Here is a 57671-nt window from a genome sequence, read left to right on the forward strand (position 1 = left end):
AATATCGTTCTTATCAAGAGAAGCCGAGGGACTGGCCCGATGACGCTTCAGCAACCGGTCATGCAAGATTGCGTGCCAAGGTGCTAAATCCAGCTGAGCTGCCTGCTTGGAAGATAAGAAGAAGTCCGAATGTCAAAGCCTTCTTCTGCAGAAGGCTTTTTATTTTTCATTCTGCTGGATTCAAATGACTATTTCCGCTAAAGACAGCTAACGAAACTTATTTTTCAAGAGGAGGGGGATTCCCGCATGGGATTTCTAGATGATTTGCAAAATCAGATTTTAGTAGCAGATGGTGCGATGGGAACCCTTTTGTACTCCCATGGGATTGACCGGTGCTTTGAAGAACTGAATAGATCAAGTCCCGATCAGATCCGGGGAATCCATGAAGCCTATATAAAAGCCGGGGCACGCGTCATCCAGACGAACACATACGGAGGAAATCATATCAAGCTATCCCGATATGGTCTGGAGGATGATATCCGGACAATCAATTCACAGGCGGTCAAACTTGCGAGACAGGCTGCCGGCAGTCAGGCCTATGTGCTCGCAACGATGGGCGGGGTCCGCGCCTTCAAGAAAAGCTCACACACTCTGGAGGAGCTGAAGCGCAGCTTCCGTGAGCAGCTTTACGTTCTCCTGAATGAAGACATAGACGGGCTTTTGCTTGAGACGTTTTATGATTTGGAGGAGCTGAAGGCGGTTCTTGAGATTGCAAGAAAAGAAACCAATAAACCGGTTACCGCGAATGTTTCACTTCATGAAACGGGAGTTCTGCAGGATGGAACTTCGCTTGCAGACGGCTTAAAACAGCTTGAAGAGCTTGGTGCGGATGTGGTCGGACTTAATTGCCGGCTCGGTCCTTACCATATGCTTGAATCTCTTGAGGAGGTTCCCCTTCCAAAGCATGCGTTTCTTTCGGTATACCCGAACGGCAGTCTTCCTTCTGTAGAGGAAGGACGCCTTATTTATGAATCGGACGAAAACTATTTTGGTGACAGTGCCCTTGCGTTCCGAAGCCAGGGTGCCCGCCTGATCGGCGGCTGCTGCGGGACAACGCCCAAGCATGTGAAAGCCATGGCGGATGCCTTGAGAGGTCTCGATCCGATCAGCGAAAAATCAGTGAAGGCCCGGAAAACAATCATCGTGCAGGAGAGTCCAGAGCCGGAATACCCTCCGCTCCACAAAATCGTGCAGGAGCGCCGGTCCATCATTGTTGAGCTCGACCCTCCGAAAACACTTGGACTTGAGAAATTTTTTACCGGGGCTGAACAACTGAAGAAATCTGGAATAGACAGCATCACCCTGGCGGACAATTCCCTTGCTTCTCCGAGAATAAGTAACACAGCTGTCGGCACCCAGCTGAAGGAAAAGCACCATATGCGCCCTCTTATTCACATAACCTGCCGGGACCGGAATTTAATCGGACTGCAATCCCATTTGATGGGCCTGCACACTCTCGGACTTACAGATGTTCTTGCGATTACCGGAGACCCATCTAAGATCGGAGATTTTCCCGGAGCAACCTCCGTTTACGATCTGTCATCCTTTGACTTGATTTCACTGATTAAACAATTTAATGAAGGATTATCTTACTCCGGAAAGCCTTTAGGAGGAAAAACGAATTTTACTGTGGCTGGCGCGTTTAATCCCAATGTCCGCCATTTGAACAAGGCAGCTGAACGGCTTGAGAAAAAAATAGCGTGCGGGGCCGACTATTTCATATCCCAGCCAATCTATTCGGTCAAACAGATGGAGGAAGTTCATGACGCCGTAAGGCATCTTTCCGCACCGCTGTATATCGGCATAATGCCGCTGACGAGCAGCAGAAATGCGGAATTTATTCATCATGAAATACCCGGCATCAAGCTTTCAGACTCCATCCGTGAAAAAATGGCCGCTGCTGGAAACGATGCGGTCCAGGCTAAAAAGGAAGGCATTGCGATTGCAAAGGAATTGATCGACGCCGCCTTTGATCTTTTTAACGGCATCTACTTGATTACACCGTTTTTAAAGTTTGAATATTCGGCAGAGCTCGCCCAATACATTCATGAAAAAGAGAATCTGCGTTCAGAAAGGGAGTTTTCAAATGTCCAGCATACGTGAACAAATCACTAAAAGAATCCTTGTATTAGACGGAGCCATGGGGACGATGATTCAGAACGCAAACCTGACAGCCGATGATTTCGGAGGCGAGGCCCTTGAAGGCTGCAATGAATATTTGTCCCTTACAAAACCTGACCTTATCTCCCACATCCACGAAGCCTATCTAGAGGCCGGAGCCGATATCATTGAAACGAATACATTCGGCGCCACCAGTCTCGTGCTTGATGAGTATGAGCTCGGCCACCTTGCTTATGAAATCAATTTCAAAGGAGCTTTGCTTGCCAAAAAAGCCGCCGATAAATTTACTGCTGAAGACCACCCGCGTTATGTTGCCGGTTCAATGGGGCCGACGACAAAAACGCTATCCGTTACAGGCGGAACGACCTTTCAGCACTTGGTTTCCACCTATGAAGAACAGGCCCGTGGATTGATTGAAGGCGGATCCGATCTTCTTTTACTGGAGACGAGCCAGGATATGCTGAATGTCAAAGCAGGCTTTCTAGGCATAAAAGAGGCCTTCGCAAAAACCGGAAAGGAACTTCCATTAATGGTCTCCGGGACGATTGAGCCGATGGGTACGACTCTTGCAGGGCAGACCATTGATTCGTTTTATATATCACTGGAGCATATGAACCCCCTTTCAGTCGGATTGAATTGTGCTACAGGCCCTGAATTTATGACCGACCATATCCGGACGCTTTCAGAAATGGCGGGAACGGCCGTGAGCTGCTATCCGAATGCAGGACTGCCGGATGAAGAAGGAAATTACCATGAATCTCCGTCCACACTGGCAGCAAAAATCAGAGGGTTTGCAGAAAAAGGCTGGCTCAACATTGTCGGGGGCTGCTGCGGCACGACCCCGGCTCACATCAAAGCCCTTGCTGAAGCTATGCAGGATTTGTCTCCAAGAAAAATCAGCACCCCTCTTAGCCAGCATGCCGTTTCCGGAATTGAGCCACTCGTATACGATGATTCCATGCGGCCCCTTTTTGTCGGAGAGAGAACAAATGTAATTGGCTCACGAAAATTCAAACGGCTTATTGCTGAACAAAAATTTGAAGAAGCCGCCGAAATCGCCAGACTTCAAGTGAAAAACGGAGCCCACGTTATTGACATTTGCCTCGCTGATCCTGACCGGGAAGAAAACGAAGACATGGAGCAGTTTATTCAGGAAGTGTCCAAGAAGATCAAGGTTCCGCTCGTCATTGACTCGACGGACCATCTCGTGATTGAAACAGCATTGAAATATTCACAGGGAAAAGCCATTATTAATTCCATCAACTTAGAGGATGGCGAAGAGCGCTTTGAAGCGGTCCTGCCGCTCGTCAAAAAATACGGAGCCGCCCTGGTTGTCGGGACGATAGACGAAACAGGAATGGCTGTAACCGCGGAGTGTAAACTTGAAATCGCCAAGCGCTCCTGCGATCTTCTTGTAAACAAGCATGGACTGAAACCCTCTGATATTATTTTCGATCCGCTTGTCTTTCCTGTCGGCACGGGAGATGAGCAATATATAGGATCTGCAGCGGAAACCGTTAAAGGATTGGAGCTTATCAAAAAAGAATTGCCGGAATGCCTGACCATTCTTGGAGTCAGCAATGTATCTTTCGGGCTGCCGCCGGTCGGAAGAGAAATATTAAACGCTGTCTATTTATACCACTGTACAAAGGCAGGTTTGGATTACGCGATCGTCAATACAGAAAAACTTGAACGATTTGCGAGCATCCCGGCAGAAGAGGTCAAAATGGCGGAAGAACTGCTCTTCCACACGACCGATCAAAACCTTGCCGCATTCACCAATTTTTACAGAGAGAAGAAAAAAACCGTTAAAAAACCTGCTGAAACGCTGTCACTTGAAGAGCGTCTTGCCTCATACGTGGTGGAAGGGACAAAGGAAGGCCTCCTTCCTGATCTGGAAAAGGCTCTCGCCCAATACCCGGACCCCCTTGAAATTATTAACGGACCGCTTATGGAAGGGATGGCAGAGGTAGGCGTTCTGTTCAATGCCAATCAGCTGATTGTTGCGGAGGTTCTGCAAAGCGCAGAGGTCATGAAAACGGCCGTTTCGTTTCTCGAACCGCACATGGAAATAAAGGATGACAGCGGAAAAGGCAAAATCCTGCTGGCAACTGTAAAAGGGGATGTCCATGATATCGGAAAAAACCTCGTAGAAATCATTCTAAGCAACAATGGTTTCCGAGTCGTGGATCTCGGCATTAAAGTCACTCCCCAGGAAATTATCGAAGCAGTCCGTAAAGAAAAACCCGATGTCATCGGACTTTCCGGGCTCCTTGTTAAATCCGCCCAGCAAATGGTGCTTACCGCACAGGATTTGAAGCAGGCTGAAATCGAAACCCCAATCATGGTTGGAGGGGCTGCCCTGTCCCGTAAATTTACAGATTACAAAATCTCACCGGAATATATGGGAACCGTCCTTTACGCAAAGGATGCCATGGACGGACTGTCACTTGCCAACAGGCTTAGACAGGACCCAAGTCAGTTTGTCAAAAAAGCGATTCCGGAAGTCGTTCCAGCTGTAAAAGAGCCCTCCTCTGCAGTCATAACGCTTCTTGAAAAACGCAAGACGATCCGTGCTGCACCTCTGTTTAAACCGGCAGACTGTGACCGCCATGTCGTAAAGTCCATCAGCCTTGAGCACATCCTTCCTTACATCAATATGCAAATGCTTCTCGGGCACCATCTGGGAGTAAAGGGAAAGATCAAGGAACTGTATGCGAAGAAAGATGAAAAAACGCTCGCTTTAAAACAGCTGATTGAAGAGCTTTTAGTGCAGGGCAAGGAAGAGAACTGGTTTGAGCCGGCCTTTGTTTATCAATTTTTCCGGGCGCAAAGCGAAGGCAATAAGCTGCATATTTTCGATCAGGATCAGAACAACCCGATTGAAACGTTTGATTTCCCCCGGCAGGTGAAGCTTCCGAACCGATGCATTTCGGATTATGTACGGGAAGAAAGCGAAGGCGAAGATTATGTCTCTTTCTTCGCCGTTACGGCGGGACGGAATGTAAGGGAAGCAGCGAAGCAGTTTAAGGAACAGGGAGACTATTTAAAAAGTCATGCTGTGCAAGCATTGGCTCTGGAAATGGCGGAAGGGCTCGCAGAACGGACCCACCAGCTGATCCGCGACCGCTGGGGATTTCCTGATTCGCCTGATTTCACGATGGATCAGCGTTTTTCGGCCAAATATCAGGGTCAGCGATTCTCCTTTGGCTATCCAGCCTGCCCCGACCTCGATGATCAGGCGAAGCTGTTCAGACTAATCCGTCCTGAAACGATTGGAATCGAGCTAACAGACGGGTTCATGATGGAGCCTGAAGCATCTGTCTCAGCCATCGTCGTCTCCCACCCTGAAGCAAGATATTTTAATGTCATGTAAGAGGAACCGGCTCTATGCCGGTTCTTTCTTATGTTTTATTTTCCAATCTTGGGGAATCATCAAGTATGAGTAAATACTGAAATAGGTCAGGAGTGGAAAAAATGAGCGGACAAAACGAACAAAAACAAACGATGCCGGCTCAGGAACAACATGTACAGCCGGGACAGGAAACCCAAATGCATCCACAGCCAAAATTTGCGGGAGATTTTTATAAAGGGAGCGGCAAGCTGGATGGCAAAACCGCTATCATCACAGGCGGGGACAGCGGGATTGGACGTGCAGTAGCTGTATTCTTTGCCAGGGAAGGCGCTGACGTTACCGTTGCCTATCTGAACGAGCACAATGATGCACAGGAGACAAAGAGGCTGGTAGAGCACGAAGGCCGCAGCTGTCTTCTAATCGATGGAGACATTGGGGATGAAGGATTCTGCAAACAAGTCATCCGTGAAACCATCGTTAAATTCGGAAAACTGGACATCCTTGTCAACAATGCTGCCGAACAGCATCCGCAGGAAAATTTCGAAGATATCACAGCGGAGCAGCTTGAAAAGACCTTCAGAACCAATATCTTTTCAATGTTTCACCTGACAAAAGCCGCCCTTCCTCATCTAAAAGAAGGCAGCTCCATCATTAATACGACATCCATCACTGCTTATGCAGGAAGCCCGGGTCTGATCGATTATTCGGCTACAAAAGGAGCCATCACCTCCTTCACCCGTTCTCTTTCAGGATCCCTTGTCAAAAAAGGAATCCGCGTGAATGGAGTAGCACCCGGACCAATCTGGACCCCGCTGATCCCATCTACCTTCCCGGAAGAGAAAGTAGCTGAATTCGGAGCCGATACTCCAATGGGCCGGCCGGGGCAGCCGGAAGAACTTGCTGCAAGCTATGTCTATCTTGCAAGCCAGGATTCCAGCTATGTAACCGGACAGGTTCTGCATGTAAATGGCGGACGCGTAGTTAACGGATAAATAGAATGAATTGGAGCCTTCTGCTTTTACCAGCAGAAGGCTTTTTTTATGTAATGTTGACCAGGCACCGCAGAGTGCCTGACCCTCACTCTGATAAAGCACTAAAGCTCCGGCACCCTTTCTCCTAATCCTTGTGCCGCAACGGTTTGAGAGAGCATGCCTCTGACCCGCTCTGCGTTAAAGCAGCACGGGACTGGCACCGTGCCTGTCCCCACTTTCGCTAACAGGCTAAAGCTCTGGCACCTTCTCACCCAAGCCTTGGTGTACAAGGCTTGAAGATGTCAAGTCTCTGTCCCCCGTTCCTTTACAGCAGAAAAGCTCCGGCACCGGCGCCATATACCGGCTTGACCTGGCTGACACGTAAGTTTTACCGGGCAACTGCTATTTGGAAGCAGTGCCTCCGACCTTCACTCTGCTAAAGCGCTAAACCTCTGTCCCCATTTCATTGGAGCCTTGCCGCAAGAGGGAAAATACGGTCTCTGCTCCGTCCCCCATTTTGCAGAAAAAAGGGGACGGAGGCAGCCTCCGTCCCCCATTATGTCTACTGATTTTGCTCCGTCCCCCACCCTTCCAACCCATTGGGGGAGTAAGGAGCACAGCAATCTGCCTCCTCCCCCTGTCGCTTTACCGTGACGGGGGCCGGAGGAACTGGCGATGCACCGTTTCAAAAATAGGCATACACCTCTGGTGGACCGGAGGAACTGCTTCGAAAACCGGTTCAAATGAAGTTCCTATTTTACTGATAACCCTGTTTATTTCCACATAATAAGTTTCCGATCATATGGGATCTCATTTAGACTTTTGCATTGGTTTCAGCTCTATCGCTTAAGTTTCCATCCAAGATTTTTCCTTTTTCTAGTTGACCTCAGTGTGCATAGTGTATATATTATATATATACACTTGTGAAGGAGTTTTCCATGAAAGTACTGATCTCAAACAATTCCAAAACTCCAATTTACCAGCAGGTAATCGACCAGATGAAGCAGCTCATTTTGAGAGGCGAAATGAAGGAAGGAACCGCACTTCCTTCCATCAGACTGCTCGCGAAGGATCTGCAAATCAGCGTGATTACTTCAAAGCGTGCCTACGAGGAACTCGAGAAAGAAGGATTGATTTATTCCGTCGTTGGAAAGGGGTCTTTTGTGGCGGCTCAGACGGACACTTCTTTAAGGGAAAAAAGAATTAAAGCGATTGAAGAAAAGATGCGTGAAGTTGTGAAGGACGGGATGAACGAAAATTTGTCGGCAGACGACATGCAAGAGATGCTGCTGACTGTATACAGGGGGATGAAATAATGGAAAATGCAGTAGAATTCAGCCATGTATCAAAAGCATTTAAAGGATTTGCATTGAAGGATTTAAACTTCACAATTAAAAAAGGATATGTGACCGGCTTTATCGGGGCTAACGGTGCTGGAAAAAGCTCAACCATTAAGCTGATGATGAACCTCCTGCAAAAAGATTCCGGAGAAATTACTATGTTCGGGATGGAGCATGAAAAGAATGAGACGGCTATCAAAGAACGAATTGGCTTCGTTTATGATGACAATGTGTTTCATGAAGAATTGACGATTCAAGAGCTGAAAAAATTTATTGCACCCGCATATGGAAAGTGGGATGAAGAATCTTTTGTTAAATACGCAGATTTGTTTGAGCTACCCCAGAGAAAGAGGATTGGAAGGATGTCCAAGGGGATGAAGATGAAAACGTCTCTTATGTTTGCGTTATCCCATCATGCGGAGCTGATCATCATGGATGAACCGACATCGGGATTAGATCCTGTATTCCGAAGAGAGCTGCTTGATATTTTGTATGACATTATGGTGGATCAGGAGAGGACTATATTCTTCTCTACTCATATTACGACGGATCTTGACCGGATTGCAGATTTCCTCACCTTCATTCATAACGGCGAGATTGTTTTTAATGAAGAAATTCATTCCATTCTCTCAACCTATGGGGTTGTGAAAGGAGACCCGGATTCTCTCACTGAGGAAGTGAAAAGGGAACTTACCGGGTTAAAACGGACTAACTTTGGGTTTGAAGCATTGACGAAAAGCTCAGCGAAGGTGGCGGATCTGCTTGGCAAAGACGTCTTGATTGAAAAGCCAAGTCTTGAGGATATTATGTATTATACGAAAAGAGGCGAAGCACATGTATAACCTGATTTTAAAGGATGTCAAACTGCAAAAATGGCTGCATTTGTTTTACATAGCGATTGCCGTTTTCTATCTTTTAATGGAGAGCAGTCTTGCCGTTGTGATTGGAATAATTGGGATAAACTATGCGATCAACTGTCATTGGGGCGATCATAAAAAGAATGGGAACATGTTCTTGTTGAGCCTTCCTTATTCCAGAACCCAAATTATTCTATCTAAGTTTACAGGGACATTTTTGTTTACACTGATTACAGCTTTCGCCGCTGCAGGATTTCAAAGCATCTATTCATGGATAATGTCAGGAAATTTATATTTTGCTTCACCGGCAGAGATTCTAACAGGGATTCTGCTGGTCATGATCGGGGCTTCCTTTTATTTTCCGTTTTTTTATAAATTCGATAATAAATATTTGCTAGCAGCCTTCAGTTTTATTCTGGTTTTACTGATTTTCACAGGCTATAAGCTTATGGATTATGCAGGTGAGCAGGTGAGGGAGTTCTTTCAAACCATTGTAAAACTCTCTCAAACAGAGCAATTGCTGTATCTAGGGATCGCTGCAATTGGAATAACGGTACTTTCGTTTTTGCTCACTGTGCAAATTTATAAAAAGAGAGATTTTTAACAAAAAAATCCCGCTTTCTGCAGCGGGATTTTGTCTATTACGCTTCTTTGTATGTTATTTCTTCCTTAGCTCTGCAGGACTGGCGTTTGATAACTTTATGGGGAATGATGACTCGTTTTGCCGGTTCCATTGGGTATTCAATCATCTGAATAATGCTTCTTGCGGATTCGCATCCGAGCTGGAAGATATTAATGTCCACGGTCGTTAGAGGCGGCTGAGCAAGCTCCGCCATCATGATGTTGTTAAATGATACGACGGAAACATCCTCTGGTACCCGAATTCCCATTTTGAACAGCATTTTCAGAACACCGACCGCCATCAGATCATCCGCAACGACTAAAGCAGTTGGCGGTTCCTTTAAACCGAACAATTCGATTACCGCCTCTTGCCCGCCTTCTTTAAGGAATTCTTCATGGACAATGTATTCGTCTTGGTACGGCAACCCTGCATTTCGAACTGCTTTTTCGTATCCCAGCAGACGGTCGATGGTGACAACTAAATTCAAATCGCCGCCGACAAAAGCAATTTGCTTATGGCCAAGTTCAATTAAATGCTCGGTTACTTCTTTTGAAGCCCGGTAATTATCGTTATCTACATGAGTAATTTCATTGATGTTTTTGAATGGTTTCCCTACAATTACGAATGGAAACTGTTTTTTGCGAAGGAAGTGTGTCAATTTGTCATCAACACTTGAATAGAGCAGGACGACTCCATCTACCCGCTTGCCTTCCACCATGTGAACAACACCTTCATAAATTTCTTCATCGGTTTCCCCTGTAGACATATACAGTGCGTATTGTTTTTGATGGGCCGCTTTACTGATCCCCCGGATAACTTCCGGAAAAAAAGGGTTCTGAAACGCTTTATCCGCTGAGCTCGGCAGCACAATTCCAATAGCTTCTGTCGATTGATTTGCCAGACTTCTCGCAATGAAATTCGGATGATACCCTAAATTCTTCATGGCCTCCCGAACCCGTTCCTTCGTACGGTCACTAATGCGGGGGTTATTTGCGATGACCCTCGACACCGTAGAAGGTGCCACATTAGCCAATTTAGCCACGTCTTTAATTGTCGTCATACTCCCACTTCCTCTCCCACCACAATCCAATGTCTGTTAAAGTAACTGCTTACATTTTTCTGTTCCGGTCTATTGTTTATTTCCTTTTATATCATATTCGATCGTTATTAACAAAATCGTTATCAAATCCGCTTCCTTCTTTTTCCTGCAGAAAACAAAAAGCCTAAAAACAGGGCCGGTACGGATACGGTGGCTCCTATCAGCCCCCAATGAGGACCTGAAACCTCTTCCAGCTTATAGATTTCTGCCGTCTCACGATCCAGAACCAGCTCATATGAGTTGTTTTCTTCTTTTACCAGTCCGCCATTCAAGTACCCCCGTAATTCTCTTCCCGTTTGAAGATCGCCCGATGGAATCGTAGCCCCTGCCGTTTGATCCGTATTGTTAATGGCAACGACTACGGTTTCATCCTTATAGGTTCTTTTAAAAACCGTCATCCCGTTTTGATCGTACAGCTTCTCCATCTTTCCTTTTACCAGTGCTGTCTCATGGTCTCTTATGCGATTCAGCTTTGTTACGTAAGTGATTAGTTCTTTATCCGCCCGAAACTCCATCATTCTCCTGTTATCTGGATCTTCTGCTCCGTCAAGGGCAATTTCACTGCCATAATAAACAATAGGGATGCCCGGTGCAGTGAGCAGATAGGTGAGGCCGAGCTTCCACCTGATCCCAGGCGCCTCCTGATTCAGAAGGGCTTTTCTTGTAAACCGGATATTGTCATGATTATCTAAAAACGTCCCGAGCAAATAGGGCGACTCATAATAATGCTCGTTGCGATTCCAAACATCCATAAGCGGTCCGGCTGATTTCCCTGACTTGGAAAAGATTTCGGAGGCTTCTTCATAAAAAGGATAATCGACAAATGAGTCAATTCCCGTACTCTCATATTCTGCCAGGTATGCCGGGTCTTCTGACCAGACTTCCCCAATCAGGAAAAAATCCTTTTTCACTGATTTTACTTCTTTAGCGAACTCAGACCAGAAATCCTTTGGGACGTGCCGGACCGTATCCAGACGGTACCCGTCGATATCGGTCTCATTAATCCACCACTTTGCCGTATCGAGAAGGTATTCCCTCGCTTCGGGATGGTCTTGTTTTAGATCAGGCAGACCATAAAGCCAATTGTTTTCTAATTCATCCTGGTTCTCCCAATTGGTGATGTCTTTCTTTTCATGAAACCAGTCTTTTTTTTCAGGATCATTCAGCCACTCGTGCTGATATCCTGTATGATTGACAACAAAATCAAGGAGTACCTTCATATCCCGTTTGTGTGCTTCTTTAACGAGGTTTTTGAATTCCTCCAGCGTTCCGAAATGCTCTTCTGTTTTCCGGAAGTCAGAAATCCAATAGCCGTGGTAGCCCTGTCCCTCGTTTGCAAAGACAGGTGTCAGCCAAATAGCTGTGAACCCCATGTCCTTGATGTAATCGAGCTTTTTCGTTATTCCCTTGAAATCTCCTCCGTGATAAGCAGAGGGATTTGCCCGGTCTGCATCCAGATCATTTTTCGGATCTCCATTTGCAAACCGGTCCACCATCAAAAAATAAATCCGCTCATCCTGCCAGCCCGAACTTTCCTCTTCTGCTGCAGCTGCAGGAATGTACGGAACGAACAGAAACAGCAGGATGCATAATAGTAAACCGTGATTTTTCATACGATCTGCTTTCCCCTTTGTTTTTTCTCAACGTCTTTCAGCAGGAGCCCGGCCATTTGCCTCCTCTTCCTCAAAAAAAGGCCCGGGAAAACAATGGGCAATGTGCACCCTTTTCTCCGGACCCTTTCTCGGTGTTTATCCTTTTGTTCCTCCAGCTGTCAGTCCGGATACGAAATATTTTTGCAGCGACAGGAAGAGAATGGCGATAGGGACTGCGATTAGCACTGATCCTGCAGCAAATTTTGTGAACTCCGCTCCAAACTGCTTCGCAACCATATCATAAAGTCCAACAGCAAGTGTGAAGTTTTTTTCGGAACGTAGAAGGACACTTGCGATAATAAAGTCTGTCAGCGGTGCAATGAAGGAGAATAGTCCGACAACCGCAATAATCGGCTTTGCAAGCGGCATAACAATTTGGAAGAAAATTCTCAGATGCCCTGCCCCGTCCATTCTGGCTGATTCGTCGAGTTCTTTCGGTATGGTGTCCAGATACCCTTTCATCAAGTACGTATTCATCGGGATCTGCCCTCCTACGTAAACAAGAATCAAGCCTAGGTGCGAATCAAGAAGTCCTGTTACAAGAGCCAGGACATAAATCGCGCTTAATGCTGCAAAGTTTGGAATCATTTGAAGCACAAGGAACGTCATTAGTCCGTTTTTCCGGCCGATAAACCTGTAGCGGGAAAACGAATAGGCTGTCAGGGAAACCATAATCAAAGTTAAAAGCATGGTAAGAACACTAATTTTCAAAGAATTCCAATACCAGTATAAGTATGTGCTCTGTGTCATATCAAACAAAAACTGATAATGCTTCAATGAAGGCTCCTTCGGAATAATGGTCGATCCGGATAAACTGTTTCCAGGGTTGAAGGATGAACCGACTACCCACGCAACAGGATACAGGATAACTGCGAACATAAACAAGATCACGAGGTAGGATAGCGTTAGTCTCACTATTTTCTGTTTTTTTGTGCTCATTACATCATATCCTCCTCTTGGAATGATTTTGTTCTTCTAAATTGCCAGATCGCCACGATAATAACGATTGTGGACAGCATCAGCGTGATGGCTGCCGCTTTCGAATACTGTGCAGAGGTCATCGTAAGCCTGTAAATCCAGGAAATCAAGATATCTGTGGACCCTGCATTCTGATCCGCTACTGCAGGACCTCCGCCGTTGAACAGGTAAATGACGTTAAAATTATTAAAGTTAAACGTGTATTGTGTAATGATAATTGGCGCTGTTGAGAACAGAACAAGCGGAAGCGTAATGCCTTTGAACTTCTGCCACGTGTTTGCCCCGTCTACAGTAGCCGCTTCATAAAGCTCTTCAGGAATAGACTGCAGAACACCTGTCGTCATTGCGAAAATGAACGGGAATCCCAGCCAGCATTGAATAAAAATCAGGGCGAGCCGCGCGTACATCGGCTCTGTCATCCAAGGAATGGGATCGATTCCAAACAATGCTAGGATGTCAATGTTGATTGCACCAAAGGACTCGTTGAACAGTCCGGCAAAAATCAGAATGGAGACAAAAGATGGAACCGCCCAAGGCAGAATTAAGACTGTCCGGATGATGGCTTTTCCTTTCAGATCCTTCTGGTTAACTAGAATGGCCAGGAAAATTCCGAGCGCTACCTGCAAGGTCGTAGCACCAAATGTCCAGACAATGGTCCAGGCAAATACTGAAAAGAATGTCTGGCGCCAAATATCAATCTTAAATATGTCGACAAAGTTCTGGAACCCTACCCAATCTACTAATTTAGCAGGAGGAGAGTGATACAGATCATAATTTGTAAAGGAAAGAAGGACGATAAAGATAATCGGCAAAATAACGACGAATGCAAGCAGCATGAATCCGGGAGTCATAATCAGGTATGGGAAACCGTTATCTACAAGATTTCTGTATTGTTCTTTTAAACTGCTGAGAGGGATATTAAGATCTCTTTTTTCCCCATTTTTGTATGCATCGCGGATATTGATAATATAAAACCCTATTAAAAAGATTAAGATAAACAAAGAAATAATTCCGTAAACCATTAAGAAGAGAGAATGATCCCGGGGAGTTTCCGTTCCGAGTGTCATTAGTCCCCATAACCCTATATCAAGCATATCCCAAGTTACAAACAGGAAGGAGGCTGCAATGATAAAGAATACAGCGGCTTTCAAATATTGTTTGTTGTAAGCTTGACCTAATCCTGGAATGATGGAAAGGGCTGCGGCCTTTTTCCTGTGGCTGGACTGATGAACGAGCTCAGGCTGTTCTTTGTTTGGTTTGTAAGCTAAATCTGCCATGTCGGTATTCCCCTTTCTTTCTAAGCAGAACACAGATGTCTGCATATGGAGGTCATTGAGCATTATGTGGAAGAGCCAGGCTCTTAGGAAACAGTAAGCACTAACCTGATTACTGCTTCTTAAAAGCCTGTTCCTCGGTTTTTTAGAAGGGAAGCAGTACCCCTGTTCAAGAGGTACTACTCCCTAATTTCTGTTTATTTAGAGTGGTTCGCTTCAATATTTTGCTGAATTGCTTTTGTTGCTGCATCAAGGGAAGCTTTTGGTTCAGTTTTGCCGGTTACGAGTGTTTGAAGATTGTCGGCCATTGGCTTCCAAACTTCAGCCATTTCCGGGATGTTCGGCATTGGAATACCAACTGCAGATTGGTCTGCTACTGCTTTTGCTTCCGGATTGTCTGCAATGATTGGATCTTCAGCAAGAGCTTTTACTGGAGGAATTTCAAACGTTTGCTCATAGCGCGCTTTTGCCACTTCTTCACTTGTTACATACTCAACAAATTTCGCAGCCCACTCCTGGTTTTTAGAGTAAGCACTTACATGCCATCCTTTTACTCCTACAAATGTCTTCATCGGCTCGCCGTTTGCGAACTTAGGAAGCGGAGCTACACCGATGTCAATACCTGCATCTTTGTAGGATTGGAATGCCCAAGGTCCGTTCATAACGTATGCTGCTTTGCCTTCATTGAATAGTCCGTCAAGAGCTGATCCGCCGTTCTCACCGATGATTCCTTTAGGGAATAAACCGTCTTTGTAGAACGTTTGAATGAATTCAGCACCTTTTACAGCGCCTTCTGTGTTTAAACCGATATCCTGAGGGTTTGGCTTGCCGCCTTCATCTCCGAATACATATCCGCCCATACCGCCGATAACAGCGTTTGCAAAATAGTAGTTATCGAATAGAGCAAGGAACCCATACTTTCCGTCAGCAGTCAATTCTTTTGCTTTTGCCTGAAGGTCTTCCATTGTTGCAGGAACTTCAGTTGCAAGCGCTTTATTATAAATAAGAACCGGCGTTTCAGTAGACTTTGGAAGTCCATAAAGCTTGCCGTCATATGTTTGCGATTCAATAGAAGATTCAGTGAATGTGTCTGTTACTGCACTGTCAACCTTAAGCTCAGCAATCAAGCCTTCAATTGCTACCTGGCCGATTTGATCATGAGGAAGTGTTACGACGTCAGGACCTGTGCCTGCTGGTCCGTCAAGACGAAGCTGATCACGCATTTTTGTTGCCATTTCAACTTCTTTAAATTCGATTTTGATACCGTTTTCTTTTTCAAAGTCAGCTGCTGCTTTTTCAAGCCATTTGGATTTATCTTTATCTTCCCAAACAACCAATTTTTCCGGCTTTGCTGCTTCTCCGGACCCCTCTTTGCTACCTTCTCCTGATGATCCTTGTTTCGCGTCTGGTCCGCAAGCTGCCAATACGCCGACAAGAAGTATTACCATCATGATTAAAGACATGACTTTCTTCATTCTGACCCCTCCTATTATAGTAAGCTAGTAAAAAAGTAATGGCAGTATGTACAAGCGTTTGCACGGTCTGTTCGATATATAGCGCTTACACTTAAGCGCTTGCATTTTGCGAAAACGATTGCACAACCTAAATCTTATTATAGCGCCTATTTCAGTTTTGACAAGCGTTTTTTTTAAATTTTTTCACATTTCACAAAAGGTCCAACATTGACATTAATAGCGCTTTCACATACTCTTTAATTATCTTAAAAATAAGCGCAAGCGTTTGCGTTCTATGAAATAAGGAGTGAGTCTTTTATGCTAAAAGAAGCCATCTACCACAGACCCAAAAATGAGTTTGCCTATATTTATGATGAGAAAACGATACATATCCGCATCCGCACAAAAAAAGAAGATGCAAAAAAAGTCCTGCTTATTCACGGAGATCCTTATGACTGGGAAGACGGAAAATGGATGGCCGCTGAGAGCGCCATGGAGCACTCAGGAACCGATGCTCTTTATGACTATTGGTTTATTGCAATTCAGCCTCCCTTCCGCCGGCTCCGGTACGGCTTTAAGCTCGTTTCAGGAGAGGAAGTTCTGGTCTATACAGAAAAAGGATTCTACAAGGAAGTTCCGCTTGATGATATAGCGAATTTCTACTGCTTTCCTTATCTTCATTCAGAAGATGCTTTCCGGGCACCAGAATGGGTGAAGGATACGGTCTGGTATCAGATCTTTCCTGAAAGATTTGGAAACGGAAACCCAAGCCTTGACCCAGAGGGCGCTCTGCCCTGGGGAAGTGCAGAGCCTACACCGTCCAACTTTTTCGGGGGAGACTTTGAAGGAGTCATGGAACACCTTGATTACTTGAAGGACCTTGGAATTACCGGCGTATATTTCACTCCTATCTTTAAAGCGTACTCCAACCATAAATACGATACGATTGATTACATGGAAATCGACCCTCAGTTCGGTGATAAAGAAACGTTCCGCCGCCTTGTGAAAGAGGCACATGCAAAGGGCATCCGTGTTATGCTTGACGCCGTCTTCAACCACAGCGGTTACTTTTTCGAGCCTTTTCAGGATGTTCTGGCAAAAGGAGAAGCTTCTGAATACAAAGACTGGTTCCATATGTATGAGTTTCCGGTTGATGCGAAAACTCCCGGCTATGATGCATTCGCCTATGAGCCGAGTATGCCTAAGCTAAATACGAAGCATCCTGAGGTAAAACAGTACCTGCTTGAGGTCGGCCAATACTGGATCAGGGAATTTGATATTGATGGATGGCGGCTCGATGTGGCGAATGAGGTAGACCATGCATTTTGGAGAGATTTCCGGAAAGCCGTCAAGGACGTAAAAGAGGACGTTTATATTCTGGGTGAAATCTGGCATGACAGCATGCCGTGGCTGCTGGGAGACCAATTTGACGCGGTAATGAACTACCCGTTTACGAACGGCGCGCTGAACTTTTTTGCAAAAGGGAAAATCCGGGCACAGGAGTTTGCAGATGTAATTGTAAACGGCCTCCATGCTTACCCGAAAAATATTAACGAAGTGGCCTTCAACCTGCTTGGAAGCCATGATACAGACAGAATCCTGACGTTAGCCGGAGAAAATAAAGACCGGGTGAAGCAGCTGTTCGCTTTTCAGCTGAGCTTCGGCGGCTCACCATGTATCTACTACGGAGACGAAATCGGCATGACCGGTGACAACGACCCGGGATGCAGGGCCTGCATGATCTGGGATGAAAGAGACCAGGATCGTGAGCTTCACGCATTCGTGAAAAAACTGCTTGGGCTTCGCAAAGAATACCCGCTTCTTGCAAACGAAGGGGAATTTAAAATCCTTCAGGCAAACAATGATAATAATACGCTAATTTATGCTAAAGAAAATGAACAGCAGGTGCTGGCAGCTGTAGTCAATCAATCCAATGAAACACTTGAAATCCATTTTCCTCGGGAATTAGCAGGCAGAAAAGCCTCTGATCTCCTTGCAGGAAGAGAAATAGTGGCCTCAGCTGTCAAAACTGGACCGATGAGCACCCAATTTTACTTATTCAATAAGGAGAATTAGGAAATGCTCGAAACTTTCGAAATTTCCATTACCCCTTTTGATCGTAAAAGAAAGGTTCGCATGTATTTGCCGGATGACTACAAAACGTCCGGCAAACGGTATCCGGTTCTCTACATGCATGACGGTCAAAACCTGTTCAAGGATGAGGATGCCGGATATGGCGTATCCTGGAGAGCCGGTGATGTTCTCGAGGAAATGGGGCTTGAAATCATTCTGGCCGGGATTGACTGCAATGAAGAGCGCTTTGGACGCTTTGATGAATACGGTCCATGGCCAAGCCCCGGGCTTGGTCAAAAGCTTTTTCAGATTCAAGAGGAATTGGGCGGTGAAGGCAAGGAGTACATCCGCTTTCTTGCTGAGGAATGTAAGCCGATGATTGACGCAAGCTATCCAACCATTCCAGAGAAGACAGCCATCATGGGAAGCTCAATGGGGGGATTGATCTCGACCTATGCTGTCTGTGAATACCCGAAAGTTTTCAAAAAAGGCGCATCCCTCTCATCCGCCTACTGGTTTACCCAGTCTGAAATTGAAAAGAAAATTGAGCAAAGCGATCTTCGTTCAATCGAAGCCTTTTATATGGATATCGGAACGGCGGAAGAAACAGCCATTATAAACAGCCAGCAATACATAGACGCAAGTCTGCCAGTTTATGAGCTGCTGAAGAAAAAAGTGGACAATCTGAAGTTTGAGATCATTGAGGGCGGGATTCACCATGAATCCGCCTGGCGTGAGAGGCTCCCTGAGGTACTGCGGTTTTTGTTTGAATAGGGTGAGAAAAGGACCGGTTTTATAGGTCCTTTTTTAATTTACTGAACTAACTAAGGTAGTGTTTATCAGCAACGGGTTTCGGAAGTTGCTTAATCGCTTTATTCCCTGTTTCATCTTCGGTCTCGGTCTCATAGTTGCCGGCTGCATTATATTTGCTTTTGGTAATGACGCTTCCTTTAATTAAACGGATGGCATTAAACCGAGTGGCGATTTCCTATAAATCTCTGCCTCTAAAAAAGAAGCTCCGCTGAAATTTCTCTCCACGGAACCTCTCGATACCCTTTTGGCGGTGACACCACCAAATCTAAATGAGCTAAATCTCTTTTCCCGCTCGGTAATCGTTATTCTTTCACTCTAACCCCAGTCAATACATTATTGCATTTATATGCTTTATGCATTTTTTGACCTAATCTAAGATTTGATTTGGTGTAAATTGATGCAACACTTCTAGGTGTCGGAACATAAAAACCCCCACCTCCTCCACTGCCCGTAACTTACTTGGCTTGTCGCCCATCTGAATCAAAATACTTTATCGGGTTGTTGTGGGCGTAGTTGTAGCCATTTTGAGAAAGGAGATCATCTTCCATTCCGGATTCTGGGTCAAGTGATAAAAAGACACCATGTGTCGGTTCATAGTACCTGGCAATCAGATAATACATCCCTGTTTCTATATCATACTGATACCCTGCGTACCTGTAAGGGTTGTCCTTTACCGAATCTTGCTCTACTTCTTTCAGTACTTTTCCCCATGCATCATACTCGTACGAAGCCACGACATTGCTTTGAGCGTCTGTTAAGGCAATGACGTCCCCGCGTGCATTGTAGTGATAGAAGTATTGGCTTGACCCTTTTTTCATCGAAAGCAGCTGGCCGCCTTCTGAATACGTGTAGGAACGGACGACCTGGTTGCTGCCGTTTGTCTCGTACAGGACGTTTAAGCTGTCCCCATCGTAGAAATAGTTCGTGACGGTTCCGTTCACGGTTTTCTGGATGCGTTTGCCGTCTTCGTTGTATTGATAGGTGGCGAACGGCTGGGATTCGCCTTTCTTCGTAACGGCGGTCAGCTGATCGCGGCTGTTCCAGGTGTACTGGTATCGGCCATCCTCTGTCCGGTTTCCGTTGAGGTCATAGCTGAGCGCTTCAGAGCCGGAACGGGTCAGCTGATTGGCCAGGTTGTACTGGGCATCGACGGTTGTGGTTTGTCCGCCGTTTGTTTCTTTGGCTGAAATTCGGTTCCCGAATCCGTCATAGCTGTACTCTTTGACCGTTCCATTGGAGTAGGTTTCCTTGGTCAGCTGATCGAGTTCATCATATTGATAGTTTACGTTGGACCCGTTTCCGGATTCAATTTTCGTCCGGTTTCCATTAGCGTCATAGGTATAGCTTTCGCTTAAGATCGACGTTCCGTCCTGCAGACCGACGTGGACCTGTTGTACCAGGCCTGTCGAGTCGTATTGGAAAGAAGCCCCGGCTCCGTTTCCTGTAATAAAGGTCCCAACGTTTCCTTGCTCGTCATAGTCGAAACGGTAGGTGCTGTTCCGTCCTTAACGGTCGTATTCTATGTTGCGGGAAAAATGAACAATTTAGTAAAATAGGGGTACGGAATGAACTCAATTAAAGATACAGTTTTATTACAATTATTTTCATTGGAGGTTGTAATGTTATGTCAGAACAAACATTTGAGAATCTTGAAGAAGCATCTATGAATTTTGATATAGAGTATGTTACTCTTTTTTTGAAACGCATAGTCCTTTTGATTGAATCAGGTTTCTCAGAAACCGAATGTAAACAAGTCCAAAATAGGTTAGAGAGAATGGAACATGATGAAGAACTTGAGGTAGGTAGATTTGATATTGTTTACCAAAAGCAAAAAACCACACTTATTATCAATGCTTTTATGGACAGCCCTGAATCTCCGGATATTTACATTTACACTAAACCTGGTTTTGCTGGAAGGATACAAGAAGAGATGAGTAGATTTGCGGATGAAATAGAAGATGGATATTGAATAACTCCTTATAGAATGTCTTAATTAAATTATTAAACGTTTTTTAACTATTTACCTTTATTGTTAGAGTTTTACATAAATTCATAATTTTTTATTAAGCAATCTCAAACCTTTAAATTTAGATAAAAACCAAACCATATGCAGAGTAACTGGCTGCATATGGTTTGGAAAACAAAAACATTATCAACATACCATAATAGCCTTTTTGGATCAGTTTGTTAGCACAGCTACTTTATATATCCCTTCCACATCATTGATTTTTGGGCACCTTCCTTCTAATTCAATTAGAATCTCCTTATGGTTTTATCTAGAAGCATGACCCTTTAGGTTCTCATTAATCCTTTTTCGCTATATCGAAAGATTTTTATTTAAGTATTGAGCTTATCTTTTTATTTTCTTTATCAAAAAGCTGTTCATATTTTTCTGTTTTATCTTTAATGTTTAGCCATTTGGAAATATGCATGGCATCATGTAACTCATAAAGGGACAAATTTTTTTTAGTTTCTATATTTTCTAAAGCGCTCTTTACATCAGAATGTTTTCGTAGCCATTCCATTCCATCTACAGAAATAACTTCTGCAAGATTATTTATAACATGGTTTAAATTTGAGCCATCTTCCTCAATCCACCAAATATCATTTCTACCTCTATCTGCAGGAATTTCTAAAGTGTTCGTATATTCATTTTGATTAGAGTTGCACATCAAGGTTTCTTGAAGATGAGACTGGTAATATCTAGGTGTAAGTTGGCCGTCTGAACTCTGTTTGATAACGTCTTTTGTATTTAGTTCAGGAATAAAAGTAAAATAAATTGCACATTTTATAAAAAGAGACATAGAGGGCCAGCCTGAACCTTCGGAAAATCTCTTTCCTACAGGTTCATAGTCCATTATCCATATGCAATTATCATTATACTTCCAGCTTCCGCGGGAAGTTATTTTTGTGAACCCGCATTCTTTTAAAACTGGATAAAGGGTGTCTCTCAATTCTTTATTTAATTCTTTAGCTTCCATATTATTTTCACCTCAAATATTATGTTTAATTAATATTATCTTATTAAATTTAAAACTACTTTTAGGACAAAATTATCCCAAGAAACCGGGCAAGGGAAGCAAATTCATTAAGTTATTTATTGGTGTTTAAACGATAGATTTGGATAGAGAACTCTAACAAAAAGACTATATTTTTTCAGATAGAAAAGGATTTCTTGTGTAAGTATAATTTTATATCATTTTGAAGAAGGGAATGAAAGCATGCCTACTAGTTTCAATACAGCATATTGGCATTTCCTCCCCTATCACCGTAAAAACATTAGAGTCTTACAAACCGACGACTGGCTGCATAGGCATTAGTTATTAGTTTTTTGCAACTTTTTGGATAAGAAGAATAACTGGGGATTTTAGTCAGTTATTAGTTGTGATAAGTGATTATCCAATAAATGGTTATTTCGATTTATATATAATTTTGCAAAGATTCTACAACACAATTCACAAATAACTTCTCCGATGTTATCTACTTACTTGTGAGTTTGATCTTACTTTTCTCTAATAATGTACCCACCACTTTTTTGAATAGCTTTTACTAACGGCCCTGAAACTTTTGTATGTTTTCTGCAGATTAATATTATTGGCATCTTTGCGTTAACATAGCCCCTAAATTGACTTGATAAGTAGACTTTTTTAGCATCTTTAATTTCATAAATTCTTCCCCATTTTATACTGTCAGGTATACTTTCTCCTTTATGGACCCTTTGTGTGTTATTCGGAAGATTATATTTCTTCTTAATTGTTTTTTCCCATGCAATTCCTCTTAATAGCTGTGGTGGAGACCCTGACTTTTTAACATTAGGGTTCTTATTTGAAGGAACACTTCTAGGTGTTCGAACTGGAAAAGCTCCTCCACCAGCACTGCCCGTAACTTGCTTAGCTTGTCGACCATCTGAATCAAAATACTTTATCGGGTTGTTATGGGCGTAGTTGTAGCCATTTTGAGAAAGGAGATCATCATCCATTCCGGATTCTGGGTCAATTGATAATAAGACACCATGCTTCGGTTCATTATACCGGGCAATCAGATAATACATCCCTGTTTCTTTATCAAACTGATACCCTGCATACCGGTAAGGGTTGTCCTTTACCGAATCCTGCTCCACTTCTTTCAATACTTTTCCCCATGCATCATACTCGTACGAAGCCACAACACTGCTTTGGGCGTCTGTTAACGCGATGACGTCCCCGCGTGCATTGTAGTGATAGAAGTATTGGCTTGAGCCTTTCTTCATCGAAAGCAGCTGGCCACCTTCTGAATACGTGTAGGAACGGACGACTTGGTTGCTGCCGTTGGTTTCGTAGAGGACGTTCAGGCTGTCCCCGTCGTAGAAATAGTTCGTGACGGTTCCGTTCACGGTTTTTTGGATGCGTTTGCCGTCTTCGTTGTATTTGTAAGTGGCAAACGGTTGGGATTCGCCTTTTTTCGTTACGGCGGTCAGCTGATCGCGGCTGTCCCAGGTGTACTGATATCGGGCATCCTGGGTTCGGTTTCCGTTAAGGTCATAGCTGAGCGCTTCCGAGCCGAAACGGGTCAGCTGGTTGGCCAGGTTGTACTGGGCATCGACTGTGGCGGTTTGTCCGCCGCTTGTTTCTTTGATCGAGATGCGGTTCCCGAATCCGTCATAGCTGTACTCTTTGACCGTTCCATTCGAGTAGGTTTCCTTCGTCAGCTGATCGAGTGCATCATATTGATAGTTTACATTGGACCCGTTGCCGGATTCAATTTTCGTCCGGTTTCCATTGGCGTCATAGGTATAGCTTTCGCCCAAGACCGATGTTCCGTCCTGCAGGCCGACGTGGATTTGTTGTACCAGGCCTGTCGAGTCGTATTGGAAAGAAGCCCCGGCTCCGTTTCCTGTAATAAAGGTCCCAACGTTTCCTTGCTCGTCATAGTCGAAACGGTAGGTGCTTGCTCCGTCTTTAACGACCGTATTCTGATCTTTTTGATTGTACTCAAAGGTAGTCGTCTGGGTAAATTCGCCATGAGAAGTTTTATTTACTTTCTCATTTTTGTGATCCCTTGCTTCACTGCATTAAGTTTTCGAAAGATGAAATTATTCTAAAAAAAGACCTCGTAGAGATTTCTCAAAACGAAGTCTTTTTTACAAAAAAACCATTTGTTGGATTATTCAACCTCAAGAAGAAAATCTTTTTGATGATTAATGAGAAAGTGTCTTTTGTCCTTATTCAATATGAATTGTAATCATTTTCAGTCCATCTATGATAAAGTTACATTCCTCTGTTGTATCGGAAGCAATTAGCTCAGTTAGAGGATCTCCTATTTCTATCCACTTGTCTGCAATGCTATTCAATATTCCTCTAAATTCTTTGTCTGAACTATGCTTTAAAACCGAAATAGTTATTTCTACAACATATACATTTTCTATCTTCCAATAAGGTTCTATTTTATGGAACTCTATGTTTTCTAATATAGGTTTAAATTTAAACAGAACTCTTTGTAGCACAGATTGAGCTTCAAGTTTACTTTTAGCATTAAGATACAAGCGTATAAACATGAATCTTTCACCTCACCTATGAGTTATTTTTCCGTCTAAGGAAACATTTAAATGTTTTCCATCTCTACTTAAATGTCCAAGGCTTTTTTTTCCCGTTTTAGATAATTGCACATCCCATTCAAAGGATTGCCCTTTAGTTCTAGACGGCCCTTTAACCCAAATATTCCCGAATTTATCTTTATAGCCACCTTTAATTTTAGGTAAAGGTTGAGACGGGGACCAATTACTGGGCGGAACATATCTTATTTTACCTTTGGTCGGCAAGAAAACCTTTTTTAAAATCGATTTTTTACTAGGTATACTATTTTTAATCCCTGAATTCTTATTTGAAGGAACACTTCTAGGTGTTCGAACTTGAAAAGCTCCTCCACCTCCACTGCCCGTAACTTGCTTAGCTTGTCGACCATCTGAATCAAAATATTTTATCGGGTTGTTATGGGCGTAGTTGTAGCCATTTTGAGAAAGGAGATCATCATCCATTCCGGATTCTGGGTCAATTGATAAAAAGACACCATGCTTCGGTTCATAATACCGGGCAATCAGATAATACATCCCTGTTTCTTTATCATATTGGTAACCTGCGTACCGGTAAGGATTGTCCTTTACCGAATCCTGCTCCACTTCTTTCAGTACTTTTCCCCATGCATCATACTCGTACGAAGCCACAACATTGCTTTGGGCGTCTGTTAACGCGATGACATCTCCGCGGGCATTGTAGTGATAGAAGTATTGGCTTGACCCTTTTTTCATCGAAAGCAGCTGGCCGCCTTCTGAATACGTGTAAGAGCGGACGACCTGGTTGCTGCCGTTAGTTTCGTATAGGACGTTCAAGCTGTCCCCATCGTAGAAATAGTTCGTGACGGTTCCGTTCACCGTTTTTTGGATGCGTTTGCCGTCTTCGTTGTATTTGTAGGTGGCAAACGGTTGGGATTCCCCTTTTTTCGTTACGGCGGTCAGCTGATCGCGGCTGTTCCAGGTGTACTGGTATCGGCCATCCTCTGTGCGGTTTCCGTTGAGGTCATAGCTGAGCGCTTCTGAGCCGAAACGGGTCAGCTGATTGGCCAGGTTGTACTGGGCATCGACTGTGGCGGTTTGTCCGCCGCTTGTTTCTTTGATCGAGATGCGGTTCCCGAATCCGTCATAGCTGTACTCTTTCACCGTTCCATTCGAGTAGGTTTCCTTCGTCAGCTGATCGAGTGCATCATATTGGTAGTTTACATTGGACCCGTTGCCGGATTCAATTTTCGTCCGGTTCTTATCTGATATACAAAAAGAAAAGCCCCGTAGAGAGCTTCTCTCTTTTCAGAGCTTTCCTAGGGTGGGACAAGGAACATGTCCCCTTGTCCCTCTCATATATCTTCATTTTAGTCTTCTATACCATTTCCAGCAACTACCAAATCAAGATTTGCATCACTTCGATTATGAATCCTCCAAAATTCCTCATCTCCAGATTCATCAGGAAATATTTCTAATATCATTCTATTACTTAGGTAAATCTTTGCACCACCTAATTCATCTGCAGAAATTGAGACTACTTCTATGGGAAAAACACTTTCTGTAACTAATTTAATCTTTTCATCAAATAGGTTCATATCTTCTTCCCAATTAAATTCCTGATTTTCTATTTCTCCAGATGAAGGTAAATATAGGTCATGTGAGGCTGTAATAATTTTCGAAGAATTTGAGATCCTCCAACAACATTGGATGTTTAGTGACCATTTAGTCTCTTCAGTCTCATTGCCCCATTTATCCGTACCTCTCGTTACTTCTCCAAACTTAAAAACAGCCATAGAACCTGCTCTTGATGCAGCGCTGAATGGTAATCCAATCAATCTGCTTAAACCTTTTTCAATTTCTTTCTTCATAGCAATCCCCTCCTCTATGTTTACCACGTGCCTCTTTTTATTTCTCTTGCAATAGAATCTATTTGCTTATATAAAGTAATGCTGGGGTTCCCAATAAAGGTCGAGGGAATTGAATTATACCGATGCTGTATAATACTTTGCATTCTTTGAGTGTAAACTGAACTTAATAGAGATCTCCTTCCTCGGAGATTTTTCACTAAATATTTGTTACCACGCTGAAGTTATACTCAAAAATAGTATAATCAATAAATTTAATCATAAGTTAAGGTCAATTGTTCTTTACTATTGGCTGCTTAGATTCATTTTTATCGTGTATCTGACTTGGATTTCCTTTTAGTATTGGTAAGTTTTTATTGGTCATCCAAGTACTTTAGTTGCTCTTGGATTCTTTCAAATACTTCGTTTGGAAGCATTTCATGTCCTATTAATTCCTTCCCGGACCAATTGATTCCTAAAAGGTAGTTATCTTTTTTCAGATCACCTATCCAATTGTTTAAAAAGGCATCCAATGGTATTTCCTTCAATTGATAATTACGGTAAGCCGGAACAAGATTTATTATTTTCTCAGCTTTTGTTATGTCAGACCAAAACGGAATGATTAATTCCCCTTCGTCATTGCTTGCGATAGAAAACCCCTCATCTATTGCGATTGTCCAAACCTTTAGCTGTTGAACAGCTTCCTCAAAAAAGGCACTGCCTTCATAATAGTCATCTACTAATCTTAACCCTTTATTTTCGGCTTCTAATTCATCGAATTCCCTGTCTTCTATCCATTGTCTGTAATGAACGATCTCGTGAGCAAAACTATTTAAAATTGCATAAACAGCGTTTATTTCTCCTTCTTCCTTTACTAATTCATCATAGTCTCCAGCAGCGACTCTGATATACGGTTCGACATTCTTATCGTATGGAGCAAAAAAGGAGGCACTAACCCACTCTTTTGTATAAAGCGTTTTTATTTGTTCATCTTTTTTTACATAGACAACGACTCGTATTGGGAACTCTAAATTCAGGCGAAGCCACACCGCAAATTTCAGACAGGCTTCTCTTACATTTACATCTACACCTTTTTCACACCTTACTCTTAAACCCGAACGGGATTTCATCTGCTTCACCTTTTCCCATCTAGTAAGATTTTGCGTTTATTTTAATTCACTGATTTCAACATTCTTTAGCTTTATGCTGTCAGGCAAAAAGCACGGTAACAACAACTCCCAAACCTTTTTCTGGAAAACATATCTTACCACTCAAAACAGCGGCGCACTTCATCCTTCGCTCATTGCCGGACCATTTGGGAATCCCGACAATGTCCATCGAAGCAAATAAGTGTTCAATCCAAAGGGATAGAGCTTCAGAGCCTAAGCCTCCGCTCCAGTATATGACGATTCCAGTCTCAAGATGGTTAGGCATATGCTCCCGGCAATATACAACGGTTCCAATTATACTTCCATTGGCTGCTGGGATTTTGGCTTCCATACCCGCAGGTTTTTGAGACATTTGGTGCTTGTATCGATTTCTAGCGGAAAATAGGGGGCATCCCACTTTTTCCATTCCGGTTGTTCTTTTCCGATTAAAAGTCTTCCAAATCCTTTTCTTCAATCCGGCTAACGCTTATTTACTTTCCTTTTGCAATCGTTCCTTCACCTCTTTTTAAGGACTTCTCTTTCCCTGATGAATTTCCCTCTAAAATCAAAATAGTTGGATTGAAGATTTCTCCCTGATAAACTATGAAGTATTCTTTTAGATAAAGGAGCTGCATCACTAATGACTGCTTACCATAAATTATTTGAACCAGTGAAAATAGGAGCATTTGAATTAAGAACCCGCTCAGCTATGGCCCCGATGACCCGCTCTTTTTCGGATGATGAAACAGGAGTACCGGGCCCGGAGGTGGCTGAATATTACCGCAAACGGGCAGAAGATGGAATTGGCCTGATCATTACAGAAGGCGTCGTCATCAGCAATCGTGCGAAGGGGAATCCCGGGGTTCCCGGACTCTATACACAGGAGCAGATTGAAGGCTGGAAAAAGGTGACGGAAGCTGTTCATAAAGAAGGCGGCACGATTGCGGCACAAATCTGGCATGTCGGACGCCTCAGCCATCCTGAACTGATTGTCGGCCAGCAGCCTGAAGCCCCTTCTGCCATCGCAGCGGAAGGTCAGGTACCACGCTTTCGCAAGCCTTACGCGGAGCCGGAAGAGCTTTCGAAAGAGGACGTCAAAAAAGTCATTGGCCAGTATGCACAGGCAGCCCGAAATGCGATCCAAGCAGGCTTTGACGGAGTCGAAATTCATGGGGCACATGGATACCTCATTGATCAGTTCAACAGCTATCAATCCAACAAACGAGACGATGAATACGGCGGAGAGCTTGCTGAACGGTTAACGTTCATGAAGCAGGTAATCCGGGCCGTCATTGATGAAATTGGAGCAGAGCGCACAATCATCCGCTTTTCCGCTCATAAGGTGGATGCCCCGGATTACCGGTGGGAGGATGCGGATGCTGCAATGAAAACGTATGTGGAGGCATTCAAGGAGACGGGGATCCAAATCATCCATCCATCGATTATGGATGCGGAAGAGCACATTGCTGCAAACATGACGCTTTATGACTTGGCGAGAAAATACTGGGATGGCCCAATCATCGGCGTTGGCAGCCTGGATGCAGACAAAGCGGAAGCGGTGCTGCAAAAAGGTGTGATGGATGTGGCAGCGTTCGGACGCCCGCTCATCTCTAATCCAGACTTTCTGCATCGGGTGAAAGAGGGAAAAGAACTGGCTGAATACGAGCCAAAAAAACATTTAGTTGAACTTGTGTAATCGATTAACCCGCCCTGAATGAAGTTCAGGGCGGGTTTGTTGTGCGGGAATCCCTCAGCGGGCAAGAGAGTATTTCCGTATTTTTTGCGATTTTCCAGATACATTCTCCAATATTTCCGCATACTTCCTATCTAACGGCCTCTAATCCTTCAGCCGGGTAATCGCCTTTCGGTATTCATTCGGTGTCATGCCTTCTATTTTTCGGAACAGCTTGGAGAAATAGGTGGCATCGGCAATCCCCGTTTCTTTCGCAATAAATGAAATCTTATCATCAGTTGTTGCAAGAAGCCTTTTCGCCTGGGACAGCCTGTATTGATTTAAATATTGGGAGGGGGTCAAACCAAGTGTTTTCTGCATGCAGCGCGTGATGTAGTCCGGGTGGAAGAGGATGCTTTTTGAGAGCTCATCCATCCGAAACTCTTCACCATAGTGCTCCTGTATGTACTGGACAGCCTCATTTGTGACTTGCTCGGCTGCTGAAGGGATGTTCAGGGCTTCTTTTTGTAAATGGACCATGAGCTCCTGAAAATAGAGCTGCTGTCGAAGCGGAAAATCAGCAGACTCGGTTGTAATGCTCACCAAATTTTCGAGCAGCTTTTCGGCCGCAAGCGGATGTTCAAGGCGGGCTTTCTGCTTGATCCGGAACTCGTACTGTGCAGCGTGTTCGAAATCTGCCTCTTGTTTACGGGCATCCAGCCAATGATCGTGTCCCTTTTCACCAAGTTTGAACTCACCTTCTGTCTTAAAATGAACCCATACGACTTCTGTGCTGACCATACTTTCCTTATGGCCGTAATGCTCGAGTCCGGGAATCAGCAGCATGTATTCTCCTTCCTGCACGCGGTGAGGAACTCCGTTTTCTGTCATGTACAGCTCGCCCTTTCTTACATAAAGCATATCAAATACACTAAAGGTTCTTTTAAAATGGCGGTTCCCTGCCTTGAAGGTAAACTGGCCGGCTTTAATGAAGGTAGGGAACGGAGGAATGCGAAAAGTCAGAAAAGACATACAATATCAAGCCCTCTCAGGTCGTATTTTTCCAAGTTTAATCGGTCTGCTCTCTTTCTATTATAACCGAGCAGCTGTAAACTAGGAATCGCTGTGTTACTCACAGCAAGGGAGGAATACAGATTGTCTAAAAATATAGAGAAAAAACAACTCACATTATTTGTCTTAACTTGGCCTATTTTTATTGAAATTTTTCTGCACATGCTTATGGGGAATGCCGATACGTTTATGCTGAGTCAGTACTCGGATGAATCCGTTGCAGCTGCAGGCGTTGCCAACCAGATTCTGAACCTAGTCATCGTTATGTTCGGATTTATTGCAACAGGGTCAGTCATTTTAATAACACAGAATATCGGGGCCGGCAGGGAGCAAACAGCGAAAGAAGTAGCCATCATGTCGGTTATTGCCAATTTGCTGATTGGAGTTCTGATCAGTGGTGTTCTCTTTTTATTCAGCAAGCCAATCTTGAACATGATGAATCTTTCATCGGCGCTTATGGAGGAGGGGCATAAATACTTAGGTGTTGTCGGAACCTTCATTTTCATCCAGGCGCTAATCATGACAGCCGCTGCTGTTTTACGAAGCTATGGCTATACGAAGGATACAATGTACGTCACAATCTGCATGAACCTATTTAATATTGCAGGGAACTATGTGCTGATTTTCGGCGCTTTCGGACTGCCTGAACTCGGAATCCAGGGGGCAGCTATTTCAACTGTCATATCCCGGGTATTCGGACTGGCTGCCGTCTCGATCCTTCTTGTGAAAAGAATCCCTGCCCTGCGGACAAGCCTTGACTTAAAATGGAACCATCTTAAAAGTCTTTTAAAAATCGGTGTTCCATCCGCAGGTGAGCAGCTTTCCTATAATATGTCCCAAATGGCGATTACGTTTTTCATTGCCATGATTGGCACCGAGGCCTTAACAACTAAAATTTATGCGCAAAATCTGATGATGTTTATTTTCCTGTTCAGCATCTCGGTAAGCCAGGGAACCCAAATCCTCGTCGGGCGCATGGTGGGGGCGAAAAAATACGAGGAAGCGTTCAGGCGCTGCATGAAAAGCCTATACCTCGCAATTGGCGCGTCCCTTCTAATGGCAGTCATTGTAAGCACCTTTTCAGATTCTCTGTTTAACTTGTTTACAAGCAACGATGAAATTATTCAAACAGGAGGCTTGCTGATTCTGCTTACTGTCCTGCTCGAACCGGGCAGAGCCTTCAATCTTGTCATCATAGGGGCTCTTCGGGCGGCAGGGGATGTTAAATTCCCTGTTTACATGGGGCTCATTTCAATGTGGGGCATCAGCGTTCCCGTCGCCTATTTTCTTGGAATCCATCTCGGCTACGGTCTTGCCGGCATCTGGGTTGCCTTCATCCTGGATGAATGGACTCGTGGAATTATCATGTATTTCAGATGGAAATCAAGGGTCTGGGTGAGCAAAGGATTTGTTGAAAACGAAAAAACCGCCATGCGCGAGCAGACGGCTTAAGGAAGGAAGCGCCGGCATGTATTGTGCCGGCGCTTCTCTCATTCCTGAAGACCAAAACGCTGAAAACCTCTACTCCTTCTTTTCCTTGGACAAAATCCGCTCCATCTTTTTTTCCATTCGTTCAAGACGTTTACTCCGTTTACGTGCATGCTGGATGAGGAGAATGACTCCAGCACCCATTCCGGTCACCATCAAATAGACAGTTAGCTGAAATAGCACATCGCCGCTGTTAAAACCACTTAGAGCGAAAGAAAACATCATGATGGTCCTCCGGCTTTATTCGCTTCATTATCTTATTCCTTTTCCGCCTGCCACTGACCTGATAGCCCTATTGGTCTGGATTCGATTAGAAAGAATATCAATTAAGATGGGGAAGAACCGCTCATTTCTTGTACTGTCCCCCCTGCTCTGCCTATAATGACGGTAAAGAGGTGAAAAAAAGTGAAAGCAGATCATGGGCTGTATATATTTTTTCTTATTTGGTACGGATGCGGCGTCATCCTTCTCGGGTTTGATATCCTGCCATCATGGCTTGAATGGGCAAATGTCGTCTTTCTTATCGCAGCCGGGGTAATCGGCGGTATTTATTTGTATCATACATATGGAGTAAAGCTTGGAGTTTTGCTGTCGCTTACGGTCATTGTCCTATCCATATTCATTGAGCATTTAGGGGCTGAATACGGGTTTTTATTCGGTGATTATGACTATACGGAAGGTTTTGGCCCGCAGGTGTTTGGGGCACCGATTACGATAGGATTTGCCTGGCTGATGGTGATCGGCGGGACTCATGCGATTGTGAAAACCCTCCTGCCTGAAGCGTCTGCGGTGGTCTTCAGTGCTGCAGGGGCGCTTCTGGCGGTTATGATTGACCTGATCATTGATCCTATCGCCTATGAAGTGAAGGAGTATTGGATTTGGGAAGCGGACAGCTTTTACTACAACATTCCCTTCTCGAACTTTAGCGGCTGGTTTATCCTGGCGTTCTTCCTTCATATGATTATTCAGCTTACAGGAAGAGCGCACTATAAAAAGAACCTGCTCTGGGAGAACCGAATGGCGACCGTTTTCTTTTTAATCCTTTTTATGTTCGTCCTGCTGGCAGTGATTAATTCGCTTTGGCTTGCTGTTGCGTTTTCCATTGTACCGGCGCTTCTTATGCTCGGGATCTATATGTTAACGGTAAAGAGGGGTTCGCATGATCAAAGCAAGCAAAACCAGGTGGTTTGATTTTGGATTTTCTCAGTATACGAAACGTTTATTTAAAAAGCATTTCCGGGGAATCTACGTGCACACAGACTCAGAGCTCCCAGCGCATGCGCTATGGTGCGCAAACCATTGTTCATGGTGGGATGGTCTTGTTTTGCATTATCTGAACCGGGCAGTACTTAAGCAGGATTTTCATGTGATGATGCATGAAAAAGGGATGCGGGAGTTCCCTTATTTCAAGCACCTTGGCGCTTTTTCCGTTAATCGGGACCATCCCAGAGATATCATCCAGTCGGTCAGATACGGAGGGGAGCTGCTCCGCCGCGGAAAGAGTGTGGCAATTTTTCCGCAGGGAGATGAGAAGCACCTTGAGCAGCGTCCACTTGCATTTCTTTCCGGGCTGACGGCCATGGCGGAGATGAGTCCGGAAACTCCCATACTACCGATCGCCCTCTATTATTCATTCGGCTCCGAGAAAAAACAGGAGCTTTATATTCATGTAGGATCCCCGCTATCTTACCAGTCTTTAAAGGGCAGCCGAAAAGAAAAAACGAAAACAGTAGAAGAGGTATTCACAGCCCAGTTAGATGACCTAAGAGAAAAGGTGATATCGGGACAGGTGAAGAATTTTTCCAATGTTCTTTAAGGAAGAAGGGAAAACGATGAAAAAAGCGGTTGTTGCAGGGGCAGGTCTTGGCGGTCTGGCCTCAGCCATCACTCTGGCCAGCAAAGGCTGGGATGTGACGGTTATTGAAAAGAACAGCCATCCCGGCGGCAAGCTGATGCCGGTGGCGCTTGGTTCGTACCAGTTTGATTTCGGGCCGAATACCATTACGATGCCACAGGTTTTTGAACGGGTATTCCAATATGCCGGAAAAAGAATGAGCGATTACTTAGAATTCATTAAGCTCGATCAGCATACCGTAAATTTCTTCCCTGATGGAACTCATTTTTATTTCAGCAGTGATGCAGATGCCATGAAAAAGCAGCTGAAGAACCTTGATCCAAAAGGCTATGAAAATTACGACCGGTTTCTTGCAGAAATCACCAGGCTGTACAAGCTGTCTGAAACGCATTTTTTCCCGCGTATGTTTAAAAGTGTGCTCGATTATGCTTCTCCGAGCTTAAGCTATGCGTTTATGAAGGTCCGTCCGCTAGAAACGATGGATCATTTTTTCAGAAGGTATTTCGGCAATGAACATGTCGTTCAGGCTTTTAACCGGTATGCAACCTATATCGGTTCATCCCCTTATCAGTCACCGGCCACATTTGCGATGATCGCCTACCTGGAGCTTGTGCAGGGCGTATTTTATGTAAAAGGCGGAAATACAAGGATTGCGGAAGCATACTTCAGCCTCGCAAAAGAAATGGGCGTTCAGTTTTTAATGAATACGAAGGTTCAGGAGCTTCAGGTTTCCAATAAGAGGATTAATACGGTGCTGCTTGCAAACGGTCATGAGCTGACAGCGGATGAAGTGGTGCTGAATGCCGACTTGCTGAAGGCTTACCCTGAGCTGATCGCTGAGACAGACCGCCCGAAGTTTACTGATAAAAAACGAAACAGCTACTCGCCATCCATTTCCGCATTCGTTATAACCGCAGGGATAGAAGGCAAAATAGAAAAGCTGGCCCATCACAGCGTCTTTTTTTCAAGCGATTACCGAAAGGAGTTTGAAGACCTCTTCAGCAGCCAATCCTATAGTGAGGATCCGACCATATACATAAGCAACTCATCATTCAGTGACCCTGCGCAGGCACCAGATGGGAGCAATTTATTTATTCTTGTAAACGCCCCTCCCCTTACAGAGGAAGGACGGCTGCAAATTTCCCCTCAGCGCTACAAAACGCTCATCTATGAAACACTCGAAAAGAGAGGAATTTCCCTGACCGGCCGAATAAAAGAAGAGAGGCTTTTCACCCCGCTGGATATTCAGGATACATTTGGGGCTTACCGCGGGGCACTTTATGGAATTTCAGCCAACAAGAAATGGGATGCCTTTATGCGTCCGGGCAATTTTCCGGCGGACATCCAGAACCTCTCCTTTGCAGGGGGCAGTACTCACCCCGGAGGCGGATCACCGATGGTCACAATGAGCGGGATGAACGTTGGAGAAGAGATTGCAGGCAGGAAGAGATAAGGAGCCTGCTAAACGAGGAGCAGCGTGTAAAATCTTAATCTTAGACCTGAAAAATAAGACCTGAACAGGTGTCCATTGCGTCTCAGAATGGAACCTTTCAGGTCTTTCATTTTTTAGTTTTCCTGGCTTTCCTATTGCTGCTGTTTATAATAGGGTATTTTTCTGACCCGTGGCATACCTGAGCAGAATTCTACCGGAATCTTATTCCTGCAGCACTTCTGGAAATCCGCTATCCGACCCTTCGCTCAGGTAAAAGATTCGTGTAGAGAAGGCGGCCGGCCTAGCGCAATCTGAAAAAAACGAGCATCACAAGAACTAGAGCCAGGAGCTGAAACGCAAATTGGACCCCATACCAGTCTGCCGCATAACCGAAGCTGATGCCGATCAGAATGGACAGCACATTGCAGATAAAGGCGTCGATCGAGGCTACGGTCACTCTGTAATCATCTGCTGCCTTGTCCTGCACCATCCCCGAAAGAATCGGACTGATCATTTCAAGCAGAGCGATGGCACCGATCACAAATAAAATGGCGCTCCAATGAGTAAGAGACCCGAATAAAAAAACACAGACGGCGGCTGCAGCAAAAACCGGCCGCAGACCATATCCGCTAGTTTGATAATAACCGGATATCAAGTTGGCGGCTGCGCTTGAACCAGTGATGGCAAAACTGATATATCCGAAGTATAAAACAGAGATTCCTGCAGCGGGATACACAAGCATACTCATCTCATGCAATTCGCTGTGAAGCACCGTCCCTGAAATCCCGCTTACCAGCATGATCATAAGCAGGCGTTTACTTCTCACCGTATAGGCAATAGCTGCTTTCAGCTGAATCCATACATGTTTTTGAAAAATAGGTCCATCTGATGATTCTCTTTTCGGCTCTTCTAAAGAAAGGGCTAAATAGAGACAAAGGGGGAAACCGGCGAGAGATAGCCAGTATACTGCTTCAAACGATGTATAATATGCGATATAGCCCCCGGCGATTGAGGACAGGCCGAGCGCAGCATTTCCGGCAAATTGGCACCGCCCGTTCCATTTCACATACTCTTCTGCCCTGCCCTCTTCCTTTAAAGACATATATAGAATAGACTCCGTCACACCTGATTTCATCGATCCGCCTATTGCAGCGGCCAGATAGGCCAGGCTAAACCCGTACATATCATAAGCAAAAATAGAAAACAAAAATTCAAAGTAGCAGATAAATAACCCTGCAGCGAGCATGTATTTCTTTTTCCATATATCCGCCAGCGCCCCGCTCGGTATTTCCAGAAGCGCACTGATCAAAGCGTATAGGATTATCAGGTTTTGCATATCTAAAATGGATAAGCCGCGCGACTCTGCAAAGAGCCGCTCGATTACATAAGCAAATACGAGTGCTTCACATATTGAAATCCCCAGCAGTTTCCAAGTATTTTTCATCGTTTTCGTCCCCCTGATTTTTCTTTTTGCTAAAATCAATCAGGCGGACCCCGCACACGCGGTCAAAATCAGCTGCTGGATTTATTGCGGATCATCCTGCATCTCCTCCTTTTTCCTTTACTAAGCATTTATTCTGGAATGAACGGGATATTCCTTCTGGTTAAGCAAAAGAAAGAAACTGCCCTGCCTGCGTTAAGGGCGCCCTTTTTCCATTCATAGACTCCAGTCAGAAATGAATCCCAAAAGGGAGAATGAACCCCAGCAGCAGCGTGGCTCCAAGAAGGGTCAGACAGATGACCCAGAGAGCCTTATACGTTTCTCCCTTTACTTGATGGACTAGAATGATTTCCATAATTGCGATGGTTAAGCCCCCAAGAGCGGTCTTAACTAGATGGCCGAAGGAAATGGGAATTTGGGCAACCAGGTAGAATCCTGTAAACAGGACAAACATGTAGAGGACACGCAGCACGTAGTGAAGGAAAGCAGCCCTTTTTTTCAGGCCCTTTTGATTGAAACGGTAAACGGCAAAAAAGAGCAGGACTGCTGCCAGCCAGCTCAAAATATGATAATTTGTCACGTATTTTTCCTCCAATATTTGATTCTGACACAAGCTTACCATGAAAAAGGAAGCGTCCAAGAAACGCTTCCTTTAAATTTGTGACAATATAGAGATTTTCTCGTCCTGAGTCACATAGTTTCGTTTGCCGAAAACTTGATAGTGATTGCCACGGACCTTGTTTAATATAGCTTTGTAAAAAAATGCAGCGGCTTTTACAGGTGTTCTTGAATGGAGTGGATATTCGCTGATTGTGTCCATCGCTTCTTCGTAATAAGCTTCTGCTTCAAAAGCGAGGTATTCCCACACAGAAATAAAAGAATCGCTGATTATCCCTGATTCAAGCTCTCTTTCACTGTAGCCGAACTGATCCATTACTTCTTTTGGAAGATAAATCCGGTCACGATCCAAATCTTCCCCGATATCCCTTAGGATATTTGTGAGCTGCATCGCGATGCCAAGTGCTATAGCTCCGTTGCGCAGTGATTTCTTCTTTTTGGGAGCAAGAATCGGCAAAAGCATAAGTCCGACTGCACTGGCTACATGATAGGAATAGTCAAACACTTCTTCCAGCGTTTCGTATCTTTTTTTCGTCAAATCCATTCGCTGGCCTTTAATCATATCCCAAAATGCTTCCTCATCCATATCATAGCGGCTGAATGTGTCTTCGAGAGCGAGCCATATGTAGTGGCCGCGATCATGCCCGTTGTTTAAGAACCGTTTAAACTCCTCCTCGAACGCCAGCAATTCCTTTTCGGGATTCGTCCCTTCATCCACGATATCATCTACTGTCCTGCAAAAAGCATAGACGGCCCAAACCGCATTTTTCTTTTCTGAAGGGAGAAGAGAGAATGCTTTATAAAACGACTTGGAATGAATTCTAATAAGTTCTTCACATTGTGCATATGCGGTTTTAATCTTATCCACTTAAGCTCACCCCTTTATGTTTTTTTACATCTTCAAGCAGCTCGGATACCATCATTTTCGCACCCTGCATAACAAGCGGAATCCCGCCTCCTGGGTGAATGGATGCACCGGCTGCATACACATTTTTGAGCCTTGATGGCCGAACCTGCGGCCGGAACACACCGGATTGGAAGAGCGAAGGGGCAAGGCCAAAGCTTCCGCCTTCAAACAATCCCTCTCTATTGGCATCATTCGGAGTCTTGATTTTTTTCCAGATTATGTGCTCACGCAAATTTGGAAATCCTCTTTTTTCAAGACTGCTGATTATGCTTTCAACAAACTCATTCTGCTGTTCCCAGTCAATATGATTACCGGATGGAACCGGAACAAGGGCATAGAGGACGCTTTTCCCTTCTGGGGCAAGAGATGAATCAATAATCGATGGATGAAACGCATAGATGGATGGATCCGATGGAACTGTTTTTGAAGCAAATACCTCCCGCATATGCTTCTGAAAATCAGCACCCATAAAGAATTGATGCATAGAAGCATCCTTATACACTTTGTCCAATCCCATGTACAGGAGCAGACAGCCTGATGAAGGCGTGTAGTCACGCTTCGGTACGTGCGGCTCCAGCATGTGGGAAACAGATGGAAAATCCCCGTTCATGATCAAGTAGTCGGAAGGGTGGTATTCTCCATTCACATAAAGTCCTTCAGCCCTTTCCCCATTGGAGGAAATAGACTGGACAAGGGCATTTTTTCTGATTTCAACCCCTGATTCAATGAGCACCTTTTCAAGAATCTCCACAAGGCGAGCATATCCGCCTTTCATATAATAAACCCCATGCTTATGCTCACTGTAGGAAACCAGGGAATACATAGCTGGTGATTCAAAAGGATTCCCCCCGATATAAAGGGTTTGCAGGGAGTAGGCCTGTCTAAGCCTGTCATCACGGAAATATGTTTTCAGCGAATGATGGACATTCCGGTAGGCTTTGAGCTTCAATAGTGTTCTGATGTTATGTTGTGTCCAAAAGGACCGCCTGTCCACGAAAGCTTTCTCGAGAAACTGATCCTTGCCGAGCCGGAATCTCGTATCCATATCCTCCATAAATCTGGCAAAGCCCTTTTCTTCTCCTGGAAAGTTTGTTTTAAGCTCGTCCATTTGTTTTTTAAAATCTGAAAACTTGGAATAGGTTGTTCCGTCTGCAAAGTGAAGTTTGTATAGAGGGTCCAGTGAAACAAGCTCGTATTCTTCGTCCTCAATGCCGGATTCCCTTAAGATGCTCTGGAGCATCTCAGGCAGGAGAACGATTGTAGGTCCTTCGTCTACCTTGTAATCTCCCTCACTGACATAGGAGAGTCTTCCTCCAAGCCTGTCACTCTTTTCAAATATCGTAACATTAAACCCGTTCTTTTTCATCAATAAAGCGGTTATGAGCCCGCCTATTCCGCCGCCTGCTATACTTGCTTTCATAATGCATTCCCCAGTCTTTTGTCAGATTTGAAATCAGCCGGCTTTCCTCCATGCCGCTCATGAATCATATTCGTTGTAATCCGTGCTGACTCAAGGATGGTTGGCAGTCCGCTCCCGGGGTGAGTTCCCCCTCCAACAAGCCAAGCGTGCTCGAGCTCTTCAAATTCATTATGGGGTCTTAGAACCATCATTTGTGTCAGGTTGTGGGCTAGGTTAAAGGTAGCTCCCTTATATACGAAAATCTCTTTTTCCCATTCCTTCGGGGTAAGGACCCGTTCAGTTAGTATATGCTTATCCAAATCTTTAAATTCCGTACGCTCATGCAGGGTCTTCAGCATAAGGTCCCGAAACGCACCCTTTTCTTTATCCCAGTCAATCCCGCTCTTGTTGCTTGGAACAGGCGCAAGAATATATAGAGCGGACTGACCTTCAGGAGCAAGAGTCGGGTCTGTCACACTTGCATTCTGGATGTAAATCGAAAGATCATCAGGAAGGGAAAAATCTTTTGTGATTTTCTCCACATACTGTTTATAGTCTTTTGAAAACAGGATCGTATGATGCGGAAGATCGTATTTTTTATCCACTCCGAGATAGATCATAAATGTGGAGCAGGAGAATTTCTTCTTCTCAAGCTTTTGTCTGCCGTATTTTTTCAAAGCCCCATCTTCTACCAGATTTGTAACAGCATGCCCAAAGTCACCGTTAATGACGACCTCGTCTGCATAAACTTCCTCGCCGGATTCAAGCTTTACACCTTTTACCTGCCGTCCCTCCATAAGAAGCTTATCCACACCCATGCCAAGATGAACCTTCCCCCCAAGTTCTCCAAAAGCCTTCGCCATTGCTTTCGGAAGCTGGTTTACTCCTCCGATTGGATGGAAAACTCCATGTGCATGCTCCATATATGAAAGAATGGAGAAAGCACCCGGACATTCCCACGGAGACATCCCAAGGTATTTAGATTGAAACGTAAAGGCGAGCTTAACTCTTTCATCCTTGAAGTAGCTTGAAAGCACATCATATAAGCTCTTCGTTAACGTCAGCTTTGGAATGGCTTTTAAAACCCTCCAGCTTAAATAGTGGCGGAACCGGTCCATTCTGCTTTGCAGGATCGGGGTAAGCCTGTCCATCTTCTTTTCAGTATCTTTCATAAATGACAGATAGCCCTCCCCGTCTCCAGGGGCAAACTCTTCAATTCTCCGTTTCATCTCGTCCCGGTTCCTTGTCATATGCAAATTCTCATCCTCAAAAATGAGTTCATACATGTCATCAATCTCTTTTAATTCAAGGTAGTCATAAAGGTTCTTCCCTGCTGCTTCAAATATCTCTTCCGCCAGATGAACCATGCTCAAAAACGTTGGTCCTAAATCAAAGGTAAAGCCATCCATTTCCAGTGAAGAATTTCGCCCGCCTATATACTTTTGCTTCTCGTAAACATCGACATCGTAGCCTTTGCCTGCAAGCTGAAGCGCTGCAGCCATTCCGCCCGGACCAGCGCCGATTACGATTATTTTCTTTGTCATGATGGGTCGTCCCCCTGAAATTATACATTAGTTATACAAATATTATACGAATTAACGAATTAAAACACAACGAATAACTATTCTCTTCCACTATACCCTACCCTGCGCACAAGAGTTCAATTATGGCTGAACGGTCTTACCCGGAAATTTCATCCATAAGATCTTAGCCCTGAAACCGATTGAACGGCAGGAAGGACGGGCGAAATCTGATTGGGCCCTAAACGATTTATGCGGAGAATCAATAAAAGCTTTTTGAATCCGTTTACCCAGGTTCCGGGATAATGTGCGGTGGTGTTGCCTCCGACCCCTGATGCGGTAAAGCACTTGGGCCCCATCGCTTGTGCAGGTTAGGGGACGGAGCAAAACCAATTGGCATTCTGGGGGTCGGAGGATACCTCCGACCCTGTTTTCCGATCTGACAGGGACGGAGAGGATACGCTGCAATGTACCGAACAGAAGGGGGACAGAGTTTAGTGCCCTGCCAGATTGGGGCCAGGAGGAAAAGGCAGAGGAATCATAAAATCATAGAATCACTGCCTGAGTGCGCGGGACCCAATTGGGAATAACGGCGGCCTGAAATCTTATAAACTGATTTGAACCCGGTATTTCTCTGCCCATACATGAATTTGACCAAGATGGGCAAGAAGCTGCGGACCGCTCATCAGCTGGCCGAACCAGGGAGTCCCAAAATCGCTGCCATTCGTTTCAATGAGGCGGTTTAGCTTTTCTTTTTCAAAAAGCTCATGAAGAATCGAATCCTTCTGCTTTAAAGAGTTCTCAAGCATAACCCTGACTGCTTTTGTGTAGGCAGGATGATACGTTTTCGGATAAGGACTTTTTTTCCTGTACAAAACCTCTTCAGGAAGAACGCCCTCCAATGCTTTTCGCAGAATCCCTTTTTCCCTGTCTCCGTGCATCTTCATTTCCCAAGGAATGTTCCACACATATTCTACAAGCCGATGGTCTGCAAATGGCACCCTTACTTCAAGGCTTGCTCCCATACTCATCCGGTCTTTTCGGTCAAGCAGAGTAGTCATGAACCAAATCATGTTTAAATAGAAAAGCTCGCGCCGCTTGGCATCCGTTTCGCTTTCCCCATCAAGTGCAGGAGTTTCCGCAGCTGTTTCATCAAATCTCGATTCGACATACTCAGCGAGATGCAATTCGCCCTTCCATTTATCATTGAGCAAACCGGTTCTTGCTGCAGTTGACCTCATCCACGGAAACACATCCGCTTCACCCGGGCGGTGAAACCAAGGATAGCCGCCGAAAATTTCATCCGCACACTCTCCGGAAAGCCCGACTGTGAAATCTTTCTTTATTTCACGGCAAAACCAGAGAAGCGAGGAATCAATATCCGCCATCCCCGGCAGGTCCCGGACTTCAACTGCCTCTTGTAAAAATTGGGCAAGTGTTTCCTGGCTGATGATACATCTGTGATGCTCCGTGCTGAATGCATCCGTCATCTTTTGAATCCACGGCCCGTCAGAATTCGGCTGGAAGTCGTTCGCTTTGAAAAATTTTTCGTTTTCCTCGTAATCAATGGAAAACGTATGCAGCTGTCCTTTGCCTTCTTTTTTATAAGATTCCGCAGCAATCGCGGTAATCGCACTCGAATCCAGTCCTCCTGACAGAAAGGTGCAAAGCGGAACGTCTGACACGAGCTGTCTTGTAACCGCATCGGTAAGCAGAAACCGGACTTTTTCTACCGTCTCATCAAATGAATCGGTATGAGGCCGGCTCACAACATTCCAATACCTCCATTTCTTCAGACCATCCCTGCTCAGGATTAATGCATGGGCCGGACGAAGTTCAGAAATTCCGCTGTAGACCCCGTGCCCGGGAGTTCTGGATGGTCCGAGACCCATAATCTCAGCTAATCCCTCCCGGTTCATGACCGGTTTTGCATCCGGATGGGCAAGAATTGCTTTTAACTCGGACCCGAACAGCAGCGATCCATTGTCGTACCGGTAAAACAGCGGCTTGACCCCCATACGGTCCCTTGCGAGAAACAAACGTTTTTTGCTTGAATCCCATATCCCAAAGGCAAAGATTCCGTTTAAATGGTCCAAACAGTTTTCTTCCCATTCCATATAAGAGGCAAGGAGGACTTCCGTGTCTGAATGTCCCCTGAACGTATACCCTTTGCTTAAAAGAACTTTACGGATGTCCTCTGTGTTATACAGCTCGCCGTTATAGCAGATGGTATATTCTTTTCCGTCTCTCTCTTTTGTCATCGGCTGGACTCCGCTCTCCGGATCCACCACCGTCAGTCTCTTATGTCCGAACCAGACATTCGGCTGCCACCATAGGTTTGTGTCATCCGGCCCCCGCTTTGAAAGGGTTTCTGTCATGGCAGAAACGACACTGCGCTCTCCTGAAAGACTCCTCTTATGATCAGCCCACCCTGTAATACCGCACATATCCGCCATCTCCCTCAATCATATTTCATCAGCTGTTCCTATCCTATTCACAGTCTATGATTGATTGAATTGTCCTCATGAAGAACTTGTTGAATAAAGTTGTCCGATTACGGGTAAAAAGATATGTACATAGACAAATATGCTCTGGAGGGAACAACATGGCTTCTTCATTAAGAAAAAAATTGCTTCATACCCAGGAAAGGTCATGTATGATTGGCAGCATCTGCAGCTTAGAAGGAGAATGGCTGTTTTTTGAGGAGGATGCCGATGAAGGCAAGCTGATTGATTCAATGGATTTAAGCGACATGCATGTCATGAAAGACGGAAGGTGGACGCAGGCAATTTGGCTTTCTGATGGAAAAGTAAAAACTGATTCTGAAGAACTGATTTTGACAGATTCTCACTTAATCAGCGTTCGCAGAAGACTCCCCTTTGCTTTTGAACAAATGCTCCGCTCCCTTGATGACGATTCCTTCATCCGCTTTACAGGAGAACTGAATAATCTTGGTTTCTCCACATATGATTGCATTTATTGCTACAATCACCTTTTATTCGCCAATAATAAATTGAAAACATCCTGTACGTCCTTTTATCAATTTGATAATGAAGACAGCATTTGCGGGGTACAGCACCACCGCATGCCGGATCATGACATAATGGATCGTTATGAATTCACAACAAGCCTTGGGAAGCGGGCCATCCTGCTTTTAAAAAAATAAAAAGTCTGCCCCTGGATACTGCCGGGTGCAGACTTTTTTTCAGACGCCCATTTTGAGAAAACCAAGCGGCAATCGCCAGCCGAGCAGCAGAACGAGAACAAGCGCAATGATCAGCTGAATCCAAAAGCTGCGGACAGGCTTTCCTTTTCTCGAACGGACAAGAATCATCTCCATTGAAGCAATCACCCAAAGACCGGAAACGCCTTTAATAATATACTCGGCGTACATTCCATAAATCCCAAGTACTACAGTAACCCCGGATACAATGATCAGAATATAGAACACCCGCAAAATCATATGAACAATTTTGGAAGCCTTCGCGTTCCCTGAAGTATGTAGGTAATAAGCCGCAAAAAATAAAACAAGCCCAAGAATCCACGAAGTAATGTGCAAATGAATCATTCAAATCCCTCCTTTTTTGTCAAAATTCTACACACTCATTTTACCATGAATCAAACAGGCAGATGAAAAATTCGCAAAAATCTGCAAACAGATCCGCAAGGACGCCTCTTCTGGCGATTACGGGCAAACTCCCGGGTGCGGGCAGCTTCTTGTCAGCCATCAAGCATGCATAGCTGATTTGGCTTTGCTCCATCCCTTCCTATTAAAGTATGACCTTATCACTCTTCTTGCTGCTCTATTGTCATCTCCCTTCTACTAAGATATTGTATAGATAGGTGTTAATTTTCTAATTATTGAAAGCGCTGCACACTCTATTCATATTAACGGAGGGATTTGTATGACTACCAAAACATCTCACGTCATTGAACAAACCGAAAAATTCGGAGCCAACAACTATCACCCGCTGCCGATCGTTCTCTCAAAAGCAGAAGGGGTTTGGGTGGAGGATCCTGAAGGCAACAAATACATGGATATGCTTAGCGCGTACTCCGCAGTAAATCAGGGGCACAGACATCCAAAAATTATTCAGGCGCTGAAAGAGCAGGCAGACCGGATTACGCTTACCTCCCGTGCTTTTCACAATGATCAGCTTGGTCCCTGGTATGAAAAGGTGGCGCAGCTGACCGGAAAAGAAATGGTGCTTCCGATGAATACAGGAGCCGAAGCAGTAGAAACCGCTGTAAAAACAGCACGGCGCTGGGCCTATGATGTGAAAGGTGTAGCTTCAGATCAGGCTGAAATCATCGTATGCGAGGACAATTTTCATGGCCGGACTATGACTGCAGTATCCATGTCCTCAAGCGATGAGTACAAACGGGGCTTCGGACCAATGCTTCCAGGCATTAAAGTAATCCCTTACGCAGATCTGGAAGCACTCGAAGCCGCCATCACGCCTAATACAGCAGCCTTTATCATTGAACCGATCCAAGGCGAAGCAGGCATCAACATTCCGGAAGACGGCTTCCTGAAAAAAGCGAGCGAATTATGTAAACATCACAACGTACTGTTCGTAGCAGATGAAATACAATGCGGACTCGGCCGGTCAGGAAAAATGTTCACATGCAACTGGGAACAGGTTGAACCGGATATGTACATTCTTGGGAAAGCGCTTGGAGGAGGAGTCTTCCCAATCTCCTGTGTAGCCGCAGACAAAGAAATTCTGGGAGTGTTTAATCCCGGCTCTCATGGCTCAACTTTCGGAGGAAATCCGCTTGCCTGTGCAGTATCAATCGCTGCATTGGATGTCCTGATTGATGAAAAGCTGGCAGAGCGTTCTCTTGAACTGGGAACCTACTTCCAGGATCGGTTAAGAGAAATAAAGAATCCGGTTATTAAAGAAGTTCGTGGAAAAGGTTTGTTCATTGGAGTAGAGCTTCACGAAGCAGCAAGACCATACTGCGAAAAATTGAAAGAAGAAGGACTTCTCTGTAAAGAAACCCACGATACCGTCATTCGATTTGCACCGCCGCTAACCATATCCAAGGATGACTTGGACTGGGCGATTGAAAAGGTTTTTGCGGTTTTATCTTAAAGCGGATTTTTAGGAAGGCTCACTTCTGAAGATTTAAGCTGCCGGGAGAGCCGCTGCAATCCGGCAGAAGGTAAAACTAGATTTTGCCGGGCATACATTTGAGGTCGGAGCACAGCTCCGGCCTGTTTTTGTATGGTCAGGACACAGCAGGGTATTAAAACTCGCTGTTTTTCCTAAATCTCGCTCGCTTTTTTTTGATTGGAAGCTTAATTTTTATTTTATTGTCCGTATTTTGATTTTATTGTCCGTACTTTGGTTTTATTGTCCGTATTCTGGTTTTATTGTCCGTACTTTCAATTTATTGTCCGTATCTATGAATATAAAGACTTTTCGACAAAATTCGCTATTCTACGAGCAGGCGCAAGCCGGGTCACCGACCGCTAAGCTGCGAGAGGCTCTCCTTGCTTGCTCTGTCACAGGAGCATTAAACCGGTTCCTTTTCAAAATCAAATCCCATTTTCGACTGAAAGTGGCAGTGATTCTGGCTGTTCTTACTTTCTACCTTGTATTAACCCCCATTTATAGTACCAGTCTCCCCCGCTTTTGTTCTGATTGGAAGCTTAATTTCTATTTTATTGTCCGTACTTTGAATTTATTGTCCGTACTTTCGATTTATTGTCCGGATTCTGGTTTTATTGTCCGTACTTTCGATTTATTGTCCGTATCTATGAACATAAAGACTTTTCGACAAAATTCGCTATTTTACGAGCAGGCGCAAGCCGGGTCACCGACCGCGAAGCTGCGAGAGGCTCTCCTTGCTTGCTCTGTCACAGGAGCATTAAACCGGTTTCTTTTCAAAATCAAATCCCATTTTAGACTGAAAGTGGCAGTGATTCTAGCTGTTCTTACTTTCTACCTTGTATTAACCCCCATTTATAGTACCAGTCTCCCCCGCTTTTGTTCTGATTGGAAGCTTAATTTCTATTTTATTGTCCGTACTTTGAATTTATTGTCCGTACTTTGATTTTATTGTCCGGATTCTGGTTTTATTGTCCGTACTTTCGATTTATTGTCCGTATCTATGAATATAAAGACTTTTCGACAAAATTCGCTATTTTTCGATTGGCGGCTGCTATCTTAGAACAAAAATAAAAGACCTCCTTCCATGGCTGGAAGAAGGTCAAACAAGTGTCAGTTCACACCGTTCTCAAGAGTACCGATTCCTGTAATGGATATTTCAACCATATCTCCTGATTTTAAGTACCTTGGCGGATTGAAACCCTTTCCTACTCCGCTTGGGGTACCGGTGGCAATGATATCGCCGGGTTCCAGTGTTGTCCCTTGAGAAATGGTGGAAATAATCGATGCGATGGAAAAGATCATATCTTTTGTATGGCCGGATTGGCGGACTTCTCCGTTTACCCTCGTCTCAATTTGCAGGTCTTGCGGATCGGGAACTGCAGATTTATGTACGGCATAAGGTCCGAATGGACAGGAAGTATCCAGACTTTTTCCGAGCAAAAATTGTTTATGGTTTGCTTGCAGATTTCTAGCGGTTATGTCGTTTACAATGGAGTAGCCGAACACATAATCCATCGCCTCTTCAACCGGGATTTGCTTCCCCTTTTTCCCTATGATCACCGCGAGTTCTCCTTCGTAATCCAGCTCCTGCGTCAAATGCGGATGCGGATCAATCAAATCCCCATGGGCGATTACGCTTGTCGGTGCTTTGGAAAACAGCATGACAAATTTTGGTATATCCGCCTCACTGCCCATTTCAACAGCGTGATCGCGGTAGTTTTTCCCGACACAGAAAATATTTTTTCCGGGTCTTGGAATCGGTGCGAGCAAATCTACGTCAGACAGCGAGTAAACCAGTTCCTGGTGCTCATCTGACTTTTTAAATCTCTGCTCCATCAGCTGAGCCTGACTGATAAATTGATCCCCGTCTTTAATACAGTCCTCAAGATTTGCCGGAATGGTGTCCATATCAAAAAACTTCTTTTCTGCTCTTTGTAGATCCAATATCTGCTCGTCTTCCAGAACCAATCCAATAAACGTTCTCCCATTAAGCCTGGCTGCAGCAAATTTCATATACGTTTACCCCCATTGCCGTTCTGTCTGTTCTCTAATCATTCCAGAATCAATCTTACTCTGTATCTATTCTTTCGACATTCTCCTCTTGATTTCCTTCTTCCGAAACTTACTGCACTTAATCCTTCGTTCGAAACGGAGCAAATCCATCCTGGCTGATGCGCACATTGTTCTTCCCGAAAACAGCTTCGAACCTTTTCTTCTCTTTATTAAGCCGTTCCGGTTTAAACCACGCCTCTTCATTAAGCTCCTCCAGGATGTTACGGACTCCTAAAGAAACAGATCGGCGCCCGCCTGCTCCATCGCCCTGGAAGAAATCATCCAATGTAACGATCCCGGCCGCCTGTTTAAGCGTTTCGGGGAAATCATCTGTGAAAGGAAGCATAGGCGCAACAGCCGCCTGTGACGGGACTCCCGCCTCTGCCACCTGCTTTAATGCCCTGATTCTGGCTGCAATCGGAGGAGATGCCGGAGCGAATGCTTTGCGGACTTCGTCACGGTCTGTTTCAATCGTCATGCTGAATAACATGCCGCTGCCAAGTTTTTTAAACAAATCAAGATCTCTGGCAGCGAGAGGACTTCTCGTTTGCACGAATAGAAAATCAGGCTTTTCTTCCGTCATGGCCGAGAGCAGGGTCCTGGTAATCTCTTCTTTTGCCTCCTCACCCTGATAGGGATCTGTGCTGGAAGACATAAAGATACGAAGCGGGCCTTTCGCTTTCGCCCTCTTTAATTCGTTCTTAAAGCGTTCCTTTTCCGCCTGTTTAATATCGACCCACGTCCCCCACTCTTCACTCCGGAACAAGGAGACAGGCAATTTTCTTACATAGCAGTATGAGCACCCGAACGCACATCCTGTAAAAGGGTTTAAGGAGTGGGTATAATCATGCAGAAATCCACTCGTCTTCGTTAAAAATGCTCTGGGAGTCTTTTTTGTGACCTGCACATTTTCATCCCCTTTTTGTAACATTGTGTAACATTTTATGTTTTTTTATCGAAACTGGATACTTTTTCAAATTCCATTGTATAATAGTCTTATCCATTTTTTAGGACGAGCTGTTTGGTGAAGAAGATAGGTTTGCAACCGATTTCCCGCTCCTGTGTTTCCGATTTGAAAAGGACGGCTTGCCTGCAGCTTCTGATTAACGAAAAAGTACCTTTGAAAGTTGGAGAAGAAATGGCCTTTTTTAATGAAATTGAATCGAAAAGAAAAAGTTTAATTGATCTCGCATTAAAGCATGGTCTTAATTCCGACGTGACTCTCAAGTGCAGCCAGGAGCTGGACCATCTTCTTTTGCAGGAAATCAAACACCGGCAATCTCATCTGCAGAACATACACAAGAAATCCAAAACGAGCTGAAATCAGCCAATTTCCCCTAGTACAATCACACGTTTCGGTAAGTAAACCGCCTCCACCACTTTTCTGCCGGTCCCTGTTCAAAGCGCTTAAACCATAGAAAACTCATAAAAACCAGCACTGCATAAACAGATAGACCAATGAGAAGCGCCTGCAGTGAACCGGTTTTTCCATACAGTCCCAGTCCATAAGAGTAGAACAGGGCCGTACAAATCACTGACTGAAGCAAATAATTGCTCATTGAAGCTCTTCCCGCATATGTGAACAGCTGAAACAAAACGATCCGCTTCTCTCTGAATGTGTAAGAAGCGAGAAGAAGGATGGAAATATAAAAGAATGCCAAAAGAGGTCCCCCTATGGATTGGTGCATGTAGCTCCAAAAGACAGAGGCAGGAAAAAAGACCGGCATCCCTTTGATCAGCAAGCCTGCAGGACCCGCTGCGGCTGCAATCTTTATCCACTTCTTAGCCGTTTCCACTGATGGATTTTTCTCAAACCACCCGCTTTTCATGGCATATCCTCCAAGCAGGAACATCGGCAGGATCGAAAGAAGAAAAAATGGCGCCATTAAAAAATTGTTTACATAATACCAATCCTCTGCCCGCTGCCTGATCAGCTCTAAAAAGGTGCCAGTTTGATAAACATCCGTTATTCTTTCTGTTCCATTTTCTTCCACCTGTAACCCGTCTGCCCCTATCATCAATAAGCCGAATAGGGAGGAAGGAATCAAAATGAGCGACAGCCCCCATTTTGCCAAAGATCGGGCACTTCTCTGGATAAACAGCATAAAAATGAATCCGATAACCGCATATGTAATGAGAATATCTCCATGCCATATCAGAAAAGCGTGCAGCACCCCGATAATGAGCAAGCCTGTCATTCGTCTGGAAAAATAACGGCTGGGGGATTGCCCTCTTGCTTCAAGCCTGCTGTAGAACATAACGGCTCCAGCTCCAAACAGAAAAGCAAACATCGGATAAAAGCTTGTCTGAGCAAAAACGAATACAAAAACTTCTGCGATTCTGTCTGCTGCTCCTGTACTGTGAATAAGAGAGTTACGGTACAGTGCGGGTCCTGAAAAATCAAGAATGTTAACCAATAAAATTCCTAATAAGGCAAACCCTCTTAATAGATCCAGCGATTGAATTCTCTCCCCCTTTGAAATGGAGGCTGCTCTCTCATTTCCCATCTTTTCATCACCTCCGCGTTTATCACAAGTCTCCGCTCTTGTCATAAGATAAAGTAACTTTATGATTCATTCTACATCTGCGGCCGCCGCCCTTCAAGAAAATGAAAAGGATGTTAGCCATGCCAGCCATTGTCGGTGTTTTTAAGGTGAACAGTCTTGGTTCAAGCAGTGTGCTTCACATTGGAGACGTGTTTACGATTGCCCCCGTCAGCAGCGTCAAGACTTTCTCAGGGGCAGGTTCTTTCAATACAGGAGACGGGATGACCATTTTTAATCAAAATAGTGTCACGAATACATTTGACCAGGACGTAGTGGATCAGCCTGTTGTTGGAAACGCATAGAGGTGAAATGGATGAACTTTTATATTAATCAGTCAATTTGTATTAACTACCTGCGTGTAGGAGCTGTCAATAACTCATCCGTCCTCCAGATTGGAAGTGCCGGTTATATCAAATCACTCTCCAACCTCTACAATACCGGGGGATTTTTTGAAACAGCTCCGCCTGCGACCAGACGCGCAGAGCTTGGGCAGGTTCTCTCAAGGCCGCTAGTCCCTCTCGCACCTCCTCCCTCCAGATAGCAGTGAACCGTTTAACCTATAGGCATTCACCCAATTTGCTTTCACTGCATACGATGCATTAAGCAATGATCGTAGGATTGAGAGGTGTTTGCTATGTATTACGGTAATGATGTAGGCTCCTATCTTCAGCAGCTGTGCCAATGCATTCAGTCCCAGCAGAATAAAATCCAGCAGCTGGAGACGATGATTGTGCAAATGTCTGCCGATTTGAAGGCCCTCAAGGATAAACCTTCCACAAGCATTGAGAAAATCGAGTACAAATTCGACCAGCTCAAGGTTGAAACCTTGGAAGGGACACTGAATATCGGCTTAAATCCTACTGATCCTGAACCAATTGAAAATTTCGAAGTCATCCAAAAGGGTCAGCAGGTTGGAAAATTGGAGCGTGAGTACAGCGGCGAAACGTATGCTATAGCACTTGACCAGCTGAATACGTATTTAAGTGAAGAATGCATCATGATGCTTGAAGCGCAGGAGCAGCGCCATAACCGAAAACTGAATGATGAGCAGCGGAAAATGGTCATTGAAGATATCCGCAAGCAAATAGATACGAGAGTCCAATATTATCTAAAAACCGCAAACTTCCAGGAGGGCGATCCAGAGGCCCAGGCCGATCAGATTACTGCAAGAGTAAAGGAAGAGATTGCTCAATCAGTTGACCATTTTATTAAATACCTTCCTGTCGAAGTGAAAGGAGATCAGCCGTGAACTTTACCGTCGTAAACAAGGATATCAATGTTGTGTTCTGCAGAGTAGCCGCTGTTGCTACTTCGTCTGTATTTTTAATCGGGGATGCGAACAGCATTGCAGGTTCTGCTGTATTTGACACTCCTCCGGAATCGCTGATTATCGGACCTTTTGTCCCGCTGGCGCCGCAATAAGAATGTATAACCGGAATTCGATTGTCGACGCGGCCTATGTAAATACTCTTGGTCTTTCTTCTGTCTTTCAAATTGGCGACTCAAGGGAAATTGTTCCTAAAGCCAATGTTTTCGCCGTGCAGCGGGAAGCTGAAATCTTCTATGACAACGAGGGGGATTTCAGCAGGTATGAAATTTTCCAGATCCCTATTCCAAGACCGGTTAGGACGGAGACCGTCATCCCGTCTTACTTCCATGAAAAACCTTTTATCCGAGTCAAGTTTGTAAAATTGCTGGCCGTTTCGACCTCCGGTGTCTTCCAGATTGGTTCAACCGACTTAATAGATGCGGAAGCAAGGGTGAAGCATACGCGCCAGCTTTTCCGGCCGGGCGGAGCATTAGATGCGGAAGCACAATCCGGCCAGGACTGAATATACTGGTCATATGACTTAGAGAATAAAGGGTGCTTGCCATGCCAGCTATCGTCGGTCCTATTAAAATCAACACCGTTGCCGGCGGGGTCGTTAACTTTGGTGATACGTTTTACCTATCCCCTAAAAGCTCCTCCAAATCAGCTGCAGGCTCGGGCGGAGGAAACACAGGTGACTTCTGGATCTTAAATAATGGAATCAGTGCCACAAATATGATTGATCCGGATGTGGCGGATCAGAATATTGTTGCCAATAATTGATGAAAAAGAGCACCTGCGCAAAAAAGCGGTGCTCTTTTTCATCCTATTTACGCTTCCGTCTTTCAGCGGATTTTCTCGTCTGGATCAGCTTTGTAGACGGCTGCTTCCGGATCCATTTAATAAACTTGGACAGCTTTTCATCGCGCTGCAGATCCTCAATGGCAGAGAGCCTTGCTGCCAGCTCATCATTCGTGTAGAGGGCATGAATTTGCTTATGGCATGGTATGCACAATGGAGCTGTCGGGAGAAACGTCCCGCCCATTTCTTTCGGAACAAGATGGTGGATGGTGATCTCCACGTCCTTTCTTCTGCAGAGCCTGCATGTTCCAATTGTTTTTTTAGCCATATGCTGCCCCCTCCCCTTTACAATGTTTCCAATGCTACTGATGTCCCGTTTCCAGCTGGATCAGCCGGGGTTACGACCAGTTTTTTTGAAAGCCGCGCCCGAAGCTCCGGCACGTGGCTGATGACTCCGACAGACAGATTGTTTGATTGCAATTTCTCAAGCGCTGTCACGACAGTGTCGAGAAGGTCTGTATCCAGAGTGCCAAACCCTTCGTCAAGGAAGAAGAATTGCAGAGGAAATTCACCGCGCAGCTGAATTTGCGTCGACAGGGAAAGAGCCAGTGCAAGTGAAGTCAGGAAGGTTTCTCCTCCGGAAAGACTTGTTACCGGTCTTCTTACCCCGCCGTTTGCATCATCTCTCATAATGAACCCGCCCTGCGAATCGACTTCAATCGCATACCTTTGCCTCGTCAGCAGCCCCAGCCGTTCGGAAGCATCTCTTGACACATGGTGAAGCTGTTCTTCTGCAATGTATTCAACAAAGCTGTTGCCTTTAAAAACCGCCTGCAGCTGTTCGAGATCGGCTGCTTTTCCCGATATTTCAAGCCGCTGCTCCTCTAATTTTTCATAGCGGCTGTGCTTTTCTTTTAAAAGCTCAAGGGATTTTAACGCTGCTCCCCTGAGTCCCTCAGCCTCACTTACAAGATTCTCATACTCCTCTGCAAGCTGATTGGTTTGCTGCCACGCTGCCTCATCCAGCGTTCTGCCGTCAAGTTCGCCGCTGATTCGTTTTAAGTCTGCCTTGCATTGCTTCCAATTATCCAGGAACGCTTCCGTTTTAGCGGTATAGCTTTCTTTTACCTGATGATTGAGAAGACTTTGCCGGACATCGAGGATGGAGTTCATAGCAGATTGACTCAGCTGTGCCTGCCAGCTCTCTCTGGCCTCCTGAACGGTTTTCACGGCATCCTGAAGGCTTTTGAGGGCGGCTGAATGTTCTTTTTCAGCATTCCGCAGCTTCTGAGCTGTTTCTTCATATTTCTGCGACAGCTGTTTTTCCTGTTCGCCCAATTGGACCAGCCTGCTTTGAATGGCTTTAAGCTGGACTGGAATCGGGTCATTTCCCGCTTCTTTTGCAAGCATGGCTTCCTTTTCAGCCAGCCTCTCCTTGACGGACTGCTTCTTCTCGGATGTTTGGATGTATTTTTTTTCGAGCTCTGCCAGCTGATCACCGGCATTTTGACGTGCCTTCTCCTGCTGATCAATGTATTCGACACTCTTGTTTACTCGCAGCTGGAGGCTTTCAAACCGGGCGTCCTTCTCCTCCATGTCCTTCATTAACTCTGGGAGCTGCTCCAGGTTAAAATCAGGGTGAGCCTTTTCCCAGCTTTCCTTCAGGCTCTCTTCCTTCTCTTTCGCGCTCTGAAATTTTCCTAATGCATTCTGAACTTCCAGCCTCAACCGCTCTTCCATTTTCGCCGACTGCTGCTCCTCCGTTTGGAGCTGATTGAGAATTTTCATATGAGAGGATGCTTGTGTCCGAATGTGCAGAAAATCCTGCTTCAGCATCTTTAGTTCAGGTTCCTCGTTTTCCTGAATCTGTTCCATGGAGGCTGCACTCTCTTCCTGCAAGGACATTTCATGAAGCCATGGAAAGTCGCTGATCAGCTCAGAAGACAGTTCTTCCATTTTCAGTTTAAGATTTTCTGCTTCCATAAGCCAGGCGCGGCTTGCTTCCAGCTTTACTTCCTGCTCTTCAAGATGGTGTTTGCCTTCATCGCGGGTTCCGCCTTCGACTGGTGAGGGATGGCTCAGCGATCCACAAACCGGGCAGGCTTCTCCTGCTATCAAAGAAGCGGACAGCTGGATCGCAATCGAGTGAACTCTCTGCTGCTCCAGTTCAGCCCGTGCCTTTGCAGCCTTCTCCTGATAAGAGGTGATCTTCTTTTCCAGGCGGTTTCTGAGTTCGCTTGCTTTGGAAAACATCTGAAGCAGTCCGCTGTACATAAGCGTCACCTTCTCTTTTTCCAGTTCCTGTTTTTTCTGCCGGGCCCGTCTCTCTTTAGAGGCTGCTTCTTCCTGCTGACAGGCATAATCATAAACCTTTTCGGCTTCTCTCCGCTGTTCCTCTGCGTAATTCCATTCCTTGCGTAAATCTGCGGCTGAATGGACACTTTTTCTGTAAACCGATGAAACGGTTTGGGTTTCAAGCTCCTGCTTTATTTCTTGCTGTTTTTGCTTCGCTTTTTGCAGGAGATTGCCAGCGCGGGCAAGCTCGTGCTCAGCCTGTTTCCGTGACTGTTCAAGTTCAGCGAGCTCCATGCTGAGCTTTTCCATTTCACTTTTCCGCTCATCGCGCTCTTTTTCTGTTTGAAGCAGCTGGGTTAGCTGCTCTTTCCTCACAGCGAGAACCGGTTCACTTTTCTCTTTTTCCATTTTCGCCTGCTCGTAGGAGCCCTTCGCTTCAGATGTTTTTTCCTTTTGAAGCGCCTGCTCGGCTGCCCATTTTTTTTCGGTTTCCAACAGAGCGTTATGCTTTTTTTCAGCCGCTTCAAGGTATTCCAAATAAGGACTCAGCCGTTCTGCCTGATCCGAAAGCTTCAGCTGTTCCTTCATTCTGCTGATTTCTTCCGACTGGCTTTCAAGCTTCCTTTCCTCTTCCTTCAGCCGCTCCAAATCGAGCTGGAGTTCCCAAATTCTCTGCTGCTGAGATAGCTTTTCACGGACGGCTCTTCTTTCCGCTGTCCTTTTTTCAAGTAAAAGCGAATGGTTCTGCCACTCTATTTCTGCTTGTTTCAGCGCTTCCTTAGAGGCATCCCCGAGACCTGCCTGCTCCGCTTCTGTTTCCCTGAGCCGGGATTTGGCCTGTCCGAGCCTCGTGCGGAGCTTTGAAAGCAGCTCATCTCCATACTGCTCCAGATGAAAAAGCCGCTGAAGCATCTGTCTCCGTTCCGATCCTTTAAGAGAGAGAAATTCTGCAAATTTTCCTTGAGGCAAGACGACGGCGCGGGTAAAATCATCGATTGTCAGTCCGAGCAATTGGTGTACCTTTTCATTCACTTCACTTGCTTTATCTGCTAGAACAACGGGTTCCGCCTCCAAATCAATCAGGCGTGAAATAGAGCCTTTTACCCGGTGCTCATCCGTTCTTTTATAGGTTCTCTCCACCTTGTACCGTTTTACTTTGGCTCCATTTCGAAGCTCGAATGTGTAGGAAACGGAAAGCTGGTCTTCTGCGTGATTCAAAATGCCATGCGTATTATTTGCAGCCCGTTCCACTTTTCCATACAAAGCGAGAGTGATGGCATCCAGAATGGAAGACTTGCCGCTTCCCGTCGGACCGAAAATCCCGAATACACCACCGTCACACAGCTCTTCAAAATCAATGGTCTGTTTTTCTCTGAAGCTATGCAGTCCGGTTATCGTCAGCTCTATCGGCTTCATGCAAGCTCCGCCTCCTCTTTTTCCCCTTCGCTCACGAGCTCACGAAAAAGGGTAACGAGCCTCTCGTCCGGTTTCGCTCCGCCGGTCTGCTTTTCATAGAAACGGACAAACAATTCATCAATCGGAACACTCGACCTCGATTCCGGCTGAAGAGCTTCTTCTTCTGAATGGAAAACCGGCCGGATATGAACAATGCCCGAATGGTTTTTTCTCAGATTCTGAATCTCTTCGATTGAAAGTGCTTCTGTTAAATGAATCTCTAAATCTACCCATGCATTTCTATCTTTTCCCTGATTAAACCATTCATGCACCTCGGCCAGCCCTCCTGAAGCCTTCCATCTTACAAGCGGCTTTCCGCTTGTAAGAAACACCTCCGTTACCTTAGCCTCCTGGCCAGGATCTGCATCGATAATGGTCACGGATTTTGCATATCCTGATTCGGAAAAACTGTAGGCAAGCGGAGATCCCGAGTAACGGGCATGGGTGAGGGCCCGCTTTATGGTTTGCGGTCTGTGCAAATGCCCGAGTGCCACATACTGCGCTGAAGCAGGCAGGCTGTCTGCCGCTACAGTATAAGCCCCTCCTACTTCAATCGGGCGCTCAGAGTCAGAGGTACTTCCACCGGCAACATGAAGGTGGCTCATCGCAATGTTAACTGCGCCGGTGCTGAACGGACTGCACATACTCTCAAAAAGCCCTTTAATTTTGGCATCATAATGGTTTCTCATTTGAAGCTCGTCAAAATTATCTGACAACACCTGTTCAAGTCTTGATTCTGAAGGATAGGCGAGGGCAGCCATGTTCATCGTCTGCCCTGCGATCGGTACGTCTACACGGAGCAGTCCTCCGGCTGGATAGCCGATTAGATGAATGCGGTGATCCCCGGCAAGGGGTGCTGCAGCTGCAAGCCGTTCCGGGTTATCATGATTACCCGCGATAACAACCACCGGACGTTTCCCTTTATCGGACAGTCTTGCAAGACTTTCGTAAAACATTTTCTCCGCAGCGGACGGAGGATTTACCGTATCGAACACATCACCTGCCATAATGACCGCATCGATTTTTTCTTTTTCCACGATTTCAGCAAGCTCGTCCAAAAAGGCGGCCTGCTCAGGCAACCGGCTCCGTCCCTCGAGACTCTTCCCGAGATGCCAGTCGGCTGTATGCAAAATCCTCATTGTCCATTCCCTCCTTTTACACGTCCAAAATACTGCCGGTATCAAAGAAAAACAGCACTCTTCTAATGACCGGTCTTCTATATATCGCTTCTATCGCTTCGCTGTAAAGCCTGAGCTGAATTTCGTAACGGTCTCTCATTGTACTCTCCGCATCCGCAAAGCCCCCTGGAAACCTTCCTTTTATCGCATCGGTTTTGAAATCGACGATCGTTAAGCCTTCTTCATCTTCAAAAAGACAGTCAATGACCCCTTGTACAAGCACGTTATCCGGGACAGCTTCTTGCTCTGGTGCCCGGGCATAGCTGAAAGGCACTTCTCTTAGGATCCTTTTAGCTGAGAGCATGGTTTTCCCGATTTCCGAGGAAAAAAAGGCAGCAATCGCATCTGGATCTACAGCATTTGCCTGTTCTTCTGTCAGCA

At 45.0% G+C, this 57671-nt stretch carries 52 protein-coding genes, 1 pseudogene and 1 riboswitch (1 of these 54 only partly in view); of the genes and pseudogenes, 23 read left to right on the top strand and 30 right to left on the bottom strand.

Features of this window, described 5'->3' with window-relative positions:
• Window positions 1-7 precede the first annotated feature (7 nt).
• Window positions 8-120, top strand: a riboswitch (SAM riboswitch).
• 126 nt (window positions 121-246) lie between these two features.
• The 6 genes from ACQCVE_RS11475 (at window position 247) to ACQCVE_RS11500 (ending at window position 9248) form a co-directional block, all read left to right on the top strand.
• Entirely contained in the window at window positions 247-2103 is a 1857-nt protein-coding gene (locus ACQCVE_RS11475; protein ID WP_426862889.1) for a bifunctional homocysteine S-methyltransferase/methylenetetrahydrofolate reductase, read from the top strand.
• Window positions 2087-5497, top strand: a complete 3411-nt coding sequence (gene metH, locus ACQCVE_RS11480; protein WP_426862891.1) for a methionine synthase — start codon at window positions 2087-2089, stop codon at window positions 5495-5497. The genes ACQCVE_RS11475 and metH overlap by 17 nt, the downstream gene beginning before the upstream one ends.
• 101 nt (window positions 5498-5598) lie before the next feature.
• Window positions 5599-6468, top strand: coding sequence for an SDR family oxidoreductase (locus tag ACQCVE_RS11485; RefSeq protein WP_426862893.1), 870 nt, complete (start codon window positions 5599-5601; stop codon window positions 6466-6468).
• Between the two features lie 917 nt (window positions 6469-7385).
• Window positions 7386-7763 (top strand): GntR family transcriptional regulator, encoded by a 378-nt coding sequence (locus ACQCVE_RS11490; protein WP_426845203.1) that lies wholly within the window; start codon window positions 7386-7388, stop codon window positions 7761-7763.
• Window positions 7763-8629 carry an ABC transporter ATP-binding protein gene (locus ACQCVE_RS11495; protein WP_426845201.1) on the top strand — a complete coding sequence of 289 codons (867 nt, stop codon included), beginning with the start codon at window positions 7763-7765 and terminating at the stop codon, window positions 8627-8629. Before ACQCVE_RS11490 ends, ACQCVE_RS11495 begins: the two co-directional genes overlap by 1 nt.
• Window positions 8622-9248 (top strand): ABC-2 transporter permease, encoded by a 627-nt coding sequence (locus tag ACQCVE_RS11500; protein ID WP_426845199.1) that lies wholly within the window; start codon window positions 8622-8624, stop codon window positions 9246-9248. The genes ACQCVE_RS11495 and ACQCVE_RS11500 overlap by 8 nt, the downstream gene beginning before the upstream one ends.
• 37 nt (window positions 9249-9285) lie before the next feature.
• On the opposite strand, the gene ACQCVE_RS11505 is transcribed toward ACQCVE_RS11500, so the two are convergent.
• The 5 genes from ACQCVE_RS11505 to ACQCVE_RS11525 all read right to left on the bottom strand — a co-directional run bounded on the left by ACQCVE_RS11505 (window position 9286) and on the right by ACQCVE_RS11525 (window position 15744).
• Window positions 9286-10326, bottom strand: a complete 1041-nt coding sequence (locus ACQCVE_RS11505) for a LacI family DNA-binding transcriptional regulator (RefSeq protein WP_426845197.1) — start codon at window positions 10324-10326, stop codon at window positions 9286-9288.
• 122 nt (window positions 10327-10448) lie between these two features.
• Window positions 10449-11978, bottom strand: coding sequence for an alpha-amylase family glycosyl hydrolase (locus tag ACQCVE_RS11510; RefSeq protein WP_426862895.1), 1530 nt, complete (start codon window positions 11976-11978; stop codon window positions 10449-10451).
• A 135-nt stretch (window positions 11979-12113) separates the two neighbouring features.
• Window positions 12114-12956: a sugar ABC transporter permease gene (locus ACQCVE_RS11515; protein ID WP_426845193.1), complete on the bottom strand. Its 843-nt coding sequence runs from the start codon at window positions 12954-12956 to the stop codon at window positions 12114-12116.
• Window positions 12956-14272 carry an ABC transporter permease subunit gene (locus ACQCVE_RS11520; RefSeq protein WP_426845191.1) on the bottom strand — a complete coding sequence of 439 codons (1317 nt, stop codon included), beginning with the start codon at window positions 14270-14272 and terminating at the stop codon, window positions 12956-12958. Before ACQCVE_RS11520 ends, ACQCVE_RS11515 begins: the two co-directional genes overlap by 1 nt.
• 194 nt (window positions 14273-14466) lie before the next feature.
• Entirely contained in the window at window positions 14467-15744 is a 1278-nt protein-coding gene (locus ACQCVE_RS11525) for a sugar ABC transporter substrate-binding protein (protein ID WP_426845189.1), read from the bottom strand.
• A gap of 297 nt (window positions 15745-16041) precedes the next feature.
• Here ACQCVE_RS11525 and ACQCVE_RS11530 point away from each other — a divergent pair, with 297 nt between their 5' ends.
• On the top strand, window positions 16042-17799 hold the full coding sequence (locus tag ACQCVE_RS11530; protein WP_426845187.1) for a glycoside hydrolase family 13 protein: 1758 nt from the start codon (window positions 16042-16044) through the stop codon (window positions 17797-17799).
• Window positions 17800-17802: 3 nt separating this feature from the next.
• Complete coding sequence (locus ACQCVE_RS11535; RefSeq protein WP_426845185.1) at window positions 17803-18570, top strand: alpha/beta hydrolase; 768 nt, start codon at window positions 17803-17805, stop codon at window positions 18568-18570.
• Between the two features lie 341 nt (window positions 18571-18911).
• On the opposite strand, the gene ACQCVE_RS11540 is transcribed toward ACQCVE_RS11535, so the two are convergent.
• Together ACQCVE_RS11540 and ACQCVE_RS11545 are read right to left on the bottom strand one after the other, a co-directional pair.
• Window positions 18912-19004, bottom strand: coding sequence for a hypothetical protein (locus ACQCVE_RS11540; protein ID WP_426845320.1), 93 nt, complete (start codon window positions 19002-19004; stop codon window positions 18912-18914).
• Between the two features lie 60 nt (window positions 19005-19064).
• The gene (locus ACQCVE_RS11545) at window positions 19065-19550 is read right to left on the bottom strand and encodes an RHS repeat-associated core domain-containing protein (protein ID WP_426862897.1); all 486 of its coding nucleotides are present in this window, start codon (window positions 19548-19550) and stop codon (window positions 19065-19067) included.
• Window positions 19551-20233: 683 nt separating this feature from the next.
• On the opposite strand from ACQCVE_RS11545, the gene ACQCVE_RS11550 reads away from it, so the two are divergent.
• Entirely contained in the window at window positions 20234-20578 is a 345-nt protein-coding gene (locus ACQCVE_RS11550; protein WP_426845172.1) for a hypothetical protein, read from the top strand.
• A gap of 364 nt (window positions 20579-20942) precedes the next feature.
• Here the strand turns inward: ACQCVE_RS11550 and ACQCVE_RS11555 are convergent, their stop codons facing one another.
• The 7 genes and pseudogenes from ACQCVE_RS11555 to ACQCVE_RS11585 all read right to left on the bottom strand — a co-directional run bounded on the left by ACQCVE_RS11555 (window position 20943) and on the right by ACQCVE_RS11585 (window position 27113).
• Complete coding sequence (locus tag ACQCVE_RS11555) at window positions 20943-21590, bottom strand: hypothetical protein (RefSeq protein ID WP_426845170.1); 648 nt, start codon at window positions 21588-21590, stop codon at window positions 20943-20945.
• Window positions 21591-22111: 521 nt separating this feature from the next.
• Complete coding sequence (locus ACQCVE_RS11560; protein WP_426862899.1) at window positions 22112-23395, bottom strand: RHS repeat-associated core domain-containing protein; 1284 nt, start codon at window positions 23393-23395, stop codon at window positions 22112-22114.
• A gap of 414 nt (window positions 23396-23809) precedes the next feature.
• On the bottom strand, window positions 23810-24142 hold the full coding sequence (locus tag ACQCVE_RS11565; protein ID WP_426862900.1) for a hypothetical protein: 333 nt from the start codon (window positions 24140-24142) through the stop codon (window positions 23810-23812).
• Window positions 24143-24154: 12 nt separating this feature from the next.
• Complete coding sequence (locus ACQCVE_RS11570) at window positions 24155-24454, bottom strand: polymorphic toxin type 17 domain-containing protein (protein ID WP_426862975.1); 300 nt, start codon at window positions 24452-24454, stop codon at window positions 24155-24157.
• Between the two features lie 81 nt (window positions 24455-24535).
• Window positions 24536-25396 (bottom strand): annotated as a pseudogene (locus ACQCVE_RS11575) (RHS repeat domain-containing protein); the annotation flags it as partial.
• A 110-nt stretch (window positions 25397-25506) separates the two neighbouring features.
• A complete protein-coding gene (locus ACQCVE_RS11580) occupies window positions 25507-26007 on the bottom strand; it encodes a hypothetical protein (protein WP_426862902.1) in 501 nt (166 codons plus the stop codon).
• A gap of 350 nt (window positions 26008-26357) precedes the next feature.
• Complete coding sequence (locus tag ACQCVE_RS11585; protein WP_426862976.1) at window positions 26358-27113, bottom strand: DUF2750 domain-containing protein; 756 nt, start codon at window positions 27111-27113, stop codon at window positions 26358-26360.
• A 658-nt stretch (window positions 27114-27771) separates the two neighbouring features.
• Between ACQCVE_RS11585 and ACQCVE_RS11590 the strand changes: the two genes are divergently transcribed.
• Entirely contained in the window at window positions 27772-28827 is a 1056-nt protein-coding gene (locus tag ACQCVE_RS11590; protein ID WP_426845166.1) for an alkene reductase, read from the top strand.
• 141 nt (window positions 28828-28968) lie between these two features.
• On the opposite strand, the gene ACQCVE_RS11595 is transcribed toward ACQCVE_RS11590, so the two are convergent.
• Window positions 28969-29835 carry a helix-turn-helix domain-containing protein gene (locus ACQCVE_RS11595; RefSeq protein WP_426862904.1) on the bottom strand — a complete coding sequence of 289 codons (867 nt, stop codon included), beginning with the start codon at window positions 29833-29835 and terminating at the stop codon, window positions 28969-28971.
• Between the two features lie 123 nt (window positions 29836-29958).
• On the opposite strand from ACQCVE_RS11595, the gene ACQCVE_RS11600 reads away from it, so the two are divergent.
• Window positions 29959-31326, top strand: a complete 1368-nt coding sequence (locus tag ACQCVE_RS11600) for an MATE family efflux transporter (protein WP_426862906.1) — start codon at window positions 29959-29961, stop codon at window positions 31324-31326.
• A gap of 69 nt (window positions 31327-31395) precedes the next feature.
• On the opposite strand, the gene ACQCVE_RS11605 is transcribed toward ACQCVE_RS11600, so the two are convergent.
• Complete coding sequence (locus ACQCVE_RS11605) at window positions 31396-31587, bottom strand: hypothetical protein (protein WP_426862908.1); 192 nt, start codon at window positions 31585-31587, stop codon at window positions 31396-31398.
• A gap of 180 nt (window positions 31588-31767) precedes the next feature.
• Here ACQCVE_RS11605 and ACQCVE_RS11610 point away from each other — a divergent pair, with 180 nt between their 5' ends.
• From ACQCVE_RS11610 to ACQCVE_RS11620, 3 genes are read left to right on the top strand one after another with little or no spacing between them, the layout of a single operon-like run.
• Window positions 31768-32553: a carotenoid biosynthesis protein gene (locus ACQCVE_RS11610; RefSeq protein WP_426845162.1), complete on the top strand. Its 786-nt coding sequence runs from the start codon at window positions 31768-31770 to the stop codon at window positions 32551-32553.
• Window positions 32522-33178 carry a lysophospholipid acyltransferase family protein gene (locus ACQCVE_RS11615; RefSeq protein WP_426862910.1) on the top strand — a complete coding sequence of 219 codons (657 nt, stop codon included), beginning with the start codon at window positions 32522-32524 and terminating at the stop codon, window positions 33176-33178. The genes ACQCVE_RS11610 and ACQCVE_RS11615 overlap by 32 nt, the downstream gene beginning before the upstream one ends.
• On the top strand, window positions 33168-34670 hold the full coding sequence (locus tag ACQCVE_RS11620; protein ID WP_426862912.1) for a phytoene desaturase family protein: 1503 nt from the start codon (window positions 33168-33170) through the stop codon (window positions 34668-34670). The genes ACQCVE_RS11615 and ACQCVE_RS11620 overlap by 11 nt, the downstream gene beginning before the upstream one ends.
• A gap of 280 nt (window positions 34671-34950) precedes the next feature.
• On the opposite strand, the gene ACQCVE_RS11625 is transcribed toward ACQCVE_RS11620, so the two are convergent.
• The 6 genes from ACQCVE_RS11625 to asnB form a co-directional block, all read right to left on the bottom strand.
• The gene (locus tag ACQCVE_RS11625) at window positions 34951-36093 is read right to left on the bottom strand and encodes an MFS transporter (RefSeq protein ID WP_426845159.1); all 1143 of its coding nucleotides are present in this window, start codon (window positions 36091-36093) and stop codon (window positions 34951-34953) included.
• A gap of 226 nt (window positions 36094-36319) precedes the next feature.
• Entirely contained in the window at window positions 36320-36670 is a 351-nt protein-coding gene (locus ACQCVE_RS11630) for a DUF1516 family protein (protein WP_426845158.1), read from the bottom strand.
• 72 nt (window positions 36671-36742) lie between these two features.
• The gene (locus ACQCVE_RS11635) at window positions 36743-37576 is read right to left on the bottom strand and encodes a phytoene/squalene synthase family protein (RefSeq protein WP_426845157.1); all 834 of its coding nucleotides are present in this window, start codon (window positions 37574-37576) and stop codon (window positions 36743-36745) included.
• Complete coding sequence (locus ACQCVE_RS11640) at window positions 37569-39035, bottom strand: phytoene desaturase family protein (RefSeq protein WP_426862913.1); 1467 nt, start codon at window positions 39033-39035, stop codon at window positions 37569-37571. Before ACQCVE_RS11640 ends, ACQCVE_RS11635 begins: the two co-directional genes overlap by 8 nt.
• Window positions 39032-40558, bottom strand: a complete 1527-nt coding sequence (locus ACQCVE_RS11645; protein WP_426862915.1) for a phytoene desaturase family protein — start codon at window positions 40556-40558, stop codon at window positions 39032-39034. The genes ACQCVE_RS11640 and ACQCVE_RS11645 overlap by 4 nt, the downstream gene beginning before the upstream one ends.
• A gap of 581 nt (window positions 40559-41139) precedes the next feature.
• Window positions 41140-42981 carry an asparagine synthase (glutamine-hydrolyzing) gene (asnB, locus tag ACQCVE_RS11650; RefSeq protein WP_426845154.1) on the bottom strand — a complete coding sequence of 614 codons (1842 nt, stop codon included), beginning with the start codon at window positions 42979-42981 and terminating at the stop codon, window positions 41140-41142.
• 158 nt (window positions 42982-43139) lie between these two features.
• Here asnB and ACQCVE_RS11655 point away from each other — a divergent pair, with 158 nt between their 5' ends.
• Window positions 43140-43700, top strand: a complete 561-nt coding sequence (locus ACQCVE_RS11655) for a DUF2777 family protein (protein WP_426845153.1) — start codon at window positions 43140-43142, stop codon at window positions 43698-43700.
• A 39-nt stretch (window positions 43701-43739) separates the two neighbouring features.
• Here the strand turns inward: ACQCVE_RS11655 and ACQCVE_RS11660 are convergent, their stop codons facing one another.
• Window positions 43740-44102: a YisL family protein gene (locus ACQCVE_RS11660; protein ID WP_426862916.1), complete on the bottom strand. Its 363-nt coding sequence runs from the start codon at window positions 44100-44102 to the stop codon at window positions 43740-43742.
• 337 nt (window positions 44103-44439) lie between these two features.
• Here ACQCVE_RS11660 and ACQCVE_RS11665 point away from each other — a divergent pair, with 337 nt between their 5' ends.
• Entirely contained in the window at window positions 44440-45633 is a 1194-nt protein-coding gene (locus ACQCVE_RS11665) for an ornithine--oxo-acid transaminase (RefSeq protein ID WP_426845151.1), read from the top strand.
• A gap of 1131 nt (window positions 45634-46764) precedes the next feature.
• On the opposite strand, the gene ACQCVE_RS11670 is transcribed toward ACQCVE_RS11665, so the two are convergent.
• Together ACQCVE_RS11670 and ACQCVE_RS11675 are read right to left on the bottom strand one after the other, a co-directional pair.
• Window positions 46765-47667, bottom strand: coding sequence for a fumarylacetoacetate hydrolase family protein (locus tag ACQCVE_RS11670; protein ID WP_426862918.1), 903 nt, complete (start codon window positions 47665-47667; stop codon window positions 46765-46767).
• Window positions 47668-47785: 118 nt separating this feature from the next.
• Complete coding sequence (locus ACQCVE_RS11675; RefSeq protein WP_426845149.1) at window positions 47786-48637, bottom strand: radical SAM protein; 852 nt, start codon at window positions 48635-48637, stop codon at window positions 47786-47788.
• A 93-nt stretch (window positions 48638-48730) separates the two neighbouring features.
• Between ACQCVE_RS11675 and ACQCVE_RS11680 the strand changes: the two genes are divergently transcribed.
• Entirely contained in the window at window positions 48731-49027 is a 297-nt protein-coding gene (locus ACQCVE_RS11680; RefSeq protein WP_426845148.1) for an aspartyl-phosphate phosphatase Spo0E family protein, read from the top strand.
• 25 nt (window positions 49028-49052) lie between these two features.
• Here ACQCVE_RS11680 and ACQCVE_RS11685 read toward each other — a convergent pair whose 3' ends face one another.
• Complete coding sequence (locus tag ACQCVE_RS11685) at window positions 49053-50213, bottom strand: DUF418 domain-containing protein (RefSeq protein WP_426862920.1); 1161 nt, start codon at window positions 50211-50213, stop codon at window positions 49053-49055.
• A gap of 119 nt (window positions 50214-50332) precedes the next feature.
• Between ACQCVE_RS11685 and ACQCVE_RS11690 the strand changes: the two genes are divergently transcribed.
• The 6 genes from ACQCVE_RS11690 (at window position 50333) to ACQCVE_RS11715 (ending at window position 52344) form a co-directional block, all read left to right on the top strand.
• A complete protein-coding gene (locus ACQCVE_RS11690) occupies window positions 50333-50554 on the top strand; it encodes a spore germination protein (protein WP_426845146.1) in 222 nt (73 codons plus the stop codon).
• A gap of 11 nt (window positions 50555-50565) precedes the next feature.
• Window positions 50566-50793: a spore germination protein GerPB gene (locus ACQCVE_RS11695; RefSeq protein WP_426845145.1), complete on the top strand. Its 228-nt coding sequence runs from the start codon at window positions 50566-50568 to the stop codon at window positions 50791-50793.
• Window positions 50794-50886: 93 nt separating this feature from the next.
• Entirely contained in the window at window positions 50887-51501 is a 615-nt protein-coding gene (gene gerPC / locus ACQCVE_RS11700) for a spore germination protein GerPC (protein ID WP_426862922.1), read from the top strand.
• The gene (locus ACQCVE_RS11705; RefSeq protein WP_426845143.1) at window positions 51498-51674 is read left to right on the top strand and encodes a spore gernimation protein GerPD; all 177 of its coding nucleotides are present in this window, start codon (window positions 51498-51500) and stop codon (window positions 51672-51674) included. The genes gerPC and ACQCVE_RS11705 overlap by 4 nt, the downstream gene beginning before the upstream one ends.
• 2 nt (window positions 51675-51676) lie before the next feature.
• A complete protein-coding gene (locus tag ACQCVE_RS11710) occupies window positions 51677-52084 on the top strand; it encodes a spore germination protein GerPE (RefSeq protein WP_426845142.1) in 408 nt (135 codons plus the stop codon).
• Between the two features lie 41 nt (window positions 52085-52125).
• Window positions 52126-52344 carry a spore germination protein gene (locus ACQCVE_RS11715; RefSeq protein WP_426845141.1) on the top strand — a complete coding sequence of 73 codons (219 nt, stop codon included), beginning with the start codon at window positions 52126-52128 and terminating at the stop codon, window positions 52342-52344.
• Window positions 52345-52387: 43 nt separating this feature from the next.
• Here the strand turns inward: ACQCVE_RS11715 and ACQCVE_RS11720 are convergent, their stop codons facing one another.
• The 4 genes in view from ACQCVE_RS11720 to addA are tightly spaced (at most 17 nt apart) and all read right to left on the bottom strand, a layout consistent with a single transcriptional unit that may run on beyond the window.
• The gene (locus ACQCVE_RS11720; protein WP_426845140.1) at window positions 52388-52690 is read right to left on the bottom strand and encodes an HNH endonuclease; all 303 of its coding nucleotides are present in this window, start codon (window positions 52688-52690) and stop codon (window positions 52388-52390) included.
• Window positions 52691-52707: 17 nt separating this feature from the next.
• Window positions 52708-56073 carry an AAA family ATPase gene (locus ACQCVE_RS11725; RefSeq protein ID WP_426845139.1) on the bottom strand — a complete coding sequence of 1122 codons (3366 nt, stop codon included), beginning with the start codon at window positions 56071-56073 and terminating at the stop codon, window positions 52708-52710.
• Entirely contained in the window at window positions 56070-57251 is a 1182-nt protein-coding gene (locus tag ACQCVE_RS11730; RefSeq protein WP_426845138.1) for an exonuclease SbcCD subunit D, read from the bottom strand. The genes ACQCVE_RS11725 and ACQCVE_RS11730 overlap by 4 nt, the downstream gene beginning before the upstream one ends.
• A 16-nt stretch (window positions 57252-57267) precedes the next feature.
• Window positions 57268-57671 carry the final stretch of a helicase-exonuclease AddAB subunit AddA gene (gene addA / locus ACQCVE_RS11735; protein WP_426845137.1) on the bottom strand. 3313 nt of this gene lie beyond the right edge of the window, so 404 of the gene's 3717 nt are visible here — the last part of the coding sequence; its start codon lies off the right edge, out of view; the stop codon is at window positions 57268-57270.

This window comes from Metabacillus sp. 113a (assembly GCF_050107635.1).
Taxonomy (GTDB): domain Bacteria; phylum Bacillota; class Bacilli; order Bacillales; family Bacillaceae; genus Metabacillus_B.

Excerpts from the sequence above, each read along its gene's own strand:
- ACQCVE_RS11710 (WP_426845142.1), top strand. The coding sequence starts at position 51,677 with ATGTATAACCGGAATTCGATTGTCGACGCGGCCTATGTAAATACTCTT.
- ACQCVE_RS11595 (WP_426862904.1), bottom strand. The coding sequence starts at position 29,835 with ATGTCTTTTCTGACTTTTCGCATTCCTCCGTTCCCTACCTTCATTAAA.
- ACQCVE_RS11615 (WP_426862910.1), top strand. The coding sequence starts at position 32,522 with ATGATCAAAGCAAGCAAAACCAGGTGGTTTGATTTTGGATTTTCTCAG.
- ACQCVE_RS11655 (WP_426845153.1), top strand. The coding sequence starts at position 43,140 with ATGGCTTCTTCATTAAGAAAAAAATTGCTTCATACCCAGGAAAGGTCA.
- ACQCVE_RS11495 (WP_426845201.1), top strand. The coding sequence starts at position 7,763 with ATGGAAAATGCAGTAGAATTCAGCCATGTATCAAAAGCATTTAAAGGA.
- ACQCVE_RS11500 (WP_426845199.1), top strand. The coding sequence starts at position 8,622 with ATGTATAACCTGATTTTAAAGGATGTCAAACTGCAAAAATGGCTGCAT.
- ACQCVE_RS11605 (WP_426862908.1), bottom strand. The coding sequence starts at position 31,587 with ATGATGTTTTCTTTCGCTCTAAGTGGTTTTAACAGCGGCGATGTGCTA.
- ACQCVE_RS11720 (WP_426845140.1), bottom strand. The coding sequence starts at position 52,690 with ATGGCTAAAAAAACAATTGGAACATGCAGGCTCTGCAGAAGAAAGGAC.
- metH (WP_426862891.1), top strand. The coding sequence starts at position 2,087 with ATGTCCAGCATACGTGAACAAATCACTAAAAGAATCCTTGTATTAGAC.
- ACQCVE_RS11660 (WP_426862916.1), bottom strand. The coding sequence starts at position 44,102 with ATGATTCATTTGCACATTACTTCGTGGATTCTTGGGCTTGTTTTATTT.
- ACQCVE_RS11715 (WP_426845141.1), top strand. The coding sequence starts at position 52,126 with ATGCCAGCTATCGTCGGTCCTATTAAAATCAACACCGTTGCCGGCGGG.
- ACQCVE_RS11485 (WP_426862893.1), top strand. The coding sequence starts at position 5,599 with ATGAGCGGACAAAACGAACAAAAACAAACGATGCCGGCTCAGGAACAA.
- ACQCVE_RS11590 (WP_426845166.1), top strand. The coding sequence starts at position 27,772 with ATGACTGCTTACCATAAATTATTTGAACCAGTGAAAATAGGAGCATTT.
- ACQCVE_RS11695 (WP_426845145.1), top strand. The coding sequence starts at position 50,566 with ATGAACTTTTATATTAATCAGTCAATTTGTATTAACTACCTGCGTGTA.
- ACQCVE_RS11730 (WP_426845138.1), bottom strand. The coding sequence starts at position 57,251 with ATGAGGATTTTGCATACAGCCGACTGGCATCTCGGGAAGAGTCTCGAG.
- asnB (WP_426845154.1), bottom strand. The coding sequence starts at position 42,981 with ATGTGCGGTATTACAGGGTGGGCTGATCATAAGAGGAGTCTTTCAGGA.
- ACQCVE_RS11640 (WP_426862913.1), bottom strand. The coding sequence starts at position 39,035 with ATGAAAGCAAGTATAGCAGGCGGCGGAATAGGCGGGCTCATAACCGCT.
- ACQCVE_RS11550 (WP_426845172.1), top strand. The coding sequence starts at position 20,234 with ATGTCAGAACAAACATTTGAGAATCTTGAAGAAGCATCTATGAATTTT.
- ACQCVE_RS11510 (WP_426862895.1), bottom strand. The coding sequence starts at position 11,978 with ATGAAAAATCACGGTTTACTATTATGCATCCTGCTGTTTCTGTTCGTT.
- ACQCVE_RS11535 (WP_426845185.1), top strand. The coding sequence starts at position 17,803 with ATGCTCGAAACTTTCGAAATTTCCATTACCCCTTTTGATCGTAAAAGA.
- ACQCVE_RS11725 (WP_426845139.1), bottom strand. The coding sequence starts at position 56,073 with ATGAAGCCGATAGAGCTGACGATAACCGGACTGCATAGCTTCAGAGAA.
- ACQCVE_RS11520 (WP_426845191.1), bottom strand. The coding sequence starts at position 14,272 with ATGGCAGATTTAGCTTACAAACCAAACAAAGAACAGCCTGAGCTCGTT.
- gerPC (WP_426862922.1), top strand. The coding sequence starts at position 50,887 with ATGTATTACGGTAATGATGTAGGCTCCTATCTTCAGCAGCTGTGCCAA.
- ACQCVE_RS11670 (WP_426862918.1), bottom strand. The coding sequence starts at position 47,667 with ATGAAATTTGCTGCAGCCAGGCTTAATGGGAGAACGTTTATTGGATTG.
- ACQCVE_RS11665 (WP_426845151.1), top strand. The coding sequence starts at position 44,440 with ATGACTACCAAAACATCTCACGTCATTGAACAAACCGAAAAATTCGGA.
- ACQCVE_RS11490 (WP_426845203.1), top strand. The coding sequence starts at position 7,386 with ATGAAAGTACTGATCTCAAACAATTCCAAAACTCCAATTTACCAGCAG.
- ACQCVE_RS11530 (WP_426845187.1), top strand. The coding sequence starts at position 16,042 with ATGCTAAAAGAAGCCATCTACCACAGACCCAAAAATGAGTTTGCCTAT.
- ACQCVE_RS11505 (WP_426845197.1), bottom strand. The coding sequence starts at position 10,326 with ATGACGACAATTAAAGACGTGGCTAAATTGGCTAATGTGGCACCTTCT.
- ACQCVE_RS11525 (WP_426845189.1), bottom strand. The coding sequence starts at position 15,744 with ATGAAGAAAGTCATGTCTTTAATCATGATGGTAATACTTCTTGTCGGC.
- ACQCVE_RS11625 (WP_426845159.1), bottom strand. The coding sequence starts at position 36,093 with ATGAAAAATACTTGGAAACTGCTGGGGATTTCAATATGTGAAGCACTC.
- ACQCVE_RS11620 (WP_426862912.1), top strand. The coding sequence starts at position 33,168 with ATGTTCTTTAAGGAAGAAGGGAAAACGATGAAAAAAGCGGTTGTTGCA.
- ACQCVE_RS11565 (WP_426862900.1), bottom strand. The coding sequence starts at position 24,142 with ATGTTTATACGCTTGTATCTTAATGCTAAAAGTAAACTTGAAGCTCAA.
- ACQCVE_RS11685 (WP_426862920.1), bottom strand. The coding sequence starts at position 50,213 with ATGGGAAATGAGAGAGCAGCCTCCATTTCAAAGGGGGAGAGAATTCAA.
- ACQCVE_RS11690 (WP_426845146.1), top strand. The coding sequence starts at position 50,333 with ATGCCAGCCATTGTCGGTGTTTTTAAGGTGAACAGTCTTGGTTCAAGC.
- ACQCVE_RS11580 (WP_426862902.1), bottom strand. The coding sequence starts at position 26,007 with ATGAAGAAAGAAATTGAAAAAGGTTTAAGCAGATTGATTGGATTACCA.
- ACQCVE_RS11675 (WP_426845149.1), bottom strand. The coding sequence starts at position 48,637 with ATGTTACAAAAAGGGGATGAAAATGTGCAGGTCACAAAAAAGACTCCC.
- ACQCVE_RS11645 (WP_426862915.1), bottom strand. The coding sequence starts at position 40,558 with ATGACAAAGAAAATAATCGTAATCGGCGCTGGTCCGGGCGGAATGGCT.
- ACQCVE_RS11555 (WP_426845170.1), bottom strand. The coding sequence starts at position 21,590 with ATGGAAGCTAAAGAATTAAATAAAGAATTGAGAGACACCCTTTATCCA.
- ACQCVE_RS11585 (WP_426862976.1), bottom strand. The coding sequence starts at position 27,113 with ATGAAATCCCGTTCGGGTTTAAGAGTAAGGTGTGAAAAAGGTGTAGAT.
- ACQCVE_RS11515 (WP_426845193.1), bottom strand. The coding sequence starts at position 12,956 with ATGAGCACAAAAAAACAGAAAATAGTGAGACTAACGCTATCCTACCTC.
- ACQCVE_RS11475 (WP_426862889.1), top strand. The coding sequence starts at position 247 with ATGGGATTTCTAGATGATTTGCAAAATCAGATTTTAGTAGCAGATGGT.